We start from the raw sequence: 48,662 nt of genomic DNA on the forward strand, positions 1-48,662 counted from the left end.
CTGATGAGGGGCGTCGCCGTCATGCCCTGGTCTCCGGTACGGGCGCTTCGCAGCGCCCGTCCGCGCAGCCAGCCGCTTCGTCGGGCGTCTGGGCAGCGGGCGCATGGGCAGTTGGCACTTGGGTCGCGCGTTGGGGCGCGGCGAGCGCCATGGCGATGCGCGCGCCGATGGCCATGTCGTCCTCGATGCCGAAGGCGTGGCTGAGGATCGCGCCGTTTCGTCCGATCAGCACGGAGGAGGGCGTGCCGCGCAACCCGAAGCGGCGCATGGTCACGGGGATGTCCGATCCGTCCTCGGCAAGGTCGACGGCGACGGGCGAGGTCACCCGGTATTCGTGCAGGAAGGCCTGCAGCGTCACCGGCGTCATCGCGGCATGATGCTCGAAGACGGTGTGGATGCCGATCACCTGCAGGTCCGTATCGGCAAAGACGCGCTCGATGCGCTTCACCTGCGGCAGCGCGTCCGACACGCAGCCGGGGCAGAGCAGCTGGAAGGCATGCAGGAAGACCGGCCGCCCGCGCAGGCCGGCGAGCGTCAGCGGCGCGCGCGTGTTGAACCAGGCGGAGGCAGCGATCTCGGGTGCAAGGCGTGTGTCAGGCGCGGACATGCGCGCCTCCCGTTGCGTTGGAGGGGGCGATGGGAGTACTCCTTGCCATGTTCTTTCCTTTCATGCCTGGAGGGGAGGAATTGCCGGCCCGACGATGGCAGTCGTCGGGCCGGCGCTGTCTCATTCGCCCGGCATCACCTTGCCCGGCAGGCTGAGATTGCCGGAGGCGACCTTGAAGACATTGCTGACGCAGAGCAGCGGCGCATGCAGGTTGCCGTTGACCTTCAGGCCCGCCGTGACGCCGTCATAGGACGCGCCCTTGAGGCCGCCGATCAGCGCGAGCGGGATTTCCACATCCACCGTGTCGCCCTTGAAGGCCGTGGGGTAGTCCGGGCTGTCGATCAGCAGCGGCACGCCCGGCCATGTCTCGGGCACCTTCGGTTTCGTGCCTTCGGGAATGTCGACCACCTTGAGCCCGCCGCCGCAGGCCTTGTCCTCGGCCAGCACCACCCAGTGCGGATGCCAGACATGGCGGTTCTCGCCGCCGCGGGCGGCATCGTCGAAATCCGGGTGGAAGGTGACGGCGAGCGCCACGATGCCCTGCGCCTTGTCGAAGCCGATCTCGCCGCTGTCGAGGCTGGTCGGCCAGACATAGGCATAGACGCTCGATCCTTCGAACTTGCCCGTCGCGTCGGGTTTGTCCTTGCCGGCCTCGCCGCGCACGCGGGTGGTGAAGATGGCGGTATCGCCCCTGGTCACGATCGTCGTTTCGACGATGTCGAAGGCGGCCTGTACCGCTTCCACGGGCTCGGCCTTGATGGAATGGGCCGCGGCCGTCGTCAGCCATAGCGCGGCCGTTCCGGCGGTGAGCGCGCCGGTCAAAAGTCTTGCGGGCATGATGGGTCTTCCTTTCGTTTGCCTGGAGGGTTGGATTATCCCGGTGAAGAGGCGTCCCGGGTGGCAGCCCGGGACGCGGGATTGGCTTCGTGTTCGCGGCAGTCGAGACGCAGGTCCGGTTGGCCGAAGGCCGCGTCCACGTAATGGCAATGATGCGGGCGCGCCGCATCGGCGTGGGCGAAGGGCGCGAAGTGGCGACAGGTCACGCACAGGCGCTGCACGGGGATAGCATCGGTATCCTGGAGATGCCGGATCATCTTGATGAGGGTCAGCAGCAGGTCTTCCTGCTCCCGGTCGTCGAGGCCCGCAATGGCCTGTTCGACGAGGCCGTCGCCGGCCTCCGTCGCCCGAAGCGTGGCGGTGCCCTCGGCAGTCGGTGCGATGTTCACGGCGCGCCGGTCGCTTTCACCGGGATGTTTGGCGAGAAGGCCCCGGCGTTCGAGGGCATTGAGGGAATCGGTCGCGGTCGGCTGCGAGACGCCGAGATGGGCGGCGATCTCCTTCACGCCGAGACCGCGGGCGCCGCGTCCGTCGAGAAGGGTGAGGATGGCAAGCTGCGTCGGGTTGAGGCCGGCGGCCTTCGCCCGGTTCCAGTCGTCGACGCGCAAGACGGTCGCCAGCCGCGAAAGGCCTTCGCGGATGCGCGTGTCGATGGCGTGGGGATTCTTCGGTGTCGTCATGCACCGAATAATATAGGATTCCTATCTATATGCAAGCGGCGAGAAGCCGCTTACTCCACGCCGAGCGCCTCGGCGGAAATCCAGAACACCGCATCCTGGGATTCGGCGGTTTCCAGCCAGACGAAATCGAGATGCGGGTACTCTTCCTCGAGGATTTCCCGGCCCGAGCCGATCTCGCAGATCATGCCGCCCTGCGGATTGAGGTAGTCGGCCGCCTCTTCGAGGATGCGGCGCACGAGATCGAGGCCGTCTTCGCCGCCATCATGCGCCATGGCCGGTTCGGCGCGGAACTCCGGCGGATAGGCGACGAGCGCGTCGTGATCGACATAGGGCGGATTGGTGATGATGAGGTCGTATGTCCGGCCGGCGAGGGGGGCGAAGAGGTCGCCCTCGTGCAGGCTGACCTGGTTTTCCACCTCGTGCGCGGCGACGTTCTTCGCCGCGACCGCGAGCGCGTCGGCGGAAAGGTCCACCGCATCCACCGCCGCATGGGGGAAGAACTTGGCGGCCAGCACCGCAAGGCAGCCCGAGCCGGTGCAGATGTCGACGGCGCTTTCCACGGTCATCGGATCGGGCAGGAAGGCCGAGCCGTTCTCGCCGAGATATTCGCTGAACAGGATTTCGCCGATATGCGAGCGTGGCACGATCACCCGCTCGTCGACATGGAAGCGTACACCCTGGATATAGGCGCGGCCGGTGAGGTAGGACGAAGGCTTGCGGGTCGTGACGCGCGCCTCGATGCGTTCGGCGAGCAGCTTGCGCTCGGCCGGCAGCAGGCGGGCGTCGAGGAACGGGTCGAGCGCATCGATGGGAAGATCGAGCGAGTCGAGCAGCAGGAAGGCGGCGTCGTCGCCGGCGGTCGTCGTGCCGTGGCCATAGCTGAGATCGGCCGCGTTGAAGCGGGAGATCGCATAGCGCCAGTAGTCGCGCAGCGTGACGAGTTCGCTAGTAATGTCCTGGGTCAACGGCTCTTCCCTCGATTTTGGCTGGACGTCACCGGCTTTAGAATGGCAATGGCCTGTGGGTCAACCAAGGACAGCGAGATGAAGGCGAGCCGCAGACCGCAGAAACCGAGGGTGTCCCGACCGGCGCAGACGCCGGCCGGCGGCAAGCGGACCACGCTGCCGCGCGCCCTCTCCAAGCTCGGCTTCTGTTCACGCACGCAGGCCGAGGACCTGGTCCGCGCCGGCCGCGTCACGCTCGGCGGGCGCGTCGTCACCGATCTCGAAACCTGGGTGGATCTCGACAGCGCCGTGATCGCGGTGGACGGCAAACGCGTCGCGGCGGAGGAACGCGTCTATTTCATGCTCAACAAGCCGCGCGGCCTCGTCACCACCCGGCACGATCCCGAGGGGCGGCCGACGGTCTTCGACTGTTTGAAGCATCTCGATCACGCCCATCTTTCGCCCGTCGGCCGGCTGGACAAGGCGAGCGAGGGCCTGCTGCTCTTCACCAACGACACGGAATTCGCCCAGGCGCTGCTCGACCCGGAAACCCATGTCGCCAAGACCTACCATGTCCAGATGGACCGCATCGCCGATCAGGCCATGCTGGACGCCATGGTGGAGGGTATCCGCGACGACGGCGATTTGCTGCGCGCAAAAGCGGTGCGGCCCATCCGTTCGGGCGAAAAGAACGCCTGGATCGAGGTCGTGCTGGACGAGGGCAAGAACCGCCAGATCCGCCGCATGCTGGAAGGGCTGGATATTGCCTGCCTGCGTCTCCTGCGTGTCGCCATCGGCAACCTTGCCCTCGGCACGCTGGAAAAGGGGGCGGTCAGGCCGCTGACGACGGACGAGGTCGCGGACCTGCGAGGGCTCGTTTCGGCGCGCAAACGTGCAAACATTACGAAAATATAATCATCCCAAGGGCTTCTCCTCGAGGGACTGCGGTGCCAAATCTCCAGGGAAGGAACGTTGAGAGGCAGGGCCTCGACCTGGGGAATGCCGATGACCGTCAATGCACGCGCCAAGAAGACCGAAGCCGCCTCCGGGGAGGCTGCGCCCGCGACCGTGACCCTCATGCCGGCCGCCACCCCGCCCGTTCGCCGCAAGCGCCGTTCGCGCGGCTGGATCTGGCTGCCGGTTCTCGCGGTGCTGGCCGGCGCCGGCTCCTATGCCTGGCGGGCCTATGCCCCGGCCGAAACGGCGGCGGCGGTCATCACCCAGCCCGTCACGCGCGGCGATATCGAAAATGCGGTGACGGCGGTCGGCACGCTGGAAGCGATAAAATCGGTCGATGCCGGCGCACAGGTCTCCGGCCAGTTGAAGGCCATGCGTGTCGCCATCGGCGATATCGTGACGAAGGGCCAGATTCTGGCCGAGATCGACCCGGCGACCATCGAGAACCGCATGGAGATCAACCGCGCGGAGCTTGCCAACCTCGAGGCGCAACTGGAATCCAAGACGGCGCAGCTTGCCTTGAAGCAGGCGAATATCGCCCGCCAGCGCAGCCTCGTTGCCGGCAATGCCGCCGCCCGGCAGGCGCTCGACCAGGCCGTGGCCGACCTTGCCGCCGCCAAGGCGGATGTCGATGCCACCACGGCGCAGATCCGCAAGCAGCAGGCGACGCTGGCCGGCGACGAGGTCGATCTCGGTTACACGAAGATCTATGCGCCCATGGCCGGCACCGTCGTCGCCAATCCGGTGAAGGAAGGCCAGACGCTGAACGCCGTGCAGAGCGCGCCCACCATCGTCACCATCGCCGATCTCTCCACCATGACGGTGCGCGCCGAGGTGTCCGAGGCCGATGTCGGCCGCCTGACGCCGGGCATGGAGGCCTATTTCACGCTGCTTGGCCAGCCCGGCAAGCGTTTCACCGGCAAGCTGCGCCAGATCGAGCCCTCACCGACGGTGGAGAACAACGTCGTGCTCTACAATGCGCTGTTCGACGTGCCGAACCCGGAGGGCGCGCTGATGATGTCGATGAGCGCGCAGGTCTTCTTCGTGCAGGCGGCGGCGCGCGACGTGCTGGTCGTGCCGGCCGGCGCGGTGGCGACGACGCGGGACGGCGGCAAGCCGAAGGCGCAGGTGACGGTGGTCACGGCCTCGGGCGTACAGGAGGTGCGCGACGTCGAGACCGGCATCCGCAACCGCGTCAGCGTCGAGATCAGGAGCGGTCTTGCCGAAGGCGACAAGGTGGTCGTCAGCGCGGGCGGCAAGGCGTCCAGCGGCAGCGGCCGCAATTCGCAACGCGGCATGCGCATGCCGCCGATGTTCTGAGGCACGGCCATGACGGCGCTTCTCTCGCTCCGTGACGTCACCAAGACCTTCTACAACGGCGACTTCGCCGTGGAGGTCCTGCACGGCATCTCGCTCGATATCGCGGCGGGCGAATTCGTGGCGATCATCGGCCAGTCCGGCTCCGGCAAGTCGACGCTGATGAACATTCTCGGCTGCCTCGACCAGCCGACATCGGGCGACTACCGCATCGACGGCGAACCGGTCGCCGATTTCGACGGCGACGAGCTGGCGGCGCTGCGCCGGCGCACCTTCGGCTTCGTCTTCCAGAGCTACAATCTCATTCCCACGGCCAGCGCCCGCGAGAATGTCGAGGTGCCCGCGATCTATGCCGGCATGCCGGCGCGCGACCGGCAGGCGCGGGCCGAAGCGCTGCTCGGCTCGCTCCGGCTCGGCGACCGGCTGGATCACCGGCCGAACCAGCTTTCCGGCGGCCAGCAGCAGCGCGTCTCCATCGCCCGCGCGCTGATGAATGGCGGCCGCGTCATCCTGGCCGACGAGCCGACCGGCGCGCTCGACAGCCAGAGCGGCGAGGACGTGATGGCGCTCTTGCGCCGCATGCACGAGGACGGCCATACCGTCATCCTCATCACCCATTCGCGCGAGGTGGCCGAGGCCGCCGACCGGCTGATCGAGATCCGCGACGGCCGCATCGTTTCCGACACGTCTCGCAAGGCGCGCACCGTCTCGCCGGCGGCCGCCGGCCTGCAGAAGGCGGTGAAGGAAGGCTCGGCCGCCCTTGCCGACGTTTCCGAGGCGGTGAAGATGGCCGTCCGCGCGCTCTATGCCAATCTCTTCCGCACGGTGCTGACGCTGCTCGGCATCGTCATCGGCGTCGGCTCCGTGGTGGCCATGCTGGCGATCGGCACGGGTGCGCAGAATTCCGTGCTTGACCGCATTTCCGCCATGGGCTCCGATCTGCTGCTGGTGCGCCCCAGCATGGCCAATTTCCGCGGCGGCGGCAGCGCGCCGGTGACGCTCATTCCTTCCGACGCCGACGCCATCCTTGACGTGCCGAACGTCGCCTTCGCCGTGCCGGAGATGACGAGCTCCGTCACGCTGCGCTTCGGCAGCGTCGATTACCAGACGACGGCCAACGGCACGGTGCCGGATTTCCCGCGCGCCAAATCGTGGGGCCTCGCGGCGGGCGAATTCATCAACCAGGATGACATGGACACCTATGCTCCCGTCGCCGTCATCGGCCAGACGGTGGCGAAAACGCTCTTTGCCGACGGCACGAACCCGCTCGGCCAATATGTGCTGGTCAACAAGATTCCCTTCCAGGTCATCGGCGTGATGGCCGAGATGGGCGCGAGCGCCGGCGGCAACGACCAGGACGACGTGATCCTCGTGCCGCTGTCGACTGGCAGCATGCGGCTCTTCGGCCAGCGCAACGTGCGCACCATCACCGTTCAGGTGAGGGACGCCGCCGCCATCGACCTGACGCAGGGCGCGATCCAGTCCCTGCTCGACGAGCGCCACAAGGCCGAGGACACGCAGATCACCAACATGTCCTCGGTGCGCGAAGCCTTCACCGAGACCTCCAACACGATGAAGCTGTTCCTCGGCTCCGTCGCCGCCATCTCGCTGCTCGTCGGCGGCATCGGCGTCATGAACATCATGCTGGTGAGCGTGCGCGAGCGTACGCGCGAGATCGGCGTGCGCATGGCGACCGGCGCGCGCCGGCGCGATATCCTCCTGCAATTCCTCATTGAGGCGCTCGTCGTCTCCGCCATCGGCGGGGCGATCGGCGTCGCGCTGGGGCTTTCCATCGGCGGGCTCGCCAAGGCCTTCGGCATGCCGGTGAGCTTCACGGTCGGTCCCGTGGCGCTCGCCTTCGCCTGCTCGTTCCTGACGGGGCTCGTCTTCGGCTATCTGCCGGCCCGCAACGCCTCGCATCTTCAGCCGGCCGTGGCGCTCGGGGCCGACTGAATTTCCAGGGCGGGCGGGAACATCCGGCCGCCTTGCCGGTTTCTCCCTTTGCCTTGAAGGGAGGGCGAGATGAACGAACATACCGATATCCAGCTGCATTTCGACGTTCTGAGTTGCCGGGCGCTGCTGTCCTGCGAAGGCAAGGACTATGTGCTGCCGGATACCTACCCGAACCGCGACGCCGCCGAAGCGGCCGCCAAGAAATTTGCCTGGGAGAAGCTCGGTGCGCAGAAGCGCCGCGGTCGCCGCCCGTCCGATCTCCCCGTCTGGTTGCGGTAGCAATCGGGTGCGAAGTTCCTTAAATATCGAACCCGGAAGAAAAAACGGAGTTCGAGCGTGAGCGTCGCATTCGTCAAGGAAGAGAGCGCGGAAACGGCAGCGGAAACCCAGCTGCCGGAGCGTCCCATCTCACCCCACCCCAACCTCGTGACGGAGGCGGGTCTCAAGGCGCTGGAGCAGCAGCTTCAGGCGGCGCGCGAGGCCTTCGAGGCCGCGAATGCCATCGAGGATATCAACGAGCGCCGTCGCCAGACGGCAGGTCCCGCGCGGGACCTGCGCTATTTTTCCGAGCGCCTGCGCACCGCCCAGCTCGTTCCTCCGAGGGACTCGAACGACACCGTCGGCTTCGGCAGCACCGTGACCTTCAACCGCGATGACGGGCGCGTCCAGACCTACCGTATCGTCGGGGAGGACGAGGCCGATCCCAAGGCGGGAACGATCTCCTATGTCTCGCCGGTCGCGCGCCTCCTGATGGGCAAGGGCGTCGGCGACGTGGTGAGCGTCGGCGGGCAGGAGCTGGAGATCGAGAAGATCGTCTGAGGGGACGGCGATGAACCTCAATCAGGTGACCGTCACGATGCCGGACCTCGATCAGGGCTGGCATTTCTATATCGCCCTCGGCCTCGTTCCCATCGTGGATGCGCGGCCGAACTATGTGCGCTTCGCCTGCCCGGATGGAAACAGCACGTTCTCCCTGCATGCCGGCATGGCGACTGGCGGCGGAACGACGGTCTATTTCGAATGCGAGAACCTGGATGCGACCGTCGAAGGACTGAGGGCTGCCGGCATTGTCTTTTCCGCACTGCCGGAAGACAAAAGCTGGCTGTGGCGCGAGGCGGAGCTGTTCGATCCCGGCGGCAACCGTCTGCTGCTCTATTTCGCCGGGGAAAACCGGCTCGACCTGCCGTGGAAAATCCGGCCGCAGCAACGCTGAGCTTGCAGCCGGACTGCCTGTTTTACGAAGAAGCCTTGTCGATGCCACCCGCAACGAGGCGGCCCCTGTGGAAGGTCGCGGTGCGGGCCGGCAGGCGGGCGACGGCCTCGGCGGTGCAGCTTGCCGGAGTGAGCGAGAAACCCGCCTCGTCGCCGGCCTTCGGCCAGGCGCGGTCGCCCTCGTCATCCAGCGGCAGCACGCCGCCGGTGGCAATGGCGAGCGAACGGGACAGATGATATTCGTCCGAGCCGCGATAGAGCTGGGCGTAGAGATAGGCCTTTTCCAGCATGTCGCCGCTGCCGAAGGGCGACCAGTGGTCGATCACGCTGTCGGTGCCGGTCATCACGAAGACGCCCGCCTTGGAAAGCTGCGGCAGCGGCATCATCAGGCCGCCGATCGGAACGGTCGAGGCGATGGTGATGCCATTGGCGGCAAAGCGCGCGGCGGTTTCCTCGAGTTGTTCCGGCGCGAGCGTCGTCAGCGCGAAGGCGTGGCTGATCGTGACCTTGTCCTTGAGGGCAGGGTTCTTTTCCACCGTGTCGATCATGTAGTTGACGGCGGCGACGCCCGCCGGGCTCGTCTCGTGCAGGTGGATGTCCACGCCCTTGCCGGTGTCGAGCGCGATCTGGAACATCGCGTCGAGCGACTTTTCCATGGCGCTGTCGACATTGGTCGGGTCGAGGCCGCCGACGAATTCCACGCCCATCTGCATGGCCTCGCGCATCAGCCCGTCGACCTTGGAATGCAGCAGGCCGTGCTGCGGGAAGGCGACGATCTCGCAGGTGAAATCATCCGCGTGTTTTTCCAGCGCGCGCTTCAGATGCTCGAGGCTCTTGAGGCCGCTGACCGGATCGATGTTGCAATGGCTGCGGGCGATGGTGCTGCCATGGGACTGCAGAAGGGCGATCAGGCCCTCGGCGCGTTCCACCGAGGTCGGCAGCAGTTGCGGCAGAAGCTTTTCCTCCAGCGCGATCATGTCCATGATCGTCTTGCCCTGGCGCGGGCGCGGCGCTTGCCAGGGGCCGCCATAGAAGGTCTTGTCGAGGTGGATGTGCATGTCGCGCATCGTCGGCAGTGCGAGCTGGCCGTTCGCCTGGTAGGTCGGCAGGCCCGCGGGCAGGGCGCTGCCGGCACCATGCAGCGCCGCGATCCGGCCGTCCCTGATTTCCAGCGTGTAGAGCGCGGTGCGGGTGGCGACGATGACGTCGCCGTCCTTCTCGAAACCCTCCTCCAGCCTGACATCGGCGAGAAGATAGTGGCTGTCCTTCACAGACGTCACGGTGGCGTCCTCCTTGCAAGTCTCGGCAGTGGCGGCGTGGCCGGCGGTGCCGGTCAGGCCCGCAACGGCTGCGGCGGTGGTAAGCTGGCCGGTGCGGCTCAGAAAGGCCCTGCGGCTCTGCGATACGGCGTTGTGCACCATCGTTTCCTCATCGTCCATGGAAAGGGATGGCGCATTCTAGGAAACGGAGCCGTGCCATGGCAGCGACATTTGGCAATGCTGGCTATTCGATCCGCCAATGATGCTACGGTTGAAGTCCGCAAAATCGAATGAGCCGCTCCGCAAGGTCCAGCGTGATTGCCGGCGCGTTGTCGTGGTGGAACAGGGCAAGCTCGAAATCCTCGACGGGCGGCAGTCCCTCCGCCTTGCCGAGGACGCGGTGCGCCGGCAGGCGGCAGCCGGCCGGCAGCAGGCTGACGCCGAGCCCGGCCGCCGAGGCCGCCGCCAGCGCCGCAAGCCCGCCGCCGCTGTAGCTGACGCGCCAGCGCAGGCCGAGGGTATCGAGCGCGCCGCACAGTTCCTCGCGGTAGAGCCCGTTGACCGGAAAGACGGCGATGGGGACGGGCGATTGTTCGATGGCGGGATGTTCGGCGCTGTCGAGCCAGAGCAGCGGTTCCGGCCGCGCGGCGCGCGGCAGGTGCACGCGGCGCTGCTTGACGAGCACGAGGTCCAGCTCTTCCTGGCCATAGGCGCGGTAGAGATCCGGGCTGAGGCCGCTGGTGACGTCGAGCCTGAGATGCGGGTGCTCGCGCTTGAAGGCGGCCAGGAGATCGACCGTCGGCACGGTGAAATCCTCCGGCATGCCGATGCGCAGCACGCCGTCACGCCAGGGTCCCGTCAGTGCGTCGTGGGCTTCCTCGTTCAGCGTGATGATGCGACGGGCATAGCTGAGGAGCTTGATGCCCTCCTCGGTCAGCCGCACCTCGTGGGAGGTGCGCTCGAACAGCGCCTTGCCGATCATCTCCTCGAGACGGCGGACCTGCTGGCTGACGGTGGATTGCGAGAGCGAGACGCGGTCGGCCGCGCGGGTAAAGCTGCTGGTCTCTGAGACGGCCACGAAGCTGATGAGAAGCTGCGGGCTGAACATGGGAAAGCGATTCATTCTTCCGCTGCCGCGTTGGGCCATCGGTGATGGCGGTCGCCTCTTGTAGAGAATGCGGAACGGCCTTCCAAGGGGCGCCGGCCGCGCGAGGGGCGCGGCCGGCGGTTTCAAGGCTTAGAAGCTGACGGCGTGGTCGCCGTCCTCGTCCTGTATCCGGGTCGGCAGGCCGATGCGGTTCAGGAGGTTGATGAAGGGCTTCGGCGGCAGTTCCTCGACATTCGCCATCGTCTTCACGTCCCATTCGCCGGTGGCGACCAGCATGGCGGCGGCGACCGGCGGGACGCCGGCGGTGTAGGAAATGCCCTGCGAACCGACTTCCTCATAGGCTTCCTTGTGGTCGGCCACGTTGTAGATGAAGACGGTCTTTTCCTTGCCGTCCTTCAGGCCCTTCACGTAGTCGCCGATGCAGGTCTTGCCCTCGTAGCCGGGGGCGAGCGATGCCGGATCGGGCAGCACGGCCTTGACGACCTTGAGCGGCACGACCTCCTGGCCTTCGGCCGTCTTGACCGGCTGCTCGGAGAGCAGGCCGAGGTTCTTCAGCACGGTGAAGACGTTGATGTAGTGATCGCCGAAGCCCATCCAGAAGCGCACATTCGCGCCGTCCATGTTCTTGGCGAGCGAGTGCACCTCGTCATGGCCGCACAGATAGGCGCGGCGCGTGCCGACGACGGGAAGGTCGTAGTCCTTGCCGATCTCGAACATCTTGTTGGTCTGCCACTGGCCGTTCTGCCAGGAATAGACGACGCCGGTGAACTCACGGAAGTTGATTTCCGGGTCGAAGTTCGTGGCGAAGTACTTGCCGTGGCTGCCGGCATTGATGTCGACGATGTCGACGTCCGTCACGGTGTCGAGATATTCGTCCTTGGCGAGCTTGGCATAGGCGTTGACGACGCCCGGGTCGAAGCCGGCGCCGAGAATGGCGGTGATGCCCTTCTCCGCGCATTCGGCGGCGCGCTTCCACTCATAGTTCCCGTACCACGGCGGCGTCTCGCAGATCTTGCCCGGCTCTTCGTGGATGGCGGTGTCGATATAGGCGACGCCCGTATCCATGCAGGCGCGCAGCACCGACATGTTGAGGAAGGCGGTGCCGACATTGATGACGATCTGCGACTTCGTCGACGTGATGAGCGCCTTGGTGGCCTCGATGTCGAGCGCGTCGAGGGCATGGCCTTCGAGCACGCCCGGCTGCTTCATCGCCTTCTTCTCATGAACGGACGCGATGATCCTGTCGCACTTCGCCCTGGTGCGCGAAGCGATGTGGATGTCGCCGAGCACGTCGTTGTTCTGCGCGCATTTGTGCGCCACGACCTGTGCAACGCCGCCGGCGCCGATGATGAGCACGTTCTTCTTCATGTCCCGGAATAGCTCCTTCTGGGTTTTGACGAGGGGATTAGGAAAGGCTTGCTTCGTAGTCCGCATAGGCGAACTCACGGACGGTCCGGATGCTGCCATCCAGCTCGCGGATGGCGATCGCCGGCATTTTCACGCCGTTGAACCAGTTCTTCTTGACCATGGTGTAGCCGGCGGCATCCTGGATGGAGATGCGGTCGCCGACCTTCAGTTCCTCTTCGAAATCGAACTCGCCGAAGATGTCCCCGGCAAGGCAGGACTTGCCGCAGACCATGTAGCGGTGCGGCCCGGTATTGGGGGAGAGCTTGGCGCTCTCGCGGTAGATCAGCAGGTCCAGCATGTGCGCCTCGATGGAGCTGTCCACGATGGCGAGGTCCTTGCCGTTGTTCAGCATGTCCAACACGGTCACTTCCAGCGAGGTGGACTTGGTGATCGAGGCTTCGCCCGGCTCGAGATACACCTGCACGCCATATTCGCCGGCAAAGCGCTTGAGACGCTCGGCGAATTTTTCCAGCGGATAGTTTTCGCCGGTGAAATGGATGCCGCCGCCAAGGCTCACCCATTCGGCCTTCTTCAGGAGCGGCGCGAATTTCTCCTCGATGGTGCCGAGCATGCGGTCGAAGAGGTCGAAATCGCCGTTCTCGCAGTTGTTGTGGATCATGAAGCCGGAGACGCGGTCCATGACCGGCTCGACCTTCTTCACGTCCCATTCGCCAAGGCGCGAGAAGGGGCGGGCGGGATCGGCAAGGTCGAAGCTGGAGGAGGAGATGCCTGGGTTGAGACGCAGGCCCCGCACGATGCCGGATGCCTTGTCTGAGAAGCGGTCGAGCTGGCCGATGGAGTTGAAGATGATCTTGTCGGCGTGGCTGATGACCTCGTCGATCTCGTAGTCGGCATAGGCGACGGAATAGGCGTGCGTCTCCTTGCCGAAGCGCTCTTGGCCGAGACGCACCTCGTTGAGCGAGGAGGAGGTCGTGCCGTCCATATACTCCCGCATGAAGTCGAAGACCGACCAGGTGGCGAAGCACTTCAGCGCCAGCAGCGCCTTGGCGCCGGAAATCTCGCGCAGGCGCGCGATCTTTTCCATGTTGGCGAGCAGCTTCGACTTGTCGATCAGGTAATAGGGCGTGTTGAGGGACATGGAGGACCTGTCTTCTGGCGGTGGATCGCGCGCCGGCCCGCGCCGGAAACACGATGGAATCGCGGCAGGGGAGGCGTCAGCCTCCCGCTCCGCGCGGGTTCAGGGAAGGAAACCGTCTGTTACGGTATCGTCGTCCGGACACGGCGATGTGACAGCGCCTTGGCGCTGTTCGCCCGGTCGAGGTATCGCGTGAAAAAGAGGACGGGCAGGCGCGGTGTCTTCATTTGCCGCACGGGGCCGATGGCGCCATTCGGGCAAAGGTGCGAAGCGATTTTGCGGAAAGGCAAAAAAGCTCCAACGGCGTCAAGGCCAGACCGTGCCGCGATGGCACGCATCGTATAGCGTTCTTCCGTTCGGGGGGCATCTACCGAGCCCATCCCCGATTGGAAGAGGGCGTCGCAAGACATGGCGTCCTCCCCAACCAGCAGATGAAACCTGCAATAAGTGGGCCGCTCTCTAGCACAGGCCCGCCGTCGATTTCAATGCGGCTTTTCGCTCGTTTTTTGAAATCGGCCCTTGCACCTCTAGTCGCTAGAGGTCGTAGAAGGTCCTGACGAGACGAAAGAGGATTGTGCGATGTCCGATGTGAAAGAGACGCGTTTCCGGGTGGAGGGCATGGATTGTGCCTCCTGCGCCAGCAAGATCGACACGGCCGTGCGCCGCATGCCGGGAGTGTCGGACGTCTCCGTTTCCGTCACCGCCGGCACGATGCGCGTGCAGCACGACACGACGAGTGACCTGGAGGCGATTCGCCGCAAGGTCTCCGGCCTCGGCTATTCGGTGACGCCGGGCGCCGCCGTGGCGGCCCCGAAGCCGGCCGGCGAACATGAGCACGGCCCCGGCTGCAATCATGGGCATGGTCATGGGCCTGATCACCGGCACGGTGACGACCACGGGCACGACCACGACGACCACGATCACGCCGGCCATGCGCATGCGGCTCACGAGCACGCCGACAAGCCGCAGGCTGCGGCCGTCGAAGGCCTGCACGGCCACGATCACGGCCCTTCGGAAGGCCCCTGGTGGAAGGGCAGGAAGGGACGTCTGACCATTCTCGCCGGCGCCGCGCTGGTTCTGGCCTATGGCATCGGCCATCTCTTCCCGGCCGTCGAGACCTATGCCTTCGTCATCGCCATGTTCGTCGGCCTCGTGCCGATCGCGCGGCGCGCCATCATGGCGGCGCTGGCCGGCACGCCCTTTTCCATCGAAATGCTGATGACCATCGCCGCCGTCGGCGCGCTCGTCATCAATGCGACCGAAGAGGCGGCGGCCGTCGTCTTCCTCTTCCTCGTCGGCGAACTCCTGGAGGGCGTTGCCGCCGGCAAGGCGCGCGACAGTATCCGCTCGCTGTCCACGCTGGTGCCGAAGACCGCGCTTCTCGAAGAGGACGGCCGCACGAAGGAGGTGCCGGCCGAGCAGCTTGCCGTCGGCGCGGTCATCCTCGTGCGCCCGGGCGACCGCATTTCCGCCGACGGTACGATCATCGAGGGCGAAAGCGCCATCGACGAAGCGCCCGTCACCGGCGAAAGCACACCGGTGCGCAAGGATGTCGGCGACACCGTCTTTGCCGGCACGGTCAACGGCGATGCGGCCCTGCGCATCCGCGTCACGGCCGCCGCGGCCGACAACACCATCGCCCGCGTCATCAAGCTGGTCGAGGAGGCGCAGGAATCGAAGGCGCCGACCGAGCGCTTCATCGACCGCTTCTCGAAATACTACACGCCCGGCGTCGTCGTCGTCGCCGCGCTGGTCACGATCATACCGCCGCTGTTCTTCGGCGGCGTCTGGAGCGAGTGGGTCTACAAGGGCCTCGCCGTTCTCCTCATCGGCTGCCCCTGCGCGCTCGTCATCTCGACGCCCGCCGCCATCGCCGCTGCGCTCTCGGCCGGCGCCCGCTGCGGCCTGCTGATGAAGGGCGGGGCGGTGCTCGAAGGTCTCGGCAAGCTCACCGCCATCGCCTTCGACAAGACCGGCACGCTCACCGAGGGCAAGCCGAAGGTCACCGATATCGTCGCCTTCGCCGAACCGGCCGATGAGGTGCTGCGCCTTGCCGCCGCGCTGGAGGCCGGCTCCAGCCATCCGCTGGCGCTCGCCATTCTCGGCAAGGCCGCCGAGGACGGCGTGGTGCCCCCGGTCGCCAGCGGTGCACGTGCCTTGGGCGGCAAGGGCGTCACCGCCACCGTCGAGGGCAAGGACATCTTCCTCGGCTCGCCGAAGGCCGCCGCCGAACGGGTCACCCTCTCCGAGGACGTGCGGGCTGCGACGACGGCGCTCAACGACGACGGCAAGACGGTCTCCATGCTGATCGTCGACGGCGTGCTCGCCGGGGCCATCGCCATGCGCGACGAGCCGCGCCCCGATGCCGCCGCCGGCCTCAAGACCCTCAGGGACGCCGGCATCAAGACGATCATGCTGACGGGTGACAATGCCCGCACGGCGAAAGCCGTCGGCGCCGAACTCGGCATCGAGGTGCGCGCCGAGCTGATGCCCGAGGACAAGCAGCGCATCGTCGGCGAATTGCAGCGCGAAGGCTTCGTCGTCGGCAAGATCGGCGACGGCATCAACGACGCCCCGGCGCTCGCCGCGGCCAATATCGGCATCGCCATGGGCGGCGGCACCGACGTGGCGCTGGAAACGGCGGACGCCGCCATCCTGCACGGCCGCGTCGGCGACGTCGCGCTGATGACGGATCTCTCCCGGCGCACCATGCGCAACATCGTCGAGAACATCGTCATCTCGCTCGGCCTCAAGGGCGTCTTCCTGGTGACGACCATCGCCGGCATCACAGGCCTCTGGCCGGCGATCCTGGCCGATACCGGCGCCACCGTGCTCGTCACGATGAATGCCCTGCGCCTGCTGAGGCCCATCAAGGGATGAGGCGCAGGTCCCTCATCGGCCTTGCCCTCGGGGCTGCGATCGCCGGTGCGGCGGTCGCGGCCTTCGTGCCCCGCGCCGGCCAGCCGAAACAGCGCGCCTTCACCCTGCAGACGGTCGACGGAAAGCCCTTCCGCTCGGCCGATCTGGCGGGAAAGCCCTATCTCGTCTTCTTCGGCTTCACCCATTGCCCGGATGTCTGCCCCACTACGCTCTTCGAGCTGACGGCGCTCCTCAAGGACATCGGCCCGGCGGCGGACCGCCTTACGCCGCTCTTCGTCTCCATCGATCCCGAGCGGGACACGGCGGACCTCTTGACGCTCTACATGACCTCCTTCGATCCGCGGATCGTCGCGCTGCGCGGCGATGCCGGGCAGACGAAGGCGGCGGCGGATGCGTTTTCGGCCTTTTACCGGAAAGTGCCGACCGCATCGGACAGCTACACGATGGAGCACACGGCCGGGCTCTTCCTCATCCGCGCCGACGGCCGCCTGCAGGGCATGCTCGACATGCACGAGCCGCGCGAAACCCAACTCCAGAAACTGAAGCTGCTGGCCAGTTCCTAGAGCCTTGCCAGCCGGAGGGGTGCCGCCCCGACAGGAAGCGCTTCAGTCGTGATCGTCGGTGCACAGGTCGTGGTTGGCCAGCGCCCGGATGACGTAGCAGTCGCTGATCTGGTCGGAATGGCAATGGCTGGTGATGCGTTCCAGCTCTGCTTCCAGCTTGCGCAGCCGGGCGATCTTGCGCCGGACGGTGGCAAGCTGCGCGGCGGCGATGCGGTCGGCGTCGTGGCAGGGGCGTTCCGGATGCTGGCTGAGTTCGATCAGTTCGCGGATCGCGTCGATGGTAAGGCCGAGATCGCGGGCATGGCGGATGAAGGCGAGGCGATCGCGCTCCTCGCTGGAATAGCGCCGCTGGTTGCCCTCCGAACGCTCGGCGTGGGAAAGCAGCCCCATCTGCTCGTAATAGCGGATGGTGGGAACCTTGACGCCCGTTTCCCTGGAAAGATCGCCGATCGTCAGCATTTCCTTGGCCTCTTCAATGAACTGTCCCAAGAGATGTGCCGGGCGCGCCGGCAAATCAAGTTTTCTCTTCCGCGGAACCGCCCGGCGCAAGCATCTGACGATATTGTGTTCGCGCCGTGAGGTCCGGACGAAAGAAAGCCGCAAATCTGGTCTTGAAGCTCAAGGGGCTTGAGGCTTTAAGCTCGGCCGGATCAAAACCCGGGTTCGGGCGGAAACCGAGGCATGACGCCGCGCAGGGCCGATGAAGGCCACAAGATTAACGAAGTTCTAAGCAATCGCTTGGACTCTGAGGAAAGGCCGCGCGGTTCGCCGCGCCCACGAACCCCGAACAACCGAAAACGACCCATGTTTGCGCTTCGCCATCGTCCTTCTTCCGAAACCGCCCGTCGTCTGTCGCTTTTCGCGCGCCTTGCCGCCGCCACGGTCGCCGGCGGCCTGCTTGCTGGCTGCATGGCGATGGATGTCGCCTCGCTTGCCGAGACGCCGCAGCTTTCCAACAAGGTGAAGGCGGAAATGTCGAAGAAGAAGATGCGGCCGGAAAGCCCCGTGCTGGTGCGCATCTTCAAGCAGGAAAGCGAACTCGAAGTCTGGAAGGTTGACGCGAGCGGCAGATATGCGCTGTTCAAGACCTATCCGATGTGCCGCTGGTCCGGGAAGCTCGGCCCGAAGACGAAGAGCGGCGACCGCCAGGCGCCGGAAGGCTTCTATCATGTCTCCGCCGGCATGCTGAACCCGAACTCGCAATATTACGTCTCCTTCAACCTCGGTTATCCGAACCGGCTGGAATCGGCGCTCGGCTATACGGGCGAGGCGCTGATGGTGCATGGCGCCTGTTCATCCTCGGGCTGCTACGCCATGACCGACCAGGGCGTCGGCGAAATCTACGCCATCGTGCAGAAGGCGCTGGAAGGCGGGCAGGAGCGCTTCCAGGTGCAGGCCTATCCCTTCCGCATGACCACCCAGAACATGGCGAGCCACAAGGGCGATCCGAACATGCCCTTCTGGCGCACGCTGAAGGAGGGCTACGACGCCTTCGCCTTCACGCGCACGCAGCCGAAGGTGTCCGTCTGCAGCGGCCGCTACGTCTTCAACAAGGAATTTGCCGGCGGCGAGCCGAGTGATCCGCTGGCGCAATGCCCGGCGACGGCCGACGGCACGCAAAATGATCTGGTCGCCAAGATCGGTGCGGAACAAAAGAAGCTGGATGCGGCTTTTGCCGGCGCCACACCGGTTTCCAGCTTCGCCTATGTGGACGGCGGCATGCATCCGAGCTTCCGCACGCTCCTGAAGCAGGAGGGCGCCAAGGGCATGGCCGCCCGCATCTCGCGCACGAAATATCCGGTCAGCCGGCCCGAAGCCGCGCTTGCCGACCCCTATGACGATTGAGGCATGAGGAAACTGTATTGACTGGTGAAAGCGTAACCCGCCGGTCCTTCCTGCTCGGCAGCGCAGGATTGGCAACCACGGTTCTTGCCGGCTGCACCACGGCGCCGGTCCGCGAAAGGGTCGTCGTCGAGCCCGAACCGGTCGATACCAGCATTTATGCCGCCATGTACGGGCCGAAGCCGGACGAACAGTTCCCGCTGCCGGCCATTCCCTACCAGAAGATCGATCCGCGCTTCTATCGCCAGATGGTGGCGAACCCGACCGGTGAGCGCGCCGGCGTGATCGTCGTCGATACGGCTAGCCATTTCCTCTACCTCACCTATGAGGACGGACAGGCCATGCGCTACGGCGTCGGCCTCGGGCGCGCCGGCTTCGAATGGGCCGGCCGCGGCGTCATCCAGTACAAGCGCGAATGGCCGCGCTGGACGCCGCCCGACGAGATGATTGCCCGCCAGCCGGAGCTCGAACCCTACAGCTCCCGCAATGGCGGCATGGAGCCGGGCCTCAAGAACCCGCTCGGCGCCCGCGCGCTCTACATCTTCCAGAACAAGGAAGACACGCTCTATCGCATCCATGGTTCGCCGGAATGGTGGACCATCGGCAAGTCGGTTTCCTCCGGCTGCGTGCGCATGCTGAACCAGGACGTGGTCGATCTTTACAATCGCGTGCAGAACGGCACGCCCATCGTGGTGCTCGGCGCACCCGCCGTTGCCGCGGCCTATTGACCGCATACGATTTTCGCGCGTTATTGTGTGCAATGCTGTCCGCCCTTTCGGGGCGGGCAGCGCCGCACCCATGGAGACGCGAAAATGACCGAGACCCTGTTCACCCACGCGACATTGGCGGACGGTTCACTGAAGGATATCGGCGTTACCGGTGGACGCATCGTCTCCATCATGCCGGCCGGCACGGCTTCGGATGCGGCCCGAAAGGTCGACCTGGCGGGTGCGCTGCTGGTTCCCGCCTTCGTCGAGGGGCACATCCATCTCGACACCAGCTTCTATGGCGACACCTGGATCCCGCATAAGCCCTGCACCAACGGCTTCGACGTGCATGAGCGCGTCGCCTTCCAGGCCGAGAACATGGCGCAGGCCGCGCCGATGGCCGAACGCGCGCGCAAGCAGCTCGAACTCTGCGTCTCCCACGGCTCCACGCAGATGCGCAGCCACGTCATGGTCGACGGCTCCGTCGGGTTGAAATCGCTGGAGACGATCCTGGCGATACGCGAGGAGTACCGCGACATCATCGATATCCAGCTCGTTGCCTTCCCGCAGAGCGGCATACTGAAAAGCCCCGGTACGGCCGAACTCCTGGACGAGGCGATCGCCATGGGGGCTGACCTCGTCGGCGGCCTCGATCCGGCAAGCTTCGACCGCGACCTTCAGGGCCATCTCGACGTCGTCTTCGGCGTGGCGGAAAAACACGGCGTCGGCATCGACATCCACCTGCACGATTTCGGCTCGCTCGGCGCCTTCACGGTGGAGGAAATCTGCGCGCGGACGGTGGCGCTCGGCATGCAGGGCAAGGTGGTCGTCAGCCACGCCTACGGTCTCGGCAATCTCGACCCGGACGCCGCTCGCGGCATTGGCGCGAAGATCGCGGCCGCCGGCGTCTCCATCATGACCAACGCCCCCGGCGATCATGCCTTCCCGCCCGTCGCGCTCCTGCGCGCCGAAGGCGTCAACATCTTCGGCGGCAGCGACAATATCCGCGATTCCTGGTGGCCTTACGGCGATGGCGACATGCTCGGCCGCGCCATGATGATCGGTTACCGCTCCGGCTTCTACACCGACGAGGAACTTTCCGCCGCCTTCGACGTGGTCACCGCCGCCGGCGCCAAAGCCCTCGGTCTCGAAGGCTATGGCATCGCGGTGGGGGCAAAAGCCGATTTCGTGACGCTGGCCGCCGCGCATGTGCCGGAGGCCGTGGTCGCGGTGCCGAAGGATCGCCGGGTGTTCAAGGCGGGCAGGCTCGTGGCGGAGAACGGCGCGGTGGTGCGCTAGCTTTTTGTTCTTACCGCATTGTCCGACGCCGAAGCGATGCCGCTTCGGCTGGAAATGCTCTCGGATTTGCAGCGCCGAGAGAGGCAACAAAAAGGGCGTGCCGATATCCACCGGCACGCCCTTTTCCTTGAGGTCTTGAACCCGCTTACGTGCGCGGCTTCAGGTTCTCGGGGTCGTAGAGCGGCTTGTAGCCGATGCCGACCACCTCGACCGGGTAGGTCTCGGCGAAATACTCGATGTTGAGCTTGCGGCCTTCCTGGCAATAGGCGGCCGGCAGATAGGCCAGCGCGATGTTCTTGCCGATGGTCGGGCCGAAGGCGATGGAAGTCGTGTAGGAGCGGCGGCCGAGGTCGTCGATCAGCACCTCGCCGGTTTCCGGGTCCATGACCGGCAGGTTGCCGAGCGGGTAGCGCTTGACGCCGTTCCTGTCGGTGTTCTCGGTCATGACGAGCGTGCAGAGCATGGCGGGCTGGTGGTCGCGCGCCTTGTACTCCAGGTGCTTCGCCTTGCCGCGGAAGTCGGCTTCCTTGACCTTCGGACGGGCAAGGTCCGCCTCGATGAGGTTGTACTGGGTGAGCAGGTCGGCGTTCTGCAGGCGCAGGCTCTTTTCCATGCGGCGCGAGTTCGCATAGGTCTCGACGCCGAAGGCCATGACGCCGGTGGCGCGCAGGGCATCCCACACGGCAAGGCCGTCCTCGTACTTCATGTGCAGTTCCCAGCCCTGCTCGCCGACATAGGAGATGCGGAAGGCGGTCACGCTCTTGCCGGCGATCTCGATCTGCTTGATCGCGGCGAAGGCGAAGTTTTCCAGGTCGAGGCCCGCCGGGTCCGCCACCACCTTCTTCAGCGTCTCGCGGGCGTTCGGCCCCCAGATGCCGATGGTGATGAACTTTTCCGACGTGTCGGTGATCGTGACGTCGAGGCCGCGATCCTGCGCCACGCGCTTCATGTAGTGGAGATCGCGCGGGCCGGCATCGGCGCCGTTGACGAGGCGGCAGCGGTCGGCCATGCGGAAGACGGTGAAGTCGGCGCGCACCATGCCCTCGTCGTCGAGGAAGTGGGTATAGACGCCCTTGCCGATATTGCCGTCGCCGCCGATCTTGGCCGCGCAGAGCCATTCGAGCAGCTCGACATGATCGGGGCCTTCGATGTCGACCATGTGGAAGTGCGAGAGGTTGACGATGCCGCAATCCTCGCTCATCGCCAGATGCTCGGCATTGGAGACGCGCCAGAAATGGCGGCTGTCCCACTCGTTCTCGCGCACCGGCACGCGGTCGCCGTACTTTTCCAGGAGATGCTCGTTGGCCTTGTAGCCATGCGCGCGCTCCCAGCCGCCGAGTTCCATGAAGTAGCCGCCAAGCTCCACTTCACGCTCGTAGAAGGGGGAGCGCTTGACGTTGCGGCCGGTGGCATAGGGCTCGCGGGTGTGCACGGCCGGGAAGTAGATCTTCTGGGCGGCCTCGTAGGTGCGGCCCTCGATGAACTTTTCTTCGAGCTGGTGCGGGTAGAAGCGGGCATAGTCGATCGAATTGTGGTCGATCTCGGTGCGGCCGTCCGTCATCCAGTCGGCGATCAGCTTGCCGTAGCCGGGGCCGTCCTTGACCCAGATGGCGACGCAGTACCAGAGACCGCGCACCTTCTGGCTCTCGCCGCAGGATGCGCCGCCACCGGCGGAAACCTGCAGCAGGCCGTTGAAGGAATGGCCTTCGTTATAGCCGAGCTCGCCGAGGATCGGCGTCAGTTCCATGGCGCGTTCGAGCGGCTCGATGATCTGCTCCATGTCGAGGTCGCGCTGGGACGGCGACAGGCGCGCCTCGTGCTTCTCGAGAATGTCGCGCGGGTGGCAGAGGCGCGGATTGGTGGTTTCGTAATAGCCCCACTCGATCTGGCCGCCCTCGGTGGTCTTCGGGTCGCCGGTGTCGCGCATATAGGCGGAGTTGCCCTGGTCGCGCAGCAGCGGGAAGCCGATTTCCTTGCCGGTGCCTTCGAATTCGTTGTACGGGCCGAAGAAGGTCAGCGGATGGTCGACCGGCATGACCGGCAGGTCCTCGCCGACCATTTCGGCGATGAGGCGGCCCCAGATGCCGGCGCAGACGATGACATGGTCGGCCAGGATCGTGCCGCGATGGGTGACGACGCCCTTGATGCGGCCGCCTTCGACGATCAGCGACTGGGCCGGCGTGTTGCCGTAGACCTGCAGCTTGCCGGACTTTTCGGCCGCGTCCACCAGCTTGCCGGCGACGGTCTGCGAGCGCGGGATGACGAGGCCGGCATCCGGGTCGAACAGGCCGCCCATGACCTGGTCTTCCTCGATCAGCGGGAACATCTGCTTGATTTCGGCCGGGGAAACGGCATGGGCGCGCGTGCCGAACGCCTTGGCGGAGGACAGCTTGCGCTTGATCTCTTCCATCCAGGTGTCGTCGCCCGCGCGGGCGACTTCGAGACCGCCGATGCGGGCGTAGTGGCCCATCTTCTCGTAGAAATCGATGGAGTACTGGGTCGTCCATACCGAGAGATAGTCGTGGCTGGTCGTGTAGCAGAAGTCCGAGGCGTGCGCCGTCGAACCGATGTCGGTGGGAATGCCCGACTTGTCGATGCCCACGATATCGTCCCATCCGCGCTCGATGAGATGGTGGGCGATCGACGCACCCACGATGCCACCCAAACCGATGATGACGACCTTCGCCTTTTGCGGAAACTCTGCCATTTGCTGGACCCCGATGAGAAATTGCGGCCGATTTTAGGGCCTCGTTCGGTGCCAGTGCAGCCTGTCTGCGACTCGTCCGTGACCAGTTCCGACAGTCCCCGGACAAGCGGCCTGCGCCGGCCGCCCGACCCTAGCGGATCGTCCGGCCGGCGCAACGGTTTTCGGCTCACATATAGGCGGTGTGGGCCGGCGGATTTTCGTAGTCGTCGGCCGCGCCGTTCTCATGGATGATGGGGGCGGCGGCGAGTTCCGCGTCGCTGACATCGTCCAGCGTGCCGGCATTGATGCAGTAGAAATGCCCCATGAAGGTCTCGTGGTAGCCGCGCGAGAAGGATCGCACGCCGCATGTCCGGCAGAAATAGTGGTCGACATCGCCCTCCGGCCAGCTCGAATCCGCGGCGCGGTAGGTAAGGAGCAGGTCTTCGCCGGAAAGCAGCCTGAAGTCTTCGCGCGTCGAAAAGGTCTTCAGCATGCGCGTGCGCCGGCAGAAGGAGCAGTTGCATTTGCGCAGGCCCTCGTCGAGGTCGAGCCGGCATTCGTAGCGGACGGCGCCGCAATGGCAGCTTCCGTGATAGGTCTTCTTCATCCTTCGGCTCCTTGCTGAATATAGACCGTGAGCCGGTCGAGGCATTCGCCCCAGCCCTCGGCATGGCTGTCGCGGGATTGGATGGTGTCGAACGGCGTCTGCGCGAAGGTCAGCCGCGTCCTTTCGCCAAGGTCCTCGAAGGTCGCGGTCACGAGCGTGTCCGGCCCGTCCTCCTCGGTCCAGCGGAAGGTGAAGGCGATGAGGCGGTTTTCCGCGATCTCGCGGTAGATACCACCCATCGGATAGTTCTCGCCCTCCGGCGAGCGGATGACCGCCGACCAGGCGCCGCCGGGGCGGAAATCCATGCGGATGGAATGGGGCGTGAAGTCCTTCGGCCCCAGCCAGCGGGCAAGGTGCTCCGGCGTCGTCCAGACCTTGAAGACGAGGGCGGCGGGCGCATCGATCAGGCGTTCGATGACAAGGCCGATGGGGGTGGCGGCTGAAACGGTCTCCTGCATCAGGTCTCTCCTCAGTTCGTCTTCTCGGGATCGCCGGCCTGCAATTGCCTCAGATAGTCGTCGAGCCGGTCGAAGCTCGCCTCCCAGAAGCGTCGGTAGGCGGAGATCCAGCCGTCGGCGTCCTTCAGCGGCCCCGCCTCCAGATGGCAGGGGCGCCACTGGGCGGTGCGGCTGCGGGTGATGAGGCCGGCGGCCTCCAGCACCTTCAGGTGTTTGGAGACGGCGGGCAGGCTCATGTCGAACGGGGCGGCGATCTCGTTGACTGTCGCATCGCCGTTGGAAAGGCGTGCGAGAATGGCGCGCCGCGTCGGGTCCGCAAGGGCGGCGAAAGTCAGGCTCAGCAGGTCGCTCACATCATTTATCCATCAGGTTAATTAACTAGCAGGTTTAGTAATGCCAGGAAAGCCATCCGTCAAGCCCAGGCCCGCCTTGACAGGAGAGGGGGCGGTTGCGATCCATCCCGCAAGGGAAAAGGGGATTGCGATGAGCGACAGCGCATCCGGTGAGGACGGCCATGGCGTATCCTTCGGCGAGGCGCTGCGGGTATGGGCGCGCGTCGCCGCGCTCAGCTTCGGCGGCCCCGCCGGGCAGATCGCCGTCATGCATCGCATCGTCGTGGAGGAAAAGCGCTGGATCGGCGAGGGCCGGTTCCTGCACGCGCTGAACTACTGCATGCTGCTGCCGGGGCCGGAAGCGCAGCAGCTCGCCGTCTATATCGGCTGGCTGATGCACCGGACGCGCGGCGGCCTCGTCGCCGGCCTGCTGTTCATCCTGCCGGGTTTCCTGTCCATTCTCGCGCTCAGCTATGTCTATGTCGTCTTCGGCAATGTCGGCGTGGTCGAGGGGCTGTTCTTCGGCCTCAAGGCGGCGGTGCTGGCCGTGGTGGTGCAGGCGGTCTTCCGCATCAGCAGCCGCGCGCTGGTCAATCCGGCGATGATCGCCATTGCCGCCGCCGCCTTCATCGCCATCTTCGCCTTCAAGGTGCCGTTCCCGCTCATCATCCTCGTTGCCGCTGTCCTCGGTTATCTCGGCTCGGCGTCCGGCTCGCGCCTGTTCCGCACGGCCGGCGGGCACGCGGCGGCCAAGGGCGCGGTTGTGCGCGATCGCGATTCGCTGCTCGGCGAGGCGACGCCCGCCCATGCCCGGCCCAATCTCCGCTGGTCGCTGAAAATCTCGGCCGTGCTCGCCTGTCTCTGGCTCGGGCCGGTGGTGCTGATCGCGATGCTGGCGGGCGACAGCGTTTTTGCGGACATCGGCACCTTCTTCAGCAAGATGGCGGTGGTCACCTTCGGCGGGGCCTATGCGGCGCTCGCCTATGTCGCGCAGGAGGCCGTGCAACACTATGGCTGGCTGAAGCCCGGCGAGATGCTCGACGGTCTCGGCATGGCCGAGACGACGCCGGGGCCGCTCATCATGGTGCTGCAGTTCGTCGGCTTTCTCGGCGCCTACCGCGATCCCGGCAGCCTCGATCCGATGATGGCCGCAACGCTGGCCGCCATTCTCACCACCTGGGTCACCTTCGTGCCCTGCTTCCTCTGGATTTTCCTCGGCGCGCCCTTCATCGAGACCCTGCGCGGCAATGTGGCGCTCTCGGGCGCGATGTCCGCCATCACCGCCGCGGTGGTCGGCGTCATCCTCAACCTTGCCGTCTGGTTCGCCGCGCACACGCTTTTTGCCGCGGTGACGGTGTTTGCCGCCGGACCCCTGCGGCTGGAGGTGCCGGTGCCGGCGACCATCATCCCGCCCGCGGCGCTGCTTGCCGCCGCGGCCGCGTTTGCGCTGTTCCGCCTCAAGGCCTCCGTGCTGCTGACGCTCGGCCTGTCGGCGCTCGCCGGCATCGCCTGGACGGCGCTTGCCGGCTGAGGCTCAGGAAATCACATTGCGCACGAAGCGCACGGTGCCGGCGCCGGGATTGGCATAGGCATAGGGCCGGTCCGTGGCATAGACAGCAAAGCCGCCCGTCGAGTAGTCCGTCGCCCCGCCTGGAAGCTCCAGCCGCAGCGTGCCCTCGATCACGAAGATCATCTCGTGCCAGCCGACCGGATCCGGCTCGGCGTCGTAGCGCTCGCCGGGGCCGAGCGACCACAGCCAGAGCTGTGCCTCGCGCGTCGCCGGCGCAGAGCCGAGCAGCAGCGCGGTGCTGTCCGCCGCCGTGCCCCGCCACGTCACCTCGTTGATTTCGGCGGAGGGCGCGCGGGCCGGATCGCGCACGAGATCGACGAAGCCGACGCCCATCGCCGCGGCGAGCTTGTCGAGGCTCGACAGGCTGATATTGGCATCGCCCCCTTCGAGCGAGACGATCATGCGCCGGCTGATACCGGAGGCTTCGGCCAGCGCTGCCTGGCTGAGGCCCGCCGCCTGGCGCAGGCGGCGCAGGTTGCCGGCGACATGGGCGAGCACGTCGCCGCGTTCTTGACTGTGCACTATATTGCTCATACCGTTCCATTGTCGAGCGGGCGGATTGCCCTTGCCGTCTTCTAACCCGAAAGGACCCGGCCATGAAGATACGCGATTTCGGTGTTGAAATCTGGATGAACCGCTATGAGAACCATTGCGAGCTGAACCTTGCGGAGACCTGCGTGGAATCGCTGACGGTCGAGGAACTGCTCGACATGGCCGGCAAGCGCGACGCAATCCTCGCCGAACTCCTGCCGATGAAGCTCACCTATGGCGCCATCGAGGGCAGCGAGCGGCTGCGCGGCCTCATCGCCGGCCTCCATGAAAAACAGGCGGTCGAGAATGTCGTCGTCACCCATGGCGCCATCGGCGCCAATGCGCTGGTGCACGAGACGCTGGTGGAGCCGGGCGACCGCGTCATCTCCGTCCTGCCCACCTACCAGCAGCACTATTCCATTCCCGAAAGCTTCGGCGCGGACGTCAGGCTTCTCAAGCTGACGGCGGAGCGCGGCTTTCTGCCGGACCTTGAGGAGCTGCGCCGGCTCGCGGTGCCGGGCACCAAGCTCATCTGCCTCAACAACCCCAACAATCCGACCGGGTCGCTGATGGATCGCGATTTCCTTCTGGAGGTCGTCGCCATTGCCCGTGCCTGCGGCGCCTGGATTCTCTGCGACGAGGTCTACCGCGGCACGAACCAGACGGGCGACGGCATGACGGCCTCCATCGCCGATCTCTACGAGAAGGGCATCAGCACGGGCAGCATGTCAAAGACCTGGTCGCTGGCGGGCCTGCGCCTCGGCTGGATCGTCGGACCGAAGGCCCTGCTGCACGCCGTCTCGATTCACCGCGACTACAACACCATCAGCGTCGGCATGCTGGACGATCACTTCGCCGCCATCGCACTTGAGAACCGGGACAAGATCCTTGCCCGCAGCCAGGCCATCACCCGGGAGAATCTCGCCATTCTCGCGGAATGGATGGAAGGCGAGCCGCTGATGTCCTGGGTGAAGCCGAAATCCGGCACGACGGCGCTCCTGAAATACGACCTGCCGCTCAGCTCCGAAGCCTTCTGCACGCGGCTGCTGGAGCGCACCGGCGTCATGCTGACGCCCGGCAGTGCCATGGACATGGAGGGGCACCTGCGCATCGGCTATGCCAATGGCGCGGCGATCCTGCGCGAAGGGCTGGCGCGCCTTTCCGCCTTCCTGCGGGAGGAGCAGGCGGCACGCGCCGCCTGAACCCTTCCTTAACGAAGCCTTACAGAACCCATGCGTCATGCGCATGGGTGTCCTGCCGCCTCGGCGCTTTTCCGCATTGCAACATAGGGCTATAAGACGGCCATCGAAAGACGCGGCGCCACGGACCGGTGCCGAACAGAGAACCCTAGGAAAGGGGATCATCATGAATATGGCACGTTCCTTCAGCAATTGGCGCAAGTACCGTCAGACCGTCAACGAACTCGACCGCATGACCACGCGCGAACTGCGCGATCTCGGCATCGAACGTTCGGAAATCAAGTCGGTCGCCCGCGCTGCCGTCGGCTTCTGACCGGCACGCCGCAAGGCAGGATTTCGAAGACGCCCGCCCCTCCGGCGGGCGTTTTTGCATGTGCGAACGAATCAGTCGCGCGCGGCCTAATTCAACAGAATTGAGATATACGCTACGCGCATAACGCATAGCTGCCTTGCAAAACGATGCCTATCAAATGACCAGGAATCGGATATAGTCATATTTATCGAAGCAACGTACCTCCTCCCACGACGCTTCGATGATTGCAGAAGGCCTACTCCTCCTCCCAAGGCCGACTGCGGGAATGACGGCACTCCTCCTCCCAGTCGTCATTCGGTTCTATCGGAAAGCCTGCCGCACCTCCTCCCGCGGCAGGCTTTTCCATTTCTGGACCCTTTTTCCCCAAAGCGAAAAACCCCAAAAACGAAAAAGCCGCGGAAACCGCGGCCTTGCTGCTGGAAACCGGAAGCGCCCGTCAGGCGACGCTTCTGAGCCCTGGCGCGACCGCGGGGCGGGCGGCGGGAATCTGCTGCAGCACTTCCAGCGCCAGCGCGCGGGCATTTTCCTGCGCCTTGTCGAGATTGGTGACACGCTTGGCATCCATCGAATAGAGCGTGCCGCCGCAACCGAACATGTCGCGGAAGGCCGCGCGTTCGATGATGGGCGTTTCGAGCAGGTGCACCCGGCGGGCGGCCAGCAAATCCTTCACCGCATGCATGGCGCGGGTCGTCACCATGGAGTTGACGCGGGTCAGCACCACCGAATGGCGGATGCGGATCGCTGCCTTGTCCTCGAGATAGTGCAACAGTTCGATGACATTCGCGCCGCCCTGCGCATCCATGGCCGAGCCCTGCACGGGGATGAGCACATAATCGGCATAGCCGACCGCCTTGGCGAGCAGGGAACTGCGCGAGCCGGGAAGGTCGATCAGCACGAAATCGGCATGCGCCTTCGCGTCGGCCACCTGCCGGTCGATCGTGCCCATCGTGACATAGGGCACGACGGTCAGGCGATTGCCCAGCACGCCTTCGGAAATCTCGTACCAGCGGGTGATCCAGTGCTGCGGGTCGGCATCGAGCACCGAGACGCGGAAGCCGAGCCGGGCAAGTTCGGTGGCCAGCAGCAGCACGGCCGTCGTCTTGCCGGCGCCGCCCTTGGTGTTGGCGAAAGTGATGACGGGCATGGGGCTCCCCGGAGCGGTTCTTGAGCCGGTCATCGCTCGTCGATCGCACCCTGCATGGTGCTTCGCCATCCTCGTTCCTTATGGTTAATGGGCGGTGAAAATGCCTAGCGTCGCCGGTCGGCGGCGAGGATTTCGCGGGCGATCTGGTCGAGTGGCAGGATCCTGTCGACGCCGCCATGGGCGATCGCTTCCTTCGGCATGCCGAAGACCACGGAGGAGGCCTCGTCCTGCGCCACCGTATAGGCGCCGGCCTGGTGCATCTCGTTCATGCCGCGCGCGCCGTCGTCCCCCATGCCGGTCATGATGACGCCCATGGCATTGGCCCCCGCGGCACGGGCGGCGGAACGGAAGAGCACGTCGACGGAGGGCCGGTGGCGCGAGACGAGGGGGCCTTCGCGCACCGCCACATGGTAGCGCGCGCCCTGCCGCTCCAGCATCATGTGCCGGTCGCCGGGGGCGATCAGCACATGGCCGCGCAGGACGGGATCGCCGTGCACGGCCTCCTTTACCTCCACCTCGCACAGGCTGTTCAGCCGCTTGGCGAAGGCGGCGGTGAATTTTTCAGGCATGTGCTGGACGATGACGAGGCCGGGGGAATTGGCCGGCAGCTGCTCCAGAAGCACGCGCAGCGCCTCGGTGCCGCCGGTCGAGGCGCCGATGCAGGCGACCATTTCGGTCGTCTTGGCCATGGCCCGGCCGGAGGGCGGGGGCAGCACGGCATCGGCGGTGAGTTTTGCGGTCGGGCCGCTCGCCGCCGCGCTGCGCCTGTTGGTGCCGAGCCGGGCGACGGCCGCGCCCTTCACCGCCTCGCGGATGCGCGTGCCCGATTCGGCCAGATGGTCGGCCGCGCCGATCTTCGGCTTGAGGATGATGTCGACCGCGCCGGCCTCCAGCGCCTGCATCAGCGTTTCCGATCCCTCTTCGGTGAGGGAGGAGCACATGACGACGGGGATCGGCCGCTGCGACATGATCTTGCGCAGGAAGGTGATGCCGTCCATGCGCGGCATTTCCACGTCCAGCGTGATGACGTCGGGGATTTCTTCCTGGATCTTCTTGGCCGCCATGAAGGGATCGGAGGCCGCGCCCATCACCTCGATCTCGGGATCCTCCTCCAGCACATGGGTCAGTGCCTGGCGGACGCTGGCGGAATCGTCGATGATGAGGACGCGGATTTTCTTGCCGGGCAGGGGCATCAGATCTTCTTGAAAACCGTGTTGGCGACCTGGCGCACCGGCAGCGTGATGCCGGTGACCGTTTCCGAATGGCCCACATAGAGGAAACCGCCGGGCACGAGGCAGTCGCAGAGCCGGGAGAGAACCTTCGCCTGCGTCGGCTTGTCGAAATAGATCAGCACGTTACGGCAGAAGATCATGTGCATCGGCTCGCCCACCTTGTAGGCGCTGTCCATGAGGTTCATGCGGGCAAAGCCGACGGTGGAGCGCAGGCGCGGGTGAATGCGCACCTCGCCGCGCGCGGCATCGCGCGAGACCATGACATGGCGCCGCTGCAGGTCCGCCGGCACCGGCTGGATCATGTCGCGCGGATAGACGCCGCGGCGCGCGGCCTGCAGCACGTCCGTCGAAAGATCCGTCGCGAGAATGCGGTAGTCGATGCCGGAATTGGCCTCGGCAAAGTCCTGCAGCACCATCGCCATCGTATAGGGTTCGGCGCCGATGGAGCAGGCGGCGCTCCACAGCCTGAGGCGCTTGTGCCCGGCGGCCACCAGTTCGGGCAGGCCGGTGCGTTCCATGAAGTCGAAATGCTTCGGCTCGCGGAAGAAGTCCGTCTTGTTGGTGGTGACGGCGTCGATGAGAAAGATCGCCTCCTTCTCGATGCCGCCATGCTTGAAGAGATAGTCGCAATAGGCGTTGAAATTGGCGATGCCGGTGGCGCGAAGACGCCGCCGCAGGCGGCCTTCCAGCATCGTCAGCTTGTTGATCGGCATCTTGATGCCGCTGTAATCGTAGATATAGCGCGACAGGGCTTCGAAATTCCGGCTGCTCAAGCCGTCTTCGTTCGCCTGCGCCCGCATTGCTGCTCCCACGCCGGTTCTCCTGGTTATGCCGTGGCGGCGAGGCGGTTGGCCGTGCCCATCATCGCCACTTCCGCACTGGAGAAGAGGCGGGCGAGATCGACGATGACGACGAAGCCGCCGTTCCGGCGCACGACGCCGGCGATATAGTCGGACGGCCAGCGCACGCCGATATCCGGCGCGCCCTCGATGTCCTCGTTGCGGAAGGGAATGACCTCGTAGACCCGGTCGGCGACGAGGCCGAGCGTCAGGGTCTTCTCGCCGATCGGCACGTCGAGCACGAGCGCCCGCGTGTGCGGCGTCTTCTCGGTCTTCGTCATGCCGAGGCGAAGACGCAGATCGATGACCGGCACGCCCTGGCCGCGCACGTCCCGCAGCCCGAGCAGGTATTCCGGGCCGTGCGGGATCTTGAAGGCATCCTCATGGTCGAGGATTTCCCGGACCACCGAGACGGGGACCGCAAAGACCTCGTTGTCGAGCGAGAAGGTGACGTACTGGGATTCCGAGGACGTGCCGGCCATGATCAAGCGCTTTCCCTGAAGTCTGCGTCGTCGGCATCCGGGCCGCCCATCGACATGTCGAGGGCAAAGCCGCGGGCCCGGGCCTGCTGGGCGTTGACGCTGTTGTCGGACTTGCGAACCGGTGCGGCGGCGGGCTTTGCCGCCGGGCGCGCTGCGACCGGAGCCGCATGGCGCTGGACGGGTCTGGCCATGCCGGTGGCGCGCTCGACGCGGAAGAAGGCGATGGAGGTCTGAAGCTCCTCGGCCTGGGCGGCGAGTTCCTCCGACGTGCCGGACATTTCTTCCGAGGCGCCGGCATTCTGCTGCGTCACCTTGTCGAGCTGCTGGATCGCCTCGTTGATCTGCGAGGCGCCGATATCCTGCTCGCGGCAGGCGGCCGAGATTTCCGAGACCAGTTCCGCGGTCTTGCGGATGTCGGGCACCAGCCGGTTCAGCATCTCGCCGGCTTCCGTGGCGACGGAGACCGTCTGGCCGGAGAGCGTGCTGATCTCGGCGGCGGCGGCCTGGCTGCGCTCGGCGAGCTTGCGCACTTCCGAGGCGACGACGGCGAAGCCCTTGCCATGTTCGCCGGCACGCGCGGCCTCGACGGCGGCGTTGAGGGCGAGAAGGTCGGTCTGGCGGGCGATTTCCTGCACGATGGAGATCTTTTCCGCGATGGTGCGCATGGCGCCGACGGCGCGGCCGACGGCCTCGCCCGAGGCTTCCGCGTCCCTGGAGGACTGGCGGGCGATCTTCTCCGTCTGGGCGGCGTTGTCGGCGTTCTGCTTGATGTTGGCGGCCATCTCTTCCATCGAGGCGGAGGCTTCCTCGGCGGAGGAGGCCTGTTCCGTCGCGCCCTGCGAGAGCTGCTCGGAGCTGGCCGAAAGCTGCTGGCTGCCGGAGGAGACATTGTCGGCGGCGGACAGCGCATCGGCGACGACGCCGCGCAGGCGCTCGACCATGCTTTCCAGCGAAATGCCGAGCGTGTCCTTGTCCGACAGCGCCTTCGGCGTGACGGTGAGGTCGCCATTGGCGATCTGGTCGGCGATGGTGGCGGTATTGCGCAGGTTGCCGGTCATCACGTTGATCGTGTCGACAAGGTCCTTGATCTCGTCGTTCGTGCGGATCTCGACGGTCTGGTCGAGATCGCCCACGGCGACGGCTTCGGCGACGGCCCGGATCTTGCGCAGGCCCGTATTGATGCCGAGCGCGATCCAGAGGGCCGCGGCGACCGAAAGCGCGAAGGCGGCGACCGAAAGGGTCACGAGCGTATAGAAGGCCGTCGTGTAGCTGGCATCGGCCACGGTATCGGAACTCTGGATCGCGGCCTCGGTCAGGGCGGCAAGACCCTCGGTCATCGCGTCCAGCTTGTCGGCGGCGACGGCGCCATCCGTCTGGTTCAGTTCCAGCGCCATCTCGCGCTGGCCGGACGCGACGAGCGACGTGATCCTGTCGTTGATGACGAGATAGTCGTCCCAGAAATCGCGGATTTCCTGCCACTTGGCCTTGAACTCGCCGGTCGCGTCGTTCTCGCCGTCGTTCAGCGCCTTCTCGAAGGCTTCGCGTTCGGCGGCAATGGTGGCCTTGGCCTTGTTCGTGCGCTCCAGGGAATTGGCCATCAGGAGGTCGGCTTCGGCAAGGCCGAGCCCGTCGAAGGCGGCGGCGATGTCGTTGGCATAGTCGTCCTGCTGGATCGGACCCTCGATGAGATCGTTGCGCAGCGTGTTCATTTCGCTGAGGCTGCGCACGCCGATGCCGGCGGAAACGCAAAGAAGGGTGATCAGGAAGCCGAAGGCGAGGCCCAGCTTCAGCTTGATGGTAAGGCGCATCCCGGATTCTCCTTGTCGCAGATGCCTGTCAGGGCGCAGTCGCCGCGGTTGCGGCGCTGCCATGCGTGAAGACCGATACACTCACCCTTCCGCGGGCCGTTCCACGGCCCTTTTTACGGACGCCTACACGCGCCCGGTCATGCGTGCGGCGCATCCGGTGCCGGATGCGCCGCATGGTTCGTTCGCTCAGGCGCTTTCGCGGAAGTCCGCGTCGTCGGCGTCAGGGCCACCCATCGACATGTCAAGGGCAAAGCCGTTGCCACGCGACGCCTTGGCGGCGGGCGCCGCGCGGTGCACCGGGGCGGCGGCCGGGCGCTTGGTCGCCGGGGCGGCCATCTTCGCGGCGGTCGCGCGCAGCTTGTCGGCGTGGTTCGGTTCCTTGCGGGTGGCGTTCTCGACGCGGAAGAAGGCGATGGAGGCCTGGAGTTCCTCGGCCTGGGCGGCGAGTTCTTCCGAGGTCGCCGACATTTCTTCCGAAGCGCCGGCATTCTGCTGCGTCACCTTGTCGAGCTGCTGGATCGCCTCGTTGATCTGCGAGGCGCCGATATCCTGCTCGCGGCAGGCGGCCGAGATTTCCGAGACCAGTTCCGCGGTCTTGCGGATGTCGGGCACCAGCCGGTTCAGCATCTCGCCGGCTTCCGTGGCGACGGAGACCGTCTGGCCGGAGAGCGTGCTGATCTCGGCGGCGGCGGCCTGGCTGCGCTCGGCGAGCTTGCGCACTTCCGAGGCGACGACGGCGAAGCCCTTGCCATGTTCGCCGGCACGCGCGGCCTCGACGGCGGCGTTGAGGGCGAGAAGGTCGGTCTGGCGGGCGATTTCCTGCACGATGGAGATCTTTTCCGCGATGGTGCGCATGGCGCCGACGGCGCGGCCGACGGCCTCGCCCGAGGCTTCCGCGTCCCTGGAGGACTGGCGGGCGATCTTCTCCGTCTGGGCGGCGTTGTCGGCGTTCTGCTTGATGTTGGCGGCCATCTCTTCCATCGAGGCGGAGGCTTCCTCGGCGGAGGAGGCCTGTTCCGTTGCGCCCTGCGAGAGCGTTTCGGAGCTTGCGGAGAGTTCCTGGCTGCCCGAGGAAACGTTGTCCGAGGCCGAAAGGGCATCGGCGACGACACCGCGCAGGCGCTCGATCATCGTGTTGACGTGACCCAGCATGTCGCCGATCTCGTCCTTCGTGGTGATCTCGGCAAAGCGCGTCAGGTCGCCATCCGCCACGTTCTGCACCGCGCCGACGGCGCGGCCGATGCCGCGGTTGATCGACAGCACGATCCAGAAGGCGGCGATGGTTGCGATGATGAGCGCGACGGCGGCGACCGTCACCATGATGGTCCGCGTGCTCTGATACTGGGCGTCGGCCGCAAGCTCCGCCTCGTTGAGGCGCGCTTCCTCCAGCTTGACGACCTCGCCGAGCAGGCTGTCGATTTCGTTGGTGACGGTGCGGGCATCCGTGGTCGAGATGCGCGTCGCGCCGGCCGTGTCGCCGGCCAGCGCCAGCGCCCGGATGCGGTCGTCATTGCGCCGGAAATCGGAGGTGAAGGTGGAAAGCTTGGTCCACAGCACCTTGCCCTGTTCCGTCGCCTTTTCCAGCACCTGTTCGAAGGCCGCGTCGAATTCCTTGCGGGCTTCGTCGCTGAGGCCGATATAGCGGTTGGTCTCGGTGGCGTTGGTGGCCGCCAGCATGTTCTTCTGCTGGCGGATCTGCTGGAGCTGGAAGTTGTTGAGCATCTGGGCGAGCTTCAGCCGCTCGGCCGGGCCGTTCAGCACGTCGCTCAGCGTCGTGTTGAGGCCGCCAAGGCTGATGATGCCGTAGGTCGCGGTGCCGACGAGGACGGCGAGCATGAAACCGAAAGTCAGGAACAGCTTGAGTTTGATGGTAAAGCGCATGGGTCTCTCCTGAGGTCCTAGTTCGGCGCTTGCGCCGTGCCGGTGCGGTCTTTCTGGGAGGAGAAGATCGCGTGCAGGTTCGGAACGATGATGAATTCGCCGCCCCGCTTGACGAGGCAGTTGATGTAGTCGGGGCGCCAGCGCATGCCGACGCTCGGCGGCGGCTCGCTGGCGAGTTTCGGGAGCGTGGTGACCTCGTTGACCTTGTCCGTGCGGATGCCGATCAGCGTCGCCTCGTCGTCGAGATCGAGCTCGATCACCACGATGCGGCTGTCGATGGTCGTTTCCGTCGCGTCCATGCCGAAGGCGAGGCGGATATCGGCAAGCGGAATGACCTTGCCGCGGAAATTGATGACGCTGGAGACATAGGGCTTGCTGCCGGGCACGTGGGTTTCCGGCAGCAGGTCGAGGATTTCCTGCACGACGATGGCCTCGATGGCGAAGGTCTCGCCGTTGAGGTTGAAGGTGAGCACGGACAATTCGTCCGCTTCGCCCCAGATCGTGTCGTAGTCGAGTTTTCGTGCCGCTTCGCTCATCCTGCCGCCCGCAATTGCGCCTCCTGGTGCTGACCGGCCGCAACCAGATGGGTGACGTCGAGGATCAGCGCGACGCTGCCGTCCCCGAGAATGGTCGCGCCCGAGAAGGTGGCGACGTCATGGTGCAGCTTGGACATGGATTTGATGACCGTCTGGTGGTCGCCGATGATCTGGTCGACGACGAGGCCGACGCGTTCCGATCCCGTCGAGATGACGACGACCTTCTGGTGTGGATCGGGCTGGGTGCCGGTGCGGAAGAGTTCGCGCAGGCGCAGGAACGGCACGAGGCTGTCGCGCAGCGAGATGAAGGAGCGCCCGCGCGAGCGCAGGTCGTCTTCCAGCGAGAGTTCCAGGCATTCCTCGACCGCCGAAAGCGGGATGACGTAGCAGCCTTGGCCGACGCGCACGAGCAGGCCGTCGATGATGGCGAGCGTCAGCGGGATGCGCAGCGAGACCTCCGAGCCTTCGCCCGGTCTGCTGACGATGTCGATGGCGCCGCGCAGCGCCTCCACCGTCTTCTTCACCACATCCATGCCGACGCCGCGGCCCGAGAGATTGGTGACCTGCTGGGCGGTGGAAAAGCCCGGCTGGAAGATGAGCTGCAACAGGTCCTGGTCGGCGAGCGCCTGGCCGGGCTGGATGAGGCCCGATGCCTCGGCCTTGGCGCGTACCCGCTCGCGGTTGATGCCGCGCCCGTCGTCCTTGATGGTGATGATGACCTCGCCGCCCGTCTGGTGCGCCGAGAGGATGACCTTGCCCTTCGGGTCCTTGCCGGCCGCAATGCGGTCCTCGGGCCTTTCGAGGCCGTGGTCGATGGAATTGCGCACGAGATGGACGAGCGGATCGGCGAGCCGGTCGATGACCGTCTTGTCGACCTCGGTGGTCTCGCCCTCGGTGATCAGCTCGATTTCCTTGCCCGTCTCGCGCGACAGGTCGTGCACGAGGCGGCGGAAGCGGCTGAAGAGGCTGGCGACGGGCATCATGCGCAGCACCATCATCGTGTCGCGCAATTCGCCCGACAGGCGCTCGATCTCTTCCGAGACGGAGCGCAGGCCAAGATCGGCCGCCGCGCCCGCAAGCTGCGTGAGGCGCGACTGGGCGATGACCAGTTCGCCGACGCGGTCCATCATCTCGTCGAGCCGTTCGGCGGGAACGCGGACGTTTTCGGCGGCTTTCGCCTGTCTGGAATCGTTGGCCGCCTGGACGGCCGGCGCTTCGCGCTCCGTGACGACAACGGCCTTGGGCATGGGGGCGGCCGCTGCGGCAGGAGCTGCGGCGGCGATCTCGATGATCTCCAGCGCCATGTCGTCCATGACGAAGATGAAGACATCCTCGATGTCGCTGCGCGGCTTGTCGGTCTTGAGCGTGACGTCCCAGGCAAGATGCATGTCGCGCGGTTCGAGCGCGCCAAGCGCCGGCACCTTCGCCGCATCGGCGAGGATGCGGCATTCGCCGAGGTCGCGCATCTCGTCGAGGAGGCCCAGCGGATTGGTGCCGTTCGCCATGGCATTGGCGGGCAGGCTGAAGCGGATGCGCCATTCGCGCAGGCCGCCGGCCTGTTCCGCGACCGGCGCTGCGGCCGTCGCCGCGCTTGCGGCCGGGGCAAGGGCAGGGGAGGCGCCGCCCGCGCCATTGACGGCGCGGTGCAGGTTGTCGAGCAGGGCAGCGCTCATCGCGTCGTGATCGCCGTTCGGCGTTTCCAGCAGCGCGCGCATATGGTCCTGCGCGGAGAGCACCGCCGAAACCAGCTCGTGCGTGGCGGGCACATCGCCCTTGCGCACCCGGTCGAAGGCGGTCTCGCAATGGTGGGTGAAGGCGGCGAGCGCGTCGAAGCCGAACATCGCGCCCGAGCCCTTCAACGTGTGCAGGCCCCGGAAGACCGCGTCGATCTGGTCGCGGTCGTCGAGGCTGCGGGTCAGGTCCAGGAGGCCGGACTCGATCTGTTCCAGCAGTTCGGCCGCTTCTGTCCGGAAGACTGAGATCGGGTCCGGGTTGGTCATTTTCCGAGGACCTTCCTGGCGATCTTGACGAGGCTTTCGGGATCGAACGGCTTGGTGAGCCAGCCGGTGGCGCCGGCGGCCTTCGCCCGCGCCTTCAGTTCGCCGTCGGATTCGGTGGTGAGGAAGATGACCGGCACGCCGGTATGCGCCGGCAGCTTGCGCAGCTCGCGGATCATCGTCAGGCCGTCCATGTTGGGCATGTTCAGGTCGGTGACGACGAGGTCGTATTCGCCGTCTTTCAGCTTGTTGAGGCCGTCGAGGCCGTCCACCGCCTCGGTGACGGCGTAGCCGGCATTGCTGAGGGTGACCCGCGTCGTCAGCCGGATGCTGGCGGAATCGTCAACGGTCAAGATCTTCGCGGTCATCAATTCTTCTCCTGATGCAACCAGAAATGTGCAGCGTCCGGCGTCATCTCGTCGAGAAAGCCGCCGCGCTTCAGCACGTCGTAAAAGTCCCCTCCGGCGGGCCGTGCAAGTAGAACCCGTCCGTTACGGGACTCGGCATGCTTGCGTGCGGCCGTAACGAGCTGGACAAAGCTGAGATCGACCTGGGCGTCTTCGTCGATATCCAGTACGGAATTCGTATTCTTGTTGAGGAAGTCCAAGATCATCTCATGGACTGCCACTATAGTCTTGATGGTAAGCGTCGCCGGTAAGGTTAACGACGCGTCACCGGGCAGGGGCGATGACATGGAGGCCTCGATATTCGTTCCGCAGGAGAGTATTTCCCGCGACAGAATCGTCAGGCAGACTTAATGAACGGTAAAGTGCGGTTGATAATTTCATCCATTAGTAGGTCTTCACGAAAGAATGCACCGCTTCACGCAAGGGCAGGGAATGAGTTTAAGTTATTGTTTTTGAATGAAATCGAAGATGATTAGACATAAGTGATATTATTTATAAATCCCTAATTCTAAGGGCGCTGCATCCTCGGGTAGCAAGGCCGAAAGGGCGGGATTCGCCCCGTTTATTACTCCATGAGGAAGTGCGAATTTACTGCGCGTTACATTGTTCGCCGTAGCGTCGGCCCACGGTTTCTTGAAAGTGGGGTATGGCGTGTCAGGAACAGCGAACGCAGTCCGCGTCGAGCGGCAGACGGCTGAGGGGGAACTGGTTTCCCGTCTCGAAGGGGCCCGTTCCCGCATCGAACAGCGCTTCCTGGACGGCGGCGTCGTGCTGCTCGCCGTGCTGGACGTGCTGAACCGTCTGGTTGCATCGCTGGAAAACCTCTCGGGTTCGCTCGATGACGATACCGCCGAAGCGACGATCGGCCGGCTGTCGGCGACCGTCGGCCAGCTCACCGCCCTGCCGGGCATCGAGGAGACGCGCCAGCAGCGCCTCGCCGCCGTCGCCCTGACCGAAAAATCGCTCGGCGTGCATATCTCCGCCATGCAGGAGACGCTGCGTTACCTGCGCACCTTCGCCACCACCGCCAAGATCACCGGCGCGGCCATTCCCGACTTTGCCGGTTTTGCGGAGGAAATCCTGGAGCGCATCCGCTTCGGCGCCGGCGCGGTCGATGCGCTCGGCGCGAAGATCGGCACGCTTGGCGCGGTGATCGGCGCGGCCTCTACCGGGGGTGGGGCGGCGCTGGAGCGCTTTCGCCGCAGCGTGCCCGACATTGCCGGCAACCTTTCGCGCAATGCCGCCGACCTGACGGCCCAGCGCCGGCATCTCGCGCAGCTGGCGGCGCGGGTCGGCGCCTCCGCCCGCCAGGTGCAGACCAAGGTGGCGACGACGCTCTCCTCCATGCAGATCGGCGATATCACCCGCCAGCGCATCGAGCATTGCCAGTCGGCCTTCACCTTCCTTGAGGAGTATCTCGCGGCCGGTCCGCTCGATGCGGAGGCCGCCGCTCGCCTGACCGCGCTGGTGCGCCGCCTCGTGCACGACCTGCTCGCCGAGATCGCCCGCGATTTCCAGCGCGAATGCCGCACCGTGGTCGGCACGATCCGCAGCTTCGGCGCCGATATCGACGGGCTGATGGCGCTTTACGGCGACATGGATACCGCCGACGGCCGCTCGGCCGACCGGGCCATGCGCACGCTGGAGGCCGACATCGCCGCTGCCCGCGCCGTGGTGCGCGATATCGAGGAGACCGCCGGCAAGGCCAATGCGCTCGGCGCCAGCACGGTGGAGACCGTGCAGGAACTGCTGAAGGGCGTGAAGACGATCCAGCTCGTGCGCACCGACATCCACTATATGGCGCTCAACACCAACCTGCGCTGCAGCAAGCTCGGCGAAGAGGGGCGGGCGATCAACGTGGTGACGGCCGAGCTGCGCACCTTCTCCGCCCAGCTCGACGAGACCGCCGAACGCATCCTCGTCGCCTTGCAGTCGCTGGAAGGCGACGCCGGCAAGCTCGGGGAGGCGGGCGCTGCCGCGGGCGGCGCGCTCGACGCCCATCTCGAAGAGGTGCTCGACCATATCCGCCGCGCGGGCGACCGCATGGAAGAGGACATGGCGGCGCTGCGCGCCTGCGGCGCGGACGTCTCCGCCAAGACAGGCCGCACCATTGCGGGCCTCGATTTCGACGCGGAACTCGGCGACGTGCTGGCCGATTGCGCGGCGCGTGCCGGACACTTGAGCGGCGAGGCGCTTCCCGATGTGGGCGGCCTCGAAGAGGCGATGGCCGAACTCGGCGGCCGCATCGCGCGCACCTATACGATGGTGTCCGAGCGCGAGGTCCATGCCCGCATCTTCGGCACGACCGTCGAGGCGCCCGCCGCCCAGGCCGCGCCCCAGAGCGACGAAGACCTCTTCGACGACGCGCTGTTCTGAGCCCTCCGACCCGCCGTGACGGAACGTTGCATCGGCCGGTCTTTCCGGCCGATTTGCCATCGGCAGTTTCTTTATATTTTTGAAAATATAGCGCTGGCCAAGCCGCAAAGGCCGATATATTCAAAGAGATATCACGCTGCCGCAAAGGCGGGAAAAGGGAGAACTGGAATGAACCGTCGTCTGCTTCTGAAACTGGTCGTCGCCGCCGTTGCGGCCCTGCCGCTCGGTCTTCCGGCCGCGGCCGCCGAAAAGGTCACCGTCTTTGCCGCCGCGAGCCTCAAGAACGCGCTCGATGCCGCCAATGCCGCCTGGCAGAAGGACAGCGGCAACGAGACGACGGTCTCCTATGCCGCAAGCTCGGCGCTCGCCAAGCAGATCGAGGCCGCCGCGCCCGCCGATCTCTTCATCTCGGCCGACCTTGCCTGGATGGACTATGTCGCAGAGAAGAAGCTGATCAAGGACGACACGCGCGTCAACCTGCTCGGCAACCGCATCGTGCTCGTCGCGCCGAAGGACAAGGCCTCCACCGTCGAGATCAAGGACGGCTTCGATCTTGCCGGCCTCGTCGGCGACGGCAAGCTCGCCATGGGCGCGGTCGATAGCGTGCCGGCCGGCAAATACGGCAAGGCGGCGCTCGAAAAGCTTGGCGTCTGGTCGTCCGTCGAAGGCAAGGTCGCCGGCGCGGAAAGCGTGCGCGCGGCCCTCGCCCTCGTCTCGCGCGGCGAGGCGCCCTACGGCATCGTCTACCAGACGGACGCCGCCGCCGATCCGGGCGTTGCCGTCGTCGGCACCTTCCCGGAAGACAGCCACCCGCCGATCATCTACCCCGTCGCCATCCTCTCGGACTCCAAGAGCGCGGCCGCGAACGCCTATCTCGACTTCCTGAAGTCCGACAAGGCCGCGCCGTTCTTCACCGAGCAGGGCTTCACGATCCTCAAGTAAGGCGAGCCTTGCGACAGCCCCGGATGGTATGTCCGGGGCTGTTTGTTTTTCCGGCCAAGGGCGAGATGCGTCCGCTGCGTCGAAGCGCACCGTCGATCGAGGAGGACGCGTGGACTGGTTTGCCCTGAGCGATGAGGAATGGACGGCGATCCGGCTGAGCCTGCGCGTCTCGGCGGTGGCGGTCCTCGTCAGCCTGCCGCTCGGCATCCTCGTCGCGCTGGCGCTCGCCCGCGGCCGCTTCTGGGGCAAGTCGCTGCTCAACGGCGTCGTCCACCTGCCGCTCATCCTGCCGCCCGTCGTCACCGGCTTCCTGCTGCTCATCCTCTTCGGCCGGCGCGGCCCCGTCGGGGCGCTGCTTGCCGACTGGTTCGGCATCGTGCTTTCCTTCCGCTGGACGGGCGCGGCGCTCGCCTGCGGGGTCATGGGCTTTCCGCTGATGGTGCGTTCCATCCGCCTGTCCATCGAGGCGGTCGACCGCAAGCTGGAAGAGGCGGCCGGCACGCTCGGCGCAAGTCCTCTCTGGGTCTTCCTCACCGTCACCCTGCCGCTCATTCTGCCCGGCGTCATCGCCGGCATGATCCTCGCCTTCGCGAAAGCCATGGGCGAGTTCGGCGCGACCATCACCTTCGTGTCCAACATTCCCGGCGAAACGCAGACGCTCTCGGCCGCCATCTACACCTTCACCCAGGTGCCCGGCGGCGATGCCGGCGCCCTGCGCCTCACCCTCGTCGCCATCGCCATTTCCATGGTCGCGCTGCTCGCCTCGGAAGTGCTGGCGCAGCGCATCGGCCGCAAGGTGCACCTCGAATGAGCCTCGTCGTCGAAGCACGGCACCGGCTCGGCGATTTTGCGCTGGACGCCGCCTTTTCCGCCGAAGGCGGGGTCACCGCCCTGTTCGGCCGTTCCGGCTCGGGCAAGACCTCGCTCGTGCGCATCATCGCCGGCCTCGCGCGTCCTGTTGAGGGACGGGTCGTGCTGGAGGGCGACGTGCTGGTCGACACCGCGCGCGGCCTGTTCGTGCCGCCGCATCGCCGCCGCTTCGGCTATGTCTTCCAGGAGGCGCGCCTTTTCCCGCATCTCACCGTCCGGCGGAATCTCAATTACGGTCGCTGGTTCGCGCCGAAGGGCGCGCGGGCGGAAAGCCCGGAGCGGATCGTCGATCTTCTCGGCATAGACAGCCTGCTCGACCGCCAGCCGGCCCATCTTTCCGGCGGCGAGAAACAGCGCGTCGCCATCGGCCGCGCGCTGCTCGCGGCGCCGCGCCTTCTCCTGATGGACGAGCCGCTGGCCGCGCTCGACGAGGAGCGCAAGGCGGAAATCCTGCCCTATCTGGAGCGCCTGCGCGACGAGGTCGGCATTCCCATCGTCTATGTCAGCCATTCGGTCGCCGAGGTCGCGCGCCTTGCCGACCGGGTGGTGCTGATGGCGGGCGGCCGCGTCGAGGCCATCGGCCCGGCCTCCGACGTGCTCGGCGGCCCGCGTCTTGCCGCCGCCGCGGACCGGCGCGAGGCCGGCAGCGTCTTGACCGGCCACGTCGAGGCGCGCGATGCCGCCCATGGTCTTGCCACCATTCGGCTTGCGGGCGGCGCGGCAATCCTCGTGCCGGGGGCGACGGTCGCGCCCGGCGAGGCGGTGCGCCTGCGCATTCCCGCGCGCGACGTCCTGGTGGCGACCATCCGCCCGGAGGGTCTCAGCGCGCTCAATATTCTCGAAGGTGTGGTGGAAGGCATCGAGCCGGACGGGGAGGGCATGGCGAGCCTGCGCATCGCCTGCGGCCGCGATATCGTGCGCGCCCGCATCACGGCGCTTTCCGTCGAGCGCCTCGGTCTTGCGCCGGGCCTGCCGGTCCATGCCGTCATCAAGACGGTGGCGCTGGAATAGGTTTACTCGGCGAGATTGGCGGCGATCCAGCCGATATCCTCGGCGAGCGCCGCCCGCGCCTTCTCTTCCATCGCGTGGTAATGCGCGATCAGCGCCTCGCCGAAGGGCGTCAGCACCGCGCCGCCGCCCTGTTTGCCGCCCCGCTGCGATTCCACCACGGGTTCGCGAAACAGCCGATTCATCTCGTCGACCAGCAGCCAGGCCCGGCGGTAGGACATGTCCATCGCCCGCCCGCCGGCCGAGATCGAGCCCGTGTCCCTGATATGCGCGAGAAGCTGGATCTTGCCGCGCCCGATCCGCCCTTCCGGTTCCAGCTGGATCCGGAAGATGAGTTTCGGTTCGCTCTTGGCTGCAGACATGAAAAAGGGCCCGTATGGAATACGGGCCCAGATATAGCAGCGTTTCCCGTCGAGGAAAGCGTCAGGCAGCGCGCTTCAGCGCATCGCCGAGGATCGAGACGATGTCCTCGAAATGCTTCTTCTCGGCGATCAGCGGCGGCGAGAAGGCGATGATGTCGCCGGTGACGCGGATCAGCAGGCCCTTCTCGAAGCAGTCGACGAAGACGTCATAGGCGCGGGCGCCCGGTGCGCCGTCGCGCGATGCCAGCTCGATGCCGGCGATGAGGCCGATCGTGCGGATGTCGATGACGTGCGGCAGGCCCTTGAGCGAATGCATGGCGGCATACCAGTCGTCCTGCAGTTCCGCCGCGCGGGTCAGCAGGCCTTCGTCGCGGTAGATGTCCAGCGTCGCGATACCGGCGGCGCAGGCTGCCGGATGGCCGGAATAGGTGTAGCCGTGGAACAGCTCGATGGCGTTTTCCGGCCCGTGCATCAGCGCGTCGTGCACCTTGCGGCTGGCGAAGACGGCGCCCATCGGGATCGCGCCGTTGGTGAGGCCCTTGGCGGTGGTCACGAGGTCGGGCGTCACGCCGAAATAGTCGGTGGCGAAGGCGGCGCCGAGGCGGCCGAAGCCGGTGATGACTTCGTCGAAGATCAAGAGGATGCCGTGCTTGTCGCAGATCGCGCGCAGCTTTTCGAGATAGCCCTTCGGCGGGATGAGCACGCCCGTGGAGCCGGCGACCGGCTCGACGATGCAGGCCGCGATGGTTTCCGCGCCATGCAGGGCGACGAGGCGTTCCAGATCGTCCGCCAGTTCCGCGCCGTGCTCCGGCTGGCCCTTCACATAGGCGTTCTTCGACAGGTCATGCGTGTGGCGCAGGTGATCCGCGCCGGCGAGCTGCGGGAAGACGCGGCGGTTGTTGACGATGCCGCCGACCGAGATGCCGCCGAAACCGACGCCATGGTAGCCGCGCTCGCGGCCGATGAGGCGCGTGCGCGTGCCCTGGCCAATGGCGCGCTGGTAGGCGATGGCCATCTTCAGGGCCGTGTCGACCGATTCGGAGCCGGAGCCGGTGTAGAAGATGCGGTCGAGCTTGGCGCCCTCGGGGCCGGGGGCGATTTCGGCGAGACGCTCGGCGAAGTCGAAGGCGATCGGATGGCCCATCTGGAAGGACGGGGCGAAGTCCATCTGCGTCAGCTGTCGCTCGACGGCGGCGGCGATCTGACGGCGGCCATGGCCGGCATTGCAGCACCACAGGCCTGCCGTGCCGTCGAGCACCGGACGGCCGTCGGTGCTGGTGTAGTACATTCCTTCGGCGCTCGCCAGCAGGCGTGGCGCGGCCTTGAACTGGCGATTGGCGGTGAACGGCATCCAGTAGCTGTCGAGCACGGGGGCGTTGGGTTTGTTGTGGACGTTCATGGCAGGTCTCCTGTGATTGGCACGATAGACGCCATGATTTGCCATGCCGAACAAGTCCTTTTCTGGTTGACGCCAAGCCTTTGAAAAGAAAGGATATGGAAAGAGCAGTTTTCGCTATTTCAAACATCTAGAACAGGAAAAGCCATGTCGGTCGATATCGGGGGCAGGCTGCGCCATCTGCGCATGGCGCACAATCTTTCCCAGCGGGAACTGGCCAAGCGCGCCGGCGTCACCAACTCGACGATCTCGCTGATCGAATCGAACGCCACCAACCCTTCGGTCGGCGCGCTGAAGCGCATTCTCGACGGCATTCCCATCGGCCTTGCCGAGTTCTTCGCCTTCGAACCCGACCGCCCGAAGAAGGCCTTCTACCATGCGGACGAACTCGTGGAGATCGGCAAGGGCCCGATCTCCTTCCGCCAGATCGGCGAAAACACCTTCGGCCGCAGCCTGCAGATCCTGAAGGAATGTTACCAGCCCGGCGCCGACACCGGAAAGATCCCGCTGGTGCATGACGGCGAGGAGGGCGGCATCGTGCTCTCCGGCCGCCTGGAAGTGACCGTCGACGACGAGCGCCGCATCCTCGGCCCGGGCGATGCCTATTATTTCGAGAGCCGCCGCCCGCATCGCTTCCGCTGCGTCGGCCCGGTGCCCTGCGAGGTCATCAGCGCCTGCACGCCGCCGACCTTCTGAAAGGAAAAAGCCCGCCGGAGGGGCGGGCTTTCGGGTCGATCAGTCGAGGAGATCGGCGGGAACCTTGCCGCCGTTCTCGGCCAGCGCCTTCATCAGCGCCTTGTGCAGCCAGACATTCATCGTGGCGGAATCGTTCTTGTCGCCGGTATAGCCGAGTTCGTCCGCCAGTTCCTTGCGGGCGGAAAGGCTGGAATCGAGATCCAGCGCCTTCATCATGTCGACGATGGACTTGCGCCAGTCGAGCTTCTGGCCGTTCTTCTTGACGGCGGCATCCATGATCGCCGCGACATCGACCGGAGCGGCGGAGGTCTCCGTCCCGGCGGCAGGCGTCACCGCCGCGTCCTTGCCGGCCGTCGCCGGCGTCGCAGAGACGTCAGCCTTCGTCGGCGTCGCGGAAACATCCGCCGTCACCGGCTTCACCGCCTCGGCCGTGACCGTCCCCGCCGGCGTTTCTTCCGCGGCCTTGCCGAAGAGCTTTTCCTTGATGGAACTGAAGATACCCATGTCTGACTCCCTGTTGTTTCCAGCCGGCCCTGGCACGGCGTGACGAAATAATAGGGAGCTTGCCCGTCATTTCAATGAAACTCGTTTTGCTGGGCAGATGCAGCGAGCGGATAGGCGTTAGATCGCGGAAAGGACGCGCCGAAGTAAACTGATGCGCTCGCTCTGGCAGAACTGCTGTCGCTGGGATCTCTTCCGGCCATGGCAAGTGAGACGTAGAATCACTTCCCGGTCCTCAGCCTTTGAATATCCGCTCGCGATGATATTGCAGGAATTGCGAATGCGGCCGCTCGTCGGCGCGTGCGGGCACGAGCAGGCGGCGTTCGGGATTGATGAGCCGGGTGGCGGTATCGGGAACGCCGCCGCTGGCGATCAGCATGCCGTAATCGTCATCCACCGAGATCAGGCCGCGATCGAACATCCAGTGCACCGTGCCTGATAGCGCCAGCCCGTTGCGGACGCTGTCGGGGCCGCCGTGCGCCACCGGGCGAATGTGAGCGGCCTGCACCTCCGAGCGTCCGCCGCCGTTGAAAAGCTTGATGCCGGTCACGGCGCAGGTGTCGTGATAGGCTGTCTTGATGGCGGCGGAGAAAGCTCGATCCCGGAAAGGGCGCTGCACGACCTGCGACACGATCCGCCGGTCGGCGCTGTCGATCTCGAAGGGCATCTGCGGGTTCTCGCCAAATCCGATGCGCGCCTCTTCGACCGGGTCAGGCATGGGGCGCTCTCTGTCGCGATGTCCCAGGATATGAGCAAAGCCGGCCGCCAGGATCAGGTCGTATTCGGCGTCGGCAATATTTCGCACGGCGCGGCCGAACGCACCCTTGTTGGTCGAGCCATCCTCCTTGCGAAGGCCAGTTTCGTAATAGTGGTCCGCGTCCTTGAACGGAACTGCATGGTCGAACGGTAGGAAATCCTCGATCAGTGCGTAGAAGTGATCCGGCTTCGATGGATCCGGAACGATGTCGGTGATTCTGGCTGTCGCGAAATAGGCCTGCCTGCCGCCTGATTTCATGAGATCGCCACTCGGGCGCCGCGGCTCGTAATACACAATCCAATCGCCGCGTGCGGCTTCGATCTGGCGAAGGTAGGTTCGCGGAAAATGGTACCGCTGCTCTGGCAAGTCGTCATAGGTCGGATCGACCTTGGTTGTCAGAATAGCTTTTGTCATCAAGCGCGCTCTTCCACGCAGAAAATATTATCATTCCATCCTGGCTACCAGGCTGGGTGGAATGATGGAAGGGGCTAGGGAGGGAGGAGCGGCTATCCGTCGTGGCGCACGGGCATACTGAATCCCTGTCTTCACTTGAGTTCGCGTCGCGCATAGTCGGTGCGCACATATTCTCCAGGAATCGGGTCGCCAACGAGACAGAACCGATATCCGGCATGACCGGAAAACAAAACAATTGAAGCTTTAAGGAGAGTTTGGCTGGGGAACCTGGATTCTCGCATGGTTTCAAGGGTTTAGAGAAATAGTCTTTGATTTTCCTCTGTTTTTCTGCCATGAGCGACCGTGGATGCCATCCTTGTGCCCTGGCTTGGGCCGACGTCAACATGGCGGGAGAGAGCAGTAATTTCCGCTCGCGGCCGTCAAAACGTGATGAGGCGGCCGGGCCGCGCCCGACAGCTTCGCACCTCCATCTCGGACGTTAGGCGGCTGCCAGTCTTATCTGCAAAGCTGCCAATCGTCGCGTGACGGGCGAAGGTCTAGGCTCAGGACTCATTGATTAGGTCCAGAAGATGATGGTGGCTGCGATGCAGATTGCCGAGAAGAAGGTATGCGCGCAACGGTCGTAGCGGGTTGCGATGCGCCGCCAGTCC

48 protein-coding genes and 1 pseudogene (1 of these 49 only partly in view) are annotated in these 48,662 nt (G+C 65.7%); 19 read left to right on the forward strand and 30 right to left on the reverse strand.

What is annotated here, in order from left to right; all coding sequences use genetic code 11:
- The 5 genes from V8U06_RS19885 to prmB form a co-directional block, all read right to left on the reverse strand.
- Positions 1–23: the beginning of an MOSC domain-containing protein gene (locus V8U06_RS19885; RefSeq protein WP_427142166.1), read on the reverse strand. It extends 676 nt beyond the left edge of the window; the window shows 23 of its 699 coding nt (coding positions 1–23); the start codon lies at positions 21–23; its stop codon lies off the left edge, out of view.
- Entirely contained in the window at positions 20–607 is a 588-nt protein-coding gene (locus tag V8U06_RS19890) for a TlpA family protein disulfide reductase (protein ID WP_427142167.1), read from the reverse strand. Before V8U06_RS19890 ends, V8U06_RS19885 begins: the two co-directional genes overlap by 4 nt.
- Before the next feature lie 120 nt (positions 608–727).
- Positions 728–1,444 carry a hypothetical protein gene (locus V8U06_RS19895; RefSeq protein WP_427142168.1) on the reverse strand — a complete coding sequence of 239 codons (717 nt, stop codon included), beginning with the start codon at positions 1,442–1,444 and terminating at the stop codon, positions 728–730.
- Between the two features lie 35 nt (positions 1,445–1,479).
- Complete coding sequence (locus tag V8U06_RS19900; RefSeq protein WP_427142169.1) at positions 1,480–2,124, reverse strand: MarR family winged helix-turn-helix transcriptional regulator; 645 nt, start codon at positions 2,122–2,124, stop codon at positions 1,480–1,482.
- Positions 2,125–2,174: 50 nt separating this feature from the next.
- Positions 2,175–3,089, reverse strand: a complete 915-nt coding sequence (gene prmB, locus V8U06_RS19905) for a 50S ribosomal protein L3 N(5)-glutamine methyltransferase (protein ID WP_371826627.1) — start codon at positions 3,087–3,089, stop codon at positions 2,175–2,177.
- A gap of 78 nt (positions 3,090–3,167) precedes the next feature.
- Between prmB and V8U06_RS19910 the strand changes: the two genes are divergently transcribed.
- From V8U06_RS19910 to V8U06_RS19935, 6 genes are all read left to right on the forward strand, one after another.
- The gene (locus tag V8U06_RS19910) at positions 3,168–3,983 is read left to right on the forward strand and encodes a pseudouridine synthase (protein ID WP_427142170.1); all 816 of its coding nucleotides are present in this window, start codon (positions 3,168–3,170) and stop codon (positions 3,981–3,983) included.
- A 90-nt stretch (positions 3,984–4,073) separates the two neighbouring features.
- The gene (locus tag V8U06_RS19915) at positions 4,074–5,345 is read left to right on the forward strand and encodes an efflux RND transporter periplasmic adaptor subunit (protein WP_427142171.1); all 1,272 of its coding nucleotides are present in this window, start codon (positions 4,074–4,076) and stop codon (positions 5,343–5,345) included.
- Between the two features lie 9 nt (positions 5,346–5,354).
- Complete coding sequence (locus V8U06_RS19920) at positions 5,355–7,295, forward strand: MacB family efflux pump subunit (protein ID WP_427142172.1); 1,941 nt, start codon at positions 5,355–5,357, stop codon at positions 7,293–7,295.
- Between the two features lie 69 nt (positions 7,296–7,364).
- Positions 7,365–7,574 (forward strand): hypothetical protein, encoded by a 210-nt coding sequence (locus V8U06_RS19925; protein ID WP_427142173.1) that lies wholly within the window; start codon positions 7,365–7,367, stop codon positions 7,572–7,574.
- A gap of 57 nt (positions 7,575–7,631) precedes the next feature.
- Positions 7,632–8,114, forward strand: coding sequence for a transcription elongation factor GreA (gene greA / locus V8U06_RS19930; RefSeq protein ID WP_427142174.1), 483 nt, complete (start codon positions 7,632–7,634; stop codon positions 8,112–8,114).
- A 10-nt stretch (positions 8,115–8,124) separates the two neighbouring features.
- On the forward strand, positions 8,125–8,508 hold the full coding sequence (locus tag V8U06_RS19935; protein WP_427142175.1) for a VOC family protein: 384 nt from the start codon (positions 8,125–8,127) through the stop codon (positions 8,506–8,508).
- Positions 8,509–8,530: 22 nt separating this feature from the next.
- On the opposite strand, the gene V8U06_RS19940 is transcribed toward V8U06_RS19935, so the two are convergent.
- The 4 genes from V8U06_RS19940 to V8U06_RS19955 form a co-directional block, all read right to left on the reverse strand.
- Entirely contained in the window at positions 8,531–9,946 is a 1,416-nt protein-coding gene (locus V8U06_RS19940; RefSeq protein WP_427142176.1) for an amidohydrolase family protein, read from the reverse strand.
- 85 nt (positions 9,947–10,031) lie between these two features.
- Complete coding sequence (locus tag V8U06_RS19945) at positions 10,032–10,889, reverse strand: LysR family transcriptional regulator (protein ID WP_427142177.1); 858 nt, start codon at positions 10,887–10,889, stop codon at positions 10,032–10,034.
- Positions 10,890–11,003: 114 nt separating this feature from the next.
- Positions 11,004–12,242 carry a saccharopine dehydrogenase family protein gene (locus V8U06_RS19950; RefSeq protein ID WP_427142178.1) on the reverse strand — a complete coding sequence of 413 codons (1,239 nt, stop codon included), beginning with the start codon at positions 12,240–12,242 and terminating at the stop codon, positions 11,004–11,006.
- 37 nt (positions 12,243–12,279) lie between these two features.
- Positions 12,280–13,380, reverse strand: coding sequence for a carboxynorspermidine decarboxylase (locus V8U06_RS19955; protein ID WP_427142179.1), 1,101 nt, complete (start codon positions 13,378–13,380; stop codon positions 12,280–12,282).
- A gap of 576 nt (positions 13,381–13,956) precedes the next feature.
- Between V8U06_RS19955 and V8U06_RS19960 the strand changes: the two genes are divergently transcribed.
- Complete coding sequence (locus tag V8U06_RS19960; RefSeq protein ID WP_427142180.1) at positions 13,957–16,257, forward strand: heavy metal translocating P-type ATPase; 2,301 nt, start codon at positions 13,957–13,959, stop codon at positions 16,255–16,257.
- Positions 16,254–16,820, forward strand: a complete 567-nt coding sequence (locus V8U06_RS19965; RefSeq protein ID WP_427142181.1) for an SCO family protein — start codon at positions 16,254–16,256, stop codon at positions 16,818–16,820. The genes V8U06_RS19960 and V8U06_RS19965 overlap by 4 nt, the downstream gene beginning before the upstream one ends.
- 42 nt (positions 16,821–16,862) lie before the next feature.
- Here V8U06_RS19965 and V8U06_RS19970 read toward each other — a convergent pair whose 3' ends face one another.
- Positions 16,863–17,279 carry a MerR family transcriptional regulator gene (locus V8U06_RS19970; protein WP_226920275.1) on the reverse strand — a complete coding sequence of 139 codons (417 nt, stop codon included), beginning with the start codon at positions 17,277–17,279 and terminating at the stop codon, positions 16,863–16,865.
- Between the two features lie 345 nt (positions 17,280–17,624).
- On the opposite strand from V8U06_RS19970, the gene V8U06_RS19975 reads away from it, so the two are divergent.
- The 3 genes from V8U06_RS19975 (at position 17,625) to V8U06_RS19985 (ending at position 20,668) form a co-directional block, all read left to right on the forward strand.
- Entirely contained in the window at positions 17,625–18,665 is a 1,041-nt protein-coding gene (locus V8U06_RS19975) for a L,D-transpeptidase family protein (protein WP_226920274.1), read from the forward strand.
- Positions 18,666–18,682: 17 nt separating this feature from the next.
- A complete protein-coding gene (locus V8U06_RS19980; RefSeq protein WP_226920273.1) occupies positions 18,683–19,390 on the forward strand; it encodes a L,D-transpeptidase in 708 nt (235 codons plus the stop codon).
- An 84-nt stretch (positions 19,391–19,474) separates the two neighbouring features.
- The gene (locus V8U06_RS19985) at positions 19,475–20,668 is read left to right on the forward strand and encodes an amidohydrolase family protein (protein WP_427142182.1); all 1,194 of its coding nucleotides are present in this window, start codon (positions 19,475–19,477) and stop codon (positions 20,666–20,668) included.
- 145 nt (positions 20,669–20,813) lie between these two features.
- Here the strand turns inward: V8U06_RS19985 and V8U06_RS19990 are convergent, their stop codons facing one another.
- The 4 genes from V8U06_RS19990 to V8U06_RS20005 all read right to left on the reverse strand — a co-directional run bounded on the left by V8U06_RS19990 (position 20,814) and on the right by V8U06_RS20005 (position 24,772).
- Entirely contained in the window at positions 20,814–23,375 is a 2,562-nt protein-coding gene (locus tag V8U06_RS19990; RefSeq protein WP_427142183.1) for a GcvT family protein, read from the reverse strand.
- A gap of 166 nt (positions 23,376–23,541) precedes the next feature.
- Positions 23,542–23,961: a GFA family protein gene (locus V8U06_RS19995; RefSeq protein WP_427142184.1), complete on the reverse strand. Its 420-nt coding sequence runs from the start codon at positions 23,959–23,961 to the stop codon at positions 23,542–23,544.
- Positions 23,958–24,419 carry an SRPBCC family protein gene (locus V8U06_RS20000; protein WP_427142185.1) on the reverse strand — a complete coding sequence of 154 codons (462 nt, stop codon included), beginning with the start codon at positions 24,417–24,419 and terminating at the stop codon, positions 23,958–23,960. The genes V8U06_RS19995 and V8U06_RS20000 overlap by 4 nt, the downstream gene beginning before the upstream one ends.
- 11 nt (positions 24,420–24,430) lie before the next feature.
- On the reverse strand, positions 24,431–24,772 hold the full coding sequence (locus V8U06_RS20005; protein ID WP_427142186.1) for an ArsR/SmtB family transcription factor: 342 nt from the start codon (positions 24,770–24,772) through the stop codon (positions 24,431–24,433).
- Between the two features lie 130 nt (positions 24,773–24,902).
- On the opposite strand from V8U06_RS20005, the gene chrA reads away from it, so the two are divergent.
- Positions 24,903–26,282: a chromate efflux transporter gene (chrA, locus tag V8U06_RS20010; protein ID WP_427142187.1), complete on the forward strand. Its 1,380-nt coding sequence runs from the start codon at positions 24,903–24,905 to the stop codon at positions 26,280–26,282.
- 3 nt (positions 26,283–26,285) lie between these two features.
- On the opposite strand, the gene V8U06_RS20015 is transcribed toward chrA, so the two are convergent.
- The gene (locus V8U06_RS20015; protein ID WP_427142188.1) at positions 26,286–26,843 is read right to left on the reverse strand and encodes a helix-turn-helix domain-containing protein; all 558 of its coding nucleotides are present in this window, start codon (positions 26,841–26,843) and stop codon (positions 26,286–26,288) included.
- A 74-nt stretch (positions 26,844–26,917) separates the two neighbouring features.
- Between V8U06_RS20015 and V8U06_RS20020 the strand changes: the two genes are divergently transcribed.
- Both V8U06_RS20020 and V8U06_RS20025 read left to right on the forward strand, forming a co-directional pair.
- On the forward strand, positions 26,918–28,054 hold the full coding sequence (locus tag V8U06_RS20020) for an aminotransferase (protein WP_427142189.1): 1,137 nt from the start codon (positions 26,918–26,920) through the stop codon (positions 28,052–28,054).
- A 163-nt stretch (positions 28,055–28,217) separates the two neighbouring features.
- On the forward strand, positions 28,218–28,364 hold the full coding sequence (locus tag V8U06_RS20025; RefSeq protein ID WP_226920264.1) for a DUF1127 domain-containing protein: 147 nt from the start codon (positions 28,218–28,220) through the stop codon (positions 28,362–28,364).
- 436 nt (positions 28,365–28,800) lie between these two features.
- Here the strand turns inward: V8U06_RS20025 and V8U06_RS20030 are convergent, their stop codons facing one another.
- From V8U06_RS20030 to V8U06_RS20075, 10 genes are all read right to left on the reverse strand, one after another.
- Positions 28,801–29,508 (reverse strand): AAA family ATPase, encoded by a 708-nt coding sequence (locus V8U06_RS20030; protein ID WP_427142190.1) that lies wholly within the window; start codon positions 29,506–29,508, stop codon positions 28,801–28,803.
- 104 nt (positions 29,509–29,612) lie between these two features.
- A complete protein-coding gene (locus V8U06_RS20035) occupies positions 29,613–30,701 on the reverse strand; it encodes a protein-glutamate methylesterase/protein-glutamine glutaminase (RefSeq protein WP_427142191.1) in 1,089 nt (362 codons plus the stop codon).
- Positions 30,701–31,540 (reverse strand): CheR family methyltransferase, encoded by an 840-nt coding sequence (locus V8U06_RS20040; protein ID WP_427142206.1) that lies wholly within the window; start codon positions 31,538–31,540, stop codon positions 30,701–30,703. The genes V8U06_RS20035 and V8U06_RS20040 overlap by 1 nt, the downstream gene beginning before the upstream one ends.
- Positions 31,541–31,566: 26 nt before the next feature.
- The gene (locus V8U06_RS20045) at positions 31,567–32,061 is read right to left on the reverse strand and encodes a chemotaxis protein CheW (protein ID WP_226920260.1); all 495 of its coding nucleotides are present in this window, start codon (positions 32,059–32,061) and stop codon (positions 31,567–31,569) included.
- 2 nt (positions 32,062–32,063) lie between these two features.
- Positions 32,064–33,869: a methyl-accepting chemotaxis protein gene (locus V8U06_RS20050; protein ID WP_427142192.1), complete on the reverse strand. Its 1,806-nt coding sequence runs from the start codon at positions 33,867–33,869 to the stop codon at positions 32,064–32,066.
- Between the two features lie 186 nt (positions 33,870–34,055).
- Entirely contained in the window at positions 34,056–35,750 is a 1,695-nt protein-coding gene (locus V8U06_RS20055) for a methyl-accepting chemotaxis protein (protein ID WP_427142193.1), read from the reverse strand.
- 17 nt (positions 35,751–35,767) lie between these two features.
- Positions 35,768–36,286: a chemotaxis protein CheW gene (locus V8U06_RS20060; protein WP_226920257.1), complete on the reverse strand. Its 519-nt coding sequence runs from the start codon at positions 36,284–36,286 to the stop codon at positions 35,768–35,770.
- Positions 36,283–38,286, reverse strand: coding sequence for a chemotaxis protein CheA (locus tag V8U06_RS20065; RefSeq protein WP_427142194.1), 2,004 nt, complete (start codon positions 38,284–38,286; stop codon positions 36,283–36,285). Before V8U06_RS20065 ends, V8U06_RS20060 begins: the two co-directional genes overlap by 4 nt.
- A complete protein-coding gene (locus V8U06_RS20070) occupies positions 38,283–38,651 on the reverse strand; it encodes a response regulator (protein WP_427142195.1) in 369 nt (122 codons plus the stop codon). The genes V8U06_RS20065 and V8U06_RS20070 overlap by 4 nt, the downstream gene beginning before the upstream one ends.
- Positions 38,651–38,977, reverse strand: coding sequence for an STAS domain-containing protein (locus V8U06_RS20075; protein WP_427142196.1), 327 nt, complete (start codon positions 38,975–38,977; stop codon positions 38,651–38,653). The genes V8U06_RS20070 and V8U06_RS20075 overlap by 1 nt, the downstream gene beginning before the upstream one ends.
- Before the next feature lie 364 nt (positions 38,978–39,341).
- Here V8U06_RS20075 and V8U06_RS20080 point away from each other — a divergent pair, with 364 nt between their 5' ends.
- The 4 genes from V8U06_RS20080 (at position 39,342) to modC (ending at position 43,889) form a co-directional block, all read left to right on the forward strand.
- Positions 39,342–41,066, forward strand: a complete 1,725-nt coding sequence (locus V8U06_RS20080) for a chemotaxis protein (protein ID WP_427142197.1) — start codon at positions 39,342–39,344, stop codon at positions 41,064–41,066.
- Positions 41,067–41,234: 168 nt separating this feature from the next.
- Positions 41,235–42,008 (forward strand): molybdate ABC transporter substrate-binding protein, encoded by a 774-nt coding sequence (gene modA, locus V8U06_RS20085; protein ID WP_427142198.1) that lies wholly within the window; start codon positions 41,235–41,237, stop codon positions 42,006–42,008.
- Between the two features lie 109 nt (positions 42,009–42,117).
- Positions 42,118–42,819 carry a molybdate ABC transporter permease subunit gene (modB, locus tag V8U06_RS20090; RefSeq protein WP_226920251.1) on the forward strand — a complete coding sequence of 234 codons (702 nt, stop codon included), beginning with the start codon at positions 42,118–42,120 and terminating at the stop codon, positions 42,817–42,819.
- Positions 42,816–43,889, forward strand: a complete 1,074-nt coding sequence (modC, locus tag V8U06_RS20095; RefSeq protein WP_427142199.1) for a molybdenum ABC transporter ATP-binding protein — start codon at positions 42,816–42,818, stop codon at positions 43,887–43,889. Before modB ends, modC begins: the two co-directional genes overlap by 4 nt.
- 2 nt (positions 43,890–43,891) lie before the next feature.
- On the opposite strand, the gene V8U06_RS20100 is transcribed toward modC, so the two are convergent.
- Both V8U06_RS20100 and V8U06_RS20105 read right to left on the reverse strand, forming a co-directional pair.
- On the reverse strand, positions 43,892–44,248 hold the full coding sequence (locus V8U06_RS20100) for a winged helix-turn-helix domain-containing protein (protein ID WP_427142200.1): 357 nt from the start codon (positions 44,246–44,248) through the stop codon (positions 43,892–43,894).
- Positions 44,249–44,309: 61 nt separating this feature from the next.
- Positions 44,310–45,647, reverse strand: coding sequence for an aspartate aminotransferase family protein (locus V8U06_RS20105; protein WP_427142201.1), 1,338 nt, complete (start codon positions 45,645–45,647; stop codon positions 44,310–44,312).
- Positions 45,648–45,791: 144 nt separating this feature from the next.
- Here V8U06_RS20105 and V8U06_RS20110 point away from each other — a divergent pair, with 144 nt between their 5' ends.
- Entirely contained in the window at positions 45,792–46,340 is a 549-nt protein-coding gene (locus V8U06_RS20110; protein WP_226920247.1) for a cupin domain-containing protein, read from the forward strand.
- A 39-nt stretch (positions 46,341–46,379) separates the two neighbouring features.
- Here the strand turns inward: V8U06_RS20110 and V8U06_RS20115 are convergent, their stop codons facing one another.
- The 3 genes and pseudogenes from V8U06_RS20115 to V8U06_RS20125 all read right to left on the reverse strand — a co-directional run.
- On the reverse strand, positions 46,380–46,844 hold the full coding sequence (locus tag V8U06_RS20115) for a DUF3597 domain-containing protein (RefSeq protein ID WP_427142202.1): 465 nt from the start codon (positions 46,842–46,844) through the stop codon (positions 46,380–46,382).
- Positions 46,845–47,076: 232 nt separating this feature from the next.
- A complete protein-coding gene (locus tag V8U06_RS20120; protein WP_427142203.1) occupies positions 47,077–48,012 on the reverse strand; it encodes an HNH endonuclease in 936 nt (311 codons plus the stop codon).
- Between the two features lie 556 nt (positions 48,013–48,568).
- A pseudogene (locus V8U06_RS20125) lies at positions 48,569–48,662 on the reverse strand (IS5/IS1182 family transposase); the annotation flags it as partial.

It is taken from the genome of Shinella sp. G-2, from assembly GCF_050172695.1.
Lineage (GTDB): Bacteria > Pseudomonadota > Alphaproteobacteria > Rhizobiales > Rhizobiaceae > Shinella.

Bases quoted from the DNA above. Each gene is read 5' to 3' on its own strand.
- V8U06_RS19890 (WP_427142167.1), bottom strand. From the start codon at position 607: ATGTCCGCGCCTGACACACGCCTTGCACCCGAGATCGCTGCCTCCGCC.
- V8U06_RS19895 (WP_427142168.1), bottom strand. From the start codon at position 1,444: ATGCCCGCAAGACTTTTGACCGGCGCGCTCACCGCCGGAACGGCCGCG.
- V8U06_RS19900 (WP_427142169.1), bottom strand. From the start codon at position 2,124: ATGACGACACCGAAGAATCCCCACGCCATCGACACGCGCATCCGCGAA.
- V8U06_RS19910 (WP_427142170.1), top strand. From the start codon at position 3,168: ATGAAGGCGAGCCGCAGACCGCAGAAACCGAGGGTGTCCCGACCGGCG.
- V8U06_RS19915 (WP_427142171.1), top strand. From the start codon at position 4,074: ATGACCGTCAATGCACGCGCCAAGAAGACCGAAGCCGCCTCCGGGGAG.
- V8U06_RS19920 (WP_427142172.1), top strand. From the start codon at position 5,355: ATGACGGCGCTTCTCTCGCTCCGTGACGTCACCAAGACCTTCTACAAC.
- V8U06_RS19925 (WP_427142173.1), top strand. From the start codon at position 7,365: ATGAACGAACATACCGATATCCAGCTGCATTTCGACGTTCTGAGTTGC.
- V8U06_RS19935 (WP_427142175.1), top strand. From the start codon at position 8,125: ATGAACCTCAATCAGGTGACCGTCACGATGCCGGACCTCGATCAGGGC.
- V8U06_RS19940 (WP_427142176.1), bottom strand. From the start codon at position 9,946: ATGGACGATGAGGAAACGATGGTGCACAACGCCGTATCGCAGAGCCGC.
- V8U06_RS19945 (WP_427142177.1), bottom strand. From the start codon at position 10,889: ATGAATCGCTTTCCCATGTTCAGCCCGCAGCTTCTCATCAGCTTCGTG.
- V8U06_RS19950 (WP_427142178.1), bottom strand. From the start codon at position 12,242: ATGAAGAAGAACGTGCTCATCATCGGCGCCGGCGGCGTTGCACAGGTC.
- V8U06_RS19955 (WP_427142179.1), bottom strand. From the start codon at position 13,380: ATGTCCCTCAACACGCCCTATTACCTGATCGACAAGTCGAAGCTGCTC.
- V8U06_RS19960 (WP_427142180.1), top strand. From the start codon at position 13,957: ATGTCCGATGTGAAAGAGACGCGTTTCCGGGTGGAGGGCATGGATTGT.
- V8U06_RS19965 (WP_427142181.1), top strand. From the start codon at position 16,254: ATGAGGCGCAGGTCCCTCATCGGCCTTGCCCTCGGGGCTGCGATCGCC.
- V8U06_RS19970 (WP_226920275.1), bottom strand. From the start codon at position 17,279: ATGCTGACGATCGGCGATCTTTCCAGGGAAACGGGCGTCAAGGTTCCC.
- V8U06_RS19975 (WP_226920274.1), top strand. From the start codon at position 17,625: ATGTTTGCGCTTCGCCATCGTCCTTCTTCCGAAACCGCCCGTCGTCTG.
- V8U06_RS19985 (WP_427142182.1), top strand. From the start codon at position 19,475: ATGACCGAGACCCTGTTCACCCACGCGACATTGGCGGACGGTTCACTG.
- V8U06_RS19990 (WP_427142183.1), bottom strand. From the start codon at position 23,375: ATGGCAGAGTTTCCGCAAAAGGCGAAGGTCGTCATCATCGGTTTGGGT.
- V8U06_RS19995 (WP_427142184.1), bottom strand. From the start codon at position 23,961: ATGAAGAAGACCTATCACGGAAGCTGCCATTGCGGCGCCGTCCGCTAC.
- V8U06_RS20000 (WP_427142185.1), bottom strand. From the start codon at position 24,419: ATGCAGGAGACCGTTTCAGCCGCCACCCCCATCGGCCTTGTCATCGAA.
- chrA (WP_427142187.1), top strand. From the start codon at position 24,903: ATGAGCGACAGCGCATCCGGTGAGGACGGCCATGGCGTATCCTTCGGC.
- V8U06_RS20020 (WP_427142189.1), top strand. From the start codon at position 26,918: ATGAAGATACGCGATTTCGGTGTTGAAATCTGGATGAACCGCTATGAG.
- V8U06_RS20025 (WP_226920264.1), top strand. From the start codon at position 28,218: ATGAATATGGCACGTTCCTTCAGCAATTGGCGCAAGTACCGTCAGACC.
- V8U06_RS20030 (WP_427142190.1), bottom strand. From the start codon at position 29,508: ATGCCCGTCATCACTTTCGCCAACACCAAGGGCGGCGCCGGCAAGACG.
- V8U06_RS20035 (WP_427142191.1), bottom strand. From the start codon at position 30,701: ATGCCCCTGCCCGGCAAGAAAATCCGCGTCCTCATCATCGACGATTCC.
- V8U06_RS20040 (WP_427142206.1), bottom strand. From the start codon at position 31,540: ATGCGGGCGCAGGCGAACGAAGACGGCTTGAGCAGCCGGAATTTCGAA.
- V8U06_RS20045 (WP_226920260.1), bottom strand. From the start codon at position 32,061: ATGGCCGGCACGTCCTCGGAATCCCAGTACGTCACCTTCTCGCTCGAC.
- V8U06_RS20050 (WP_427142192.1), bottom strand. From the start codon at position 33,869: ATGCGCCTTACCATCAAGCTGAAGCTGGGCCTCGCCTTCGGCTTCCTG.
- V8U06_RS20055 (WP_427142193.1), bottom strand. From the start codon at position 35,750: ATGCGCTTTACCATCAAACTCAAGCTGTTCCTGACTTTCGGTTTCATG.
- V8U06_RS20060 (WP_226920257.1), bottom strand. From the start codon at position 36,286: ATGAGCGAAGCGGCACGAAAACTCGACTACGACACGATCTGGGGCGAA.
- V8U06_RS20065 (WP_427142194.1), bottom strand. From the start codon at position 38,286: ATGACCAACCCGGACCCGATCTCAGTCTTCCGGACAGAAGCGGCCGAA.
- V8U06_RS20070 (WP_427142195.1), bottom strand. From the start codon at position 38,651: ATGACCGCGAAGATCTTGACCGTTGACGATTCCGCCAGCATCCGGCTG.
- V8U06_RS20075 (WP_427142196.1), bottom strand. From the start codon at position 38,977: ATGTCATCGCCCCTGCCCGGTGACGCGTCGTTAACCTTACCGGCGACG.
- modA (WP_427142198.1), top strand. From the start codon at position 41,235: ATGAACCGTCGTCTGCTTCTGAAACTGGTCGTCGCCGCCGTTGCGGCC.
- modC (WP_427142199.1), top strand. From the start codon at position 42,816: ATGAGCCTCGTCGTCGAAGCACGGCACCGGCTCGGCGATTTTGCGCTG.
- V8U06_RS20100 (WP_427142200.1), bottom strand. From the start codon at position 44,248: ATGTCTGCAGCCAAGAGCGAACCGAAACTCATCTTCCGGATCCAGCTG.
- V8U06_RS20105 (WP_427142201.1), bottom strand. From the start codon at position 45,647: ATGAACGTCCACAACAAACCCAACGCCCCCGTGCTCGACAGCTACTGG.
- V8U06_RS20110 (WP_226920247.1), top strand. From the start codon at position 45,792: ATGTCGGTCGATATCGGGGGCAGGCTGCGCCATCTGCGCATGGCGCAC.
- V8U06_RS20115 (WP_427142202.1), bottom strand. From the start codon at position 46,844: ATGGGTATCTTCAGTTCCATCAAGGAAAAGCTCTTCGGCAAGGCCGCG.
- V8U06_RS20120 (WP_427142203.1), bottom strand. From the start codon at position 48,012: ATGACAAAAGCTATTCTGACAACCAAGGTCGATCCGACCTATGACGAC.